The 48,623-nt window shown below is 69.0% G+C and carries 44 protein-coding genes; 25 read left to right on the top strand and 19 right to left on the bottom strand.

Annotation, left to right across the window (positions count from 1 at the left end; genetic code table 11):
* Window positions 1–133: 133 nt before the first annotated feature.
* Window positions 134–1,468: an anaerobic C4-dicarboxylate transporter gene (locus ACFXMV_RS15200; RefSeq protein ID WP_378503624.1), complete on the bottom strand. Its 1,335-nt coding sequence runs from the start codon at window positions 1,466–1,468 to the stop codon at window positions 134–136.
* Window positions 1,469–1,724: 256 nt separating this feature from the next.
* On the opposite strand from ACFXMV_RS15200, the gene ACFXMV_RS15195 reads away from it, so the two are divergent.
* A complete protein-coding gene (locus ACFXMV_RS15195) occupies window positions 1,725–2,162 on the top strand; it encodes a phage holin family protein (protein WP_378502269.1) in 438 nt (145 codons plus the stop codon).
* A 107-nt stretch (window positions 2,163–2,269) separates the two neighbouring features.
* Here ACFXMV_RS15195 and ACFXMV_RS15190 read toward each other — a convergent pair whose 3' ends face one another.
* From ACFXMV_RS15190 to ACFXMV_RS15145, 10 genes are all read right to left on the bottom strand, one after another.
* On the bottom strand, window positions 2,270–3,298 hold the full coding sequence (locus ACFXMV_RS15190; protein WP_378499957.1) for an alpha/beta hydrolase: 1,029 nt from the start codon (window positions 3,296–3,298) through the stop codon (window positions 2,270–2,272).
* Window positions 3,299–3,861: 563 nt separating this feature from the next.
* On the bottom strand, window positions 3,862–5,487 hold the full coding sequence (groL, locus tag ACFXMV_RS15185) for a chaperonin GroEL (protein WP_378499958.1): 1,626 nt from the start codon (window positions 5,485–5,487) through the stop codon (window positions 3,862–3,864).
* Window positions 5,488–5,709: 222 nt separating this feature from the next.
* On the bottom strand, window positions 5,710–6,225 hold the full coding sequence (locus ACFXMV_RS15180; RefSeq protein WP_378499959.1) for a DUF6764 family protein: 516 nt from the start codon (window positions 6,223–6,225) through the stop codon (window positions 5,710–5,712).
* A gap of 138 nt (window positions 6,226–6,363) precedes the next feature.
* On the bottom strand, window positions 6,364–7,167 hold the full coding sequence (locus ACFXMV_RS15175; protein ID WP_378499960.1) for an HAD-IIA family hydrolase: 804 nt from the start codon (window positions 7,165–7,167) through the stop codon (window positions 6,364–6,366).
* 42 nt (window positions 7,168–7,209) lie between these two features.
* Window positions 7,210–8,451 (bottom strand): arginine deiminase, encoded by a 1,242-nt coding sequence (locus ACFXMV_RS15170; RefSeq protein WP_378503623.1) that lies wholly within the window; start codon window positions 8,449–8,451, stop codon window positions 7,210–7,212.
* Window positions 8,452–8,463: 12 nt separating this feature from the next.
* Entirely contained in the window at window positions 8,464–9,903 is a 1,440-nt protein-coding gene (locus tag ACFXMV_RS15165) for a basic amino acid/polyamine antiporter (RefSeq protein ID WP_378499962.1), read from the bottom strand.
* Window positions 9,904–9,910: 7 nt separating this feature from the next.
* Window positions 9,911–11,401 (bottom strand): Na+/H+ antiporter NhaC, encoded by a 1,491-nt coding sequence (gene nhaC / locus ACFXMV_RS15160; protein WP_378499963.1) that lies wholly within the window; start codon window positions 11,399–11,401, stop codon window positions 9,911–9,913.
* A gap of 122 nt (window positions 11,402–11,523) precedes the next feature.
* Window positions 11,524–12,531 (bottom strand): DUF1648 domain-containing protein, encoded by a 1,008-nt coding sequence (locus ACFXMV_RS15155; RefSeq protein ID WP_378503622.1) that lies wholly within the window; start codon window positions 12,529–12,531, stop codon window positions 11,524–11,526.
* Window positions 12,528–12,878 carry a GntR family transcriptional regulator gene (locus ACFXMV_RS15150; RefSeq protein WP_378503621.1) on the bottom strand — a complete coding sequence of 117 codons (351 nt, stop codon included), beginning with the start codon at window positions 12,876–12,878 and terminating at the stop codon, window positions 12,528–12,530. The genes ACFXMV_RS15155 and ACFXMV_RS15150 overlap by 4 nt, the downstream gene beginning before the upstream one ends.
* 84 nt (window positions 12,879–12,962) lie before the next feature.
* On the bottom strand, window positions 12,963–13,121 hold the full coding sequence (locus tag ACFXMV_RS15145; protein ID WP_378502553.1) for a hypothetical protein: 159 nt from the start codon (window positions 13,119–13,121) through the stop codon (window positions 12,963–12,965).
* Between the two features lie 183 nt (window positions 13,122–13,304).
* Here ACFXMV_RS15145 and ACFXMV_RS15140 point away from each other — a divergent pair, with 183 nt between their 5' ends.
* Entirely contained in the window at window positions 13,305–14,486 is a 1,182-nt protein-coding gene (locus ACFXMV_RS15140) for a PQQ-dependent sugar dehydrogenase (RefSeq protein ID WP_378503620.1), read from the top strand.
* A 110-nt stretch (window positions 14,487–14,596) separates the two neighbouring features.
* A complete protein-coding gene (locus ACFXMV_RS15135; RefSeq protein ID WP_378500638.1) occupies window positions 14,597–15,064 on the top strand; it encodes an SRPBCC family protein in 468 nt (155 codons plus the stop codon).
* A gap of 3 nt (window positions 15,065–15,067) precedes the next feature.
* Here the strand turns inward: ACFXMV_RS15135 and ACFXMV_RS15130 are convergent, their stop codons facing one another.
* A complete protein-coding gene (locus tag ACFXMV_RS15130; protein ID WP_378500637.1) occupies window positions 15,068–15,835 on the bottom strand; it encodes an ankyrin repeat domain-containing protein in 768 nt (255 codons plus the stop codon).
* A 2-nt stretch (window positions 15,836–15,837) separates the two neighbouring features.
* Complete coding sequence (locus tag ACFXMV_RS15125; protein ID WP_378500636.1) at window positions 15,838–16,431, bottom strand: heme-binding protein; 594 nt, start codon at window positions 16,429–16,431, stop codon at window positions 15,838–15,840.
* Between the two features lie 218 nt (window positions 16,432–16,649).
* Here ACFXMV_RS15125 and ACFXMV_RS15120 point away from each other — a divergent pair, with 218 nt between their 5' ends.
* From ACFXMV_RS15120 to ACFXMV_RS15085, 8 genes are all read left to right on the top strand, one after another.
* Window positions 16,650–17,846, top strand: coding sequence for a sensor histidine kinase (locus tag ACFXMV_RS15120; RefSeq protein WP_378500635.1), 1,197 nt, complete (start codon window positions 16,650–16,652; stop codon window positions 17,844–17,846).
* Window positions 17,843–18,469 (top strand): response regulator, encoded by a 627-nt coding sequence (locus tag ACFXMV_RS15115; RefSeq protein WP_378500634.1) that lies wholly within the window; start codon window positions 17,843–17,845, stop codon window positions 18,467–18,469. Before ACFXMV_RS15120 ends, ACFXMV_RS15115 begins: the two co-directional genes overlap by 4 nt.
* A gap of 58 nt (window positions 18,470–18,527) precedes the next feature.
* Window positions 18,528–18,989 (top strand): hypothetical protein, encoded by a 462-nt coding sequence (locus tag ACFXMV_RS15110; RefSeq protein WP_378500633.1) that lies wholly within the window; start codon window positions 18,528–18,530, stop codon window positions 18,987–18,989.
* 121 nt (window positions 18,990–19,110) lie between these two features.
* The gene (locus ACFXMV_RS15105) at window positions 19,111–19,824 is read left to right on the top strand and encodes a phosphatidylserine decarboxylase (protein ID WP_378500632.1); all 714 of its coding nucleotides are present in this window, start codon (window positions 19,111–19,113) and stop codon (window positions 19,822–19,824) included.
* A 59-nt stretch (window positions 19,825–19,883) separates the two neighbouring features.
* The gene (locus ACFXMV_RS15100; protein WP_378500640.1) at window positions 19,884–20,696 is read left to right on the top strand and encodes a CDP-alcohol phosphatidyltransferase family protein; all 813 of its coding nucleotides are present in this window, start codon (window positions 19,884–19,886) and stop codon (window positions 20,694–20,696) included.
* 171 nt (window positions 20,697–20,867) lie between these two features.
* Window positions 20,868–23,081: an AAA family ATPase gene (locus tag ACFXMV_RS15095; protein ID WP_378502165.1), complete on the top strand. Its 2,214-nt coding sequence runs from the start codon at window positions 20,868–20,870 to the stop codon at window positions 23,079–23,081.
* Window positions 23,082–23,083: 2 nt separating this feature from the next.
* Window positions 23,084–24,124, top strand: a complete 1,041-nt coding sequence (locus ACFXMV_RS15090) for a DUF3089 domain-containing protein (RefSeq protein ID WP_378503619.1) — start codon at window positions 23,084–23,086, stop codon at window positions 24,122–24,124.
* Between the two features lie 71 nt (window positions 24,125–24,195).
* Window positions 24,196–24,579, top strand: a complete 384-nt coding sequence (locus ACFXMV_RS15085) for a DUF1801 domain-containing protein (RefSeq protein ID WP_378502408.1) — start codon at window positions 24,196–24,198, stop codon at window positions 24,577–24,579.
* A 121-nt stretch (window positions 24,580–24,700) separates the two neighbouring features.
* Here the strand turns inward: ACFXMV_RS15085 and ACFXMV_RS15080 are convergent, their stop codons facing one another.
* Window positions 24,701–25,453, bottom strand: a complete 753-nt coding sequence (locus ACFXMV_RS15080; RefSeq protein ID WP_378501557.1) for an isocitrate lyase/phosphoenolpyruvate mutase family protein — start codon at window positions 25,451–25,453, stop codon at window positions 24,701–24,703.
* Window positions 25,454–25,556: 103 nt separating this feature from the next.
* On the opposite strand from ACFXMV_RS15080, the gene ACFXMV_RS15075 reads away from it, so the two are divergent.
* The 3 genes from ACFXMV_RS15075 (at window position 25,557) to ACFXMV_RS15065 (ending at window position 29,261) form a co-directional block, all read left to right on the top strand.
* Window positions 25,557–26,927 carry a hypothetical protein gene (locus tag ACFXMV_RS15075; RefSeq protein WP_378501556.1) on the top strand — a complete coding sequence of 457 codons (1,371 nt, stop codon included), beginning with the start codon at window positions 25,557–25,559 and terminating at the stop codon, window positions 26,925–26,927.
* 264 nt (window positions 26,928–27,191) lie between these two features.
* Window positions 27,192–28,490 carry a lipase family protein gene (locus ACFXMV_RS15070; RefSeq protein WP_378501555.1) on the top strand — a complete coding sequence of 433 codons (1,299 nt, stop codon included), beginning with the start codon at window positions 27,192–27,194 and terminating at the stop codon, window positions 28,488–28,490.
* Window positions 28,491–28,928: 438 nt separating this feature from the next.
* Window positions 28,929–29,261, top strand: a complete 333-nt coding sequence (locus tag ACFXMV_RS15065) for an SDR family NAD(P)-dependent oxidoreductase (protein WP_378502224.1) — start codon at window positions 28,929–28,931, stop codon at window positions 29,259–29,261.
* A 55-nt stretch (window positions 29,262–29,316) separates the two neighbouring features.
* On the opposite strand, the gene ACFXMV_RS15060 is transcribed toward ACFXMV_RS15065, so the two are convergent.
* The gene (locus ACFXMV_RS15060; protein WP_378503618.1) at window positions 29,317–30,015 is read right to left on the bottom strand and encodes a TetR/AcrR family transcriptional regulator; all 699 of its coding nucleotides are present in this window, start codon (window positions 30,013–30,015) and stop codon (window positions 29,317–29,319) included.
* A gap of 110 nt (window positions 30,016–30,125) precedes the next feature.
* Between ACFXMV_RS15060 and ACFXMV_RS15055 the strand changes: the two genes are divergently transcribed.
* Window positions 30,126–30,938 (top strand): mycofactocin-coupled SDR family oxidoreductase, encoded by an 813-nt coding sequence (locus ACFXMV_RS15055; protein ID WP_378502222.1) that lies wholly within the window; start codon window positions 30,126–30,128, stop codon window positions 30,936–30,938.
* A gap of 71 nt (window positions 30,939–31,009) precedes the next feature.
* Here the strand turns inward: ACFXMV_RS15055 and ACFXMV_RS15050 are convergent, their stop codons facing one another.
* From ACFXMV_RS15050 to ACFXMV_RS15040, 3 genes are read right to left on the bottom strand one after another with little or no spacing between them, the layout of a single operon-like run.
* Window positions 31,010–32,629: a GMC oxidoreductase gene (locus ACFXMV_RS15050; RefSeq protein ID WP_378503617.1), complete on the bottom strand. Its 1,620-nt coding sequence runs from the start codon at window positions 32,627–32,629 to the stop codon at window positions 31,010–31,012.
* 46 nt (window positions 32,630–32,675) lie between these two features.
* On the bottom strand, window positions 32,676–33,260 hold the full coding sequence (locus tag ACFXMV_RS15045; protein WP_378501527.1) for a hypothetical protein: 585 nt from the start codon (window positions 33,258–33,260) through the stop codon (window positions 32,676–32,678).
* 3 nt (window positions 33,261–33,263) lie between these two features.
* Complete coding sequence (locus tag ACFXMV_RS15040; RefSeq protein ID WP_378501526.1) at window positions 33,264–33,671, bottom strand: NUDIX domain-containing protein; 408 nt, start codon at window positions 33,669–33,671, stop codon at window positions 33,264–33,266.
* 188 nt (window positions 33,672–33,859) lie between these two features.
* On the opposite strand from ACFXMV_RS15040, the gene ACFXMV_RS15035 reads away from it, so the two are divergent.
* Genes ACFXMV_RS15035 through mnhG form a run of 6 tightly spaced genes read left to right on the top strand, consistent with a single transcriptional unit; the run spans window position 33,860 to window position 40,079 of the window.
* The gene (locus ACFXMV_RS15035) at window positions 33,860–36,703 is read left to right on the top strand and encodes a Na+/H+ antiporter subunit A (protein WP_378503616.1); all 2,844 of its coding nucleotides are present in this window, start codon (window positions 33,860–33,862) and stop codon (window positions 36,701–36,703) included.
* Entirely contained in the window at window positions 36,700–37,284 is a 585-nt protein-coding gene (locus tag ACFXMV_RS15030; protein ID WP_378499609.1) for a Na(+)/H(+) antiporter subunit C, read from the top strand. The genes ACFXMV_RS15035 and ACFXMV_RS15030 overlap by 4 nt, the downstream gene beginning before the upstream one ends.
* 53 nt (window positions 37,285–37,337) lie before the next feature.
* A complete protein-coding gene (locus ACFXMV_RS15025; protein WP_378499611.1) occupies window positions 37,338–38,909 on the top strand; it encodes a Na+/H+ antiporter subunit D in 1,572 nt (523 codons plus the stop codon).
* On the top strand, window positions 38,906–39,484 hold the full coding sequence (locus ACFXMV_RS15020) for a Na+/H+ antiporter subunit E (protein WP_378499608.1): 579 nt from the start codon (window positions 38,906–38,908) through the stop codon (window positions 39,482–39,484). Before ACFXMV_RS15025 ends, ACFXMV_RS15020 begins: the two co-directional genes overlap by 4 nt.
* Window positions 39,481–39,741, top strand: coding sequence for a monovalent cation/H+ antiporter complex subunit F (locus ACFXMV_RS15015; protein ID WP_378499607.1), 261 nt, complete (start codon window positions 39,481–39,483; stop codon window positions 39,739–39,741). Before ACFXMV_RS15020 ends, ACFXMV_RS15015 begins: the two co-directional genes overlap by 4 nt.
* Entirely contained in the window at window positions 39,738–40,079 is a 342-nt protein-coding gene (gene mnhG / locus ACFXMV_RS15010; RefSeq protein ID WP_378499606.1) for a monovalent cation/H(+) antiporter subunit G, read from the top strand. The genes ACFXMV_RS15015 and mnhG overlap by 4 nt, the downstream gene beginning before the upstream one ends.
* 1 nt (window position 40,080) lies before the next feature.
* Here mnhG and ACFXMV_RS15005 read toward each other — a convergent pair whose 3' ends face one another.
* Window positions 40,081–40,257: a DUF6191 domain-containing protein gene (locus tag ACFXMV_RS15005; protein WP_378499605.1), complete on the bottom strand. Its 177-nt coding sequence runs from the start codon at window positions 40,255–40,257 to the stop codon at window positions 40,081–40,083.
* A 182-nt stretch (window positions 40,258–40,439) separates the two neighbouring features.
* On the opposite strand from ACFXMV_RS15005, the gene ACFXMV_RS15000 reads away from it, so the two are divergent.
* The 4 genes from ACFXMV_RS15000 to ACFXMV_RS14985 all read left to right on the top strand — a co-directional run bounded on the left by ACFXMV_RS15000 (window position 40,440) and on the right by ACFXMV_RS14985 (window position 48,509).
* Complete coding sequence (locus tag ACFXMV_RS15000) at window positions 40,440–41,840, top strand: toll/interleukin-1 receptor domain-containing protein (protein WP_378499604.1); 1,401 nt, start codon at window positions 40,440–40,442, stop codon at window positions 41,838–41,840.
* Window positions 41,841–41,851: 11 nt separating this feature from the next.
* Window positions 41,852–45,520, top strand: coding sequence for a hypothetical protein (locus ACFXMV_RS14995; protein WP_378503615.1), 3,669 nt, complete (start codon window positions 41,852–41,854; stop codon window positions 45,518–45,520).
* Window positions 45,521–46,281: 761 nt separating this feature from the next.
* Complete coding sequence (locus ACFXMV_RS14990; RefSeq protein WP_378503614.1) at window positions 46,282–47,109, top strand: SDR family oxidoreductase; 828 nt, start codon at window positions 46,282–46,284, stop codon at window positions 47,107–47,109.
* 17 nt (window positions 47,110–47,126) lie between these two features.
* On the top strand, window positions 47,127–48,509 hold the full coding sequence (locus ACFXMV_RS14985) for an aldehyde dehydrogenase family protein (protein ID WP_378502340.1): 1,383 nt from the start codon (window positions 47,127–47,129) through the stop codon (window positions 48,507–48,509).
* Window positions 48,510–48,623 lie beyond the last annotated feature (114 nt).

The raw sequence follows: 48,623 nt of genomic DNA, 5'->3' as shown, positions 1-48,623 counted from the left end.
GTGGGGGTGCATTGGGTGGCGGGGGCGGCCACGGCCTGGGGGGGGGGGTCCGGGCCCCGGGGGTCCCCGCGGGGGGCGCGGGCCCCGCGGGCCCCCCCCCCGCCGCTGCACGTTTCGCCACTGCCGGCTCGCGTCAGCCCAGGATGATGCCGAACACCGAACCGGCCGCGATGGTGGTGATGGCCAACACGATCGTCGGGATGAAGAACGAGTGGTCGACCAGCTTGGTGCCGAGTTTGGTGCTGCCCGACTCGTCGAAGTTGGCCGCCGCGATCTGTGATCCGTTGGTGGGCAACAGGTAGATGCCCGCGAAGGCGCCCGCCCACATGCCGGTGAGCAGTCCAGGCGCGAGTCCAGCCGCCAGGCCGATCGGCACGATGGTCCTGGTCGCGGTCGACTGGCTGGTGGTGAGCACACAGACCAGGAAGACACCGAGCGCGAAGATCCACGGCGCGGCGTCGACCCAGTCGCCGACGGTGTTGGTGATCAGCTCCTGATGGGCACTGATGAAGGTGTCGGTGAGCCAGGCGAGACCGAAGAGGGCGATCGCCGAGACCATGCCTGCCTTGAACACCGACGACGTCGGCACGTCCGCCACGTTCGGGCGGCTCACGAGCAGGATCAGGGTGCCGACCAGGAACATGATCATCTCGATGATGGGGGTCATGCCCATCGGCGTCCCGTCCGCCGAATCCGGACGAATCTCCTTGAACAGACCGAAGACCACGATGGCGGCGACGCCGAGCAGGAAGATCACCGCGGCGTTGCGGCCCTGGGTGGACGCCTTCAGCTCGACCTTGCTCATGCCGCCCGCGGGCGCGGCCAGCTCACCGGAGGCGATGCGGGCCTGGATCTCCTGGTCGTCGGCGATGTCCTTGCCGAGGCGGTTCACCACGATCGAGGACAGCACGATTCCGACGATCGCGGCGGGCAGCGTGATCTTGATGATGTCGATCAGTTCGAAGTTGTACGGCGCGACATCGGTGAGGGTGACCATCGCCGCCATCGCCGCCGAGACCGGGCTACACGCCAGCGCGACACCGGTTGCCACCACCGACAGCGAGAGCGGGCGCGAGGGTCGGACCCCGTTGCGGTAGGAGGCGTCGTAGATGACGGGCAGCAGCGGGTACAGGATGTTCGAGGTACCCGCACCGACCGCGAACAGGAACGAGACCAGCGGTGCGATCAGCGTGATCTGCTTGGGGCGCTTGGCAATCAGGTTCGCCGCGATCGACACCATCCAGTCGATGCCGCCCGCCGCCTGCATCATCGACGACGCCAGCACCACCGACAGGATGATCAGCAGCGCATCGACCGGCGGGCTGCCCACATCCTCCCCGAAGACGAAGACCAGCACCGCGACGCCCGCGCCGCCCCACAGACCAAGTGCCACACCGCTCGAGCGGGTGCCCATGACGATGGCACCGAGCACCACGATCAATTCCAGGATGATTTTTACCGCATCCACGCAAGTCCACCTTGTCTACGCACGGCACGTTTGTTGTGTCAAACACTCAATTCGTGATGCTACGGCGCGACGGCGATTTCGGTGGGATCGCGCGCCGCGCCCGGGCCGGTCGGTCCCCCAACGCGTCTCGCGTGCGACAAGCGGGAGCAGCCCAGTTCGGGTAATCCAATAACAGAGCGATAACGTCGACGCATCAATCAATTGTTCCGGCGACAAAAGCCTGATCGCGCCCGGCGCCGGAGTTCATTCTGGCGATATGACCACCTCGAGTTCGACCCCCGCCAAGCTCTGGGTTCCCCGCATCCTGACCGCACTGGTCGCGAACGGCGTCGTGCTGTGGATCGCCGACCTGGTCCTCGGCCGCTTCCACATTTCCTATCCCCTGTGGTTCATCGTCGGCACGATCCTGTTCACGCTGGCGACCCTGTTCGTCAAGCCGATCGTGGCCGGCCTGCTCAGCAACGTGCCGGGGCTGAAGGCGTACACCTGGGTGGTCAACCTGATCGCGACATACGTCGTCCTGCTCATCGTGGTGCTGCTGACGAACGACTTCCAGATCCGGGGCTTCTGGACCTGGGTGTGGGCGACGCTGATCATCTGGATCGGCTCGGTCGTCTACGACGAGTTCGACGACAAGCTCGAGTCGGGCGTGCAGTCGGGCCTGAACAAGGCCACCGGAAACAAGTTCGACTGAATGCCTCGTCGGGGACAGACCCCGTCCCCGACGACAAGACGGCGCCGACCCCGCGCACTCGCGGGATCGGCGCCGTTGGTGTGTCGCCTGAGCGTGTTCGGCCCGAGTTACAGCCCGATCGACGCGGCCAGCATCGGCCACGACTTGTGCAGGTCGTCCTGCCAGTAGCCCCACGAGTGGGTGCCGTTCGGCCGGAAGTCGACGACCGCCGGGATGCCGAGCTCCCCGAGCCGCTTGGAGAGGTTGCTGGTGCAGACCAGGGTCGCGCCCTCGATCAGTCCGCCGAGCAGCGCCTGGTTGGCCAGCCCGGATACGCCGCCGGTCTTCTCCAGGGTGTCATGCTGTCCGGGCAACCCGTTGCCGGTGGAGATGTACAGCTGGGTCCCGCGCAGCTTCTCGGCGTTGATGACCGGGTCGTTCTCGATCCACGCCACGTCGTTCTTCGGTCCCCACATGTTCTCGACCTTGGCGCCGCCACGCGACTCGACGACCAGCTTGATGTAGGCCCGGCCTGGCTCGGTGCTGGTCTCGGCGCAGCCGCTGTAGGTGGCGACGCTCTTGTAGAGGCCGGGGGCCGCGATCGCCATGTTGAGCACGGAGGTGCCGGACATGGAGATGGCTGCGATCGAGTTCACGCCGTTGGCCTTGAACTCGGCGTCGATCAGCGGCGGCAACTCCTTGGTCATGAAGGTCGTCCACTTGTTGCGGCCGAGCTTCGGGTCGTCCTTCTGCCAGTCGGTGTAGTAGCTGAAGGCGCCGCCGACGGGGGTCACCACGTTCACGTTCTTGTCCGCGAAGAACGACGCGACGTCCGAGCGTCGCTGCCAGGTGGCCGAGTCCTCGCCGCCGCCCGCGCCGTTGAGCAGGTACAGCGTCGGCCGCGGCGCGCTGGTGTCCATGGGCCGCTGGACCTTCACCGGAATGGTCTTGTTCATCGCCGCCGAGTACACGTACGCGGTCACCTGACGGCCTGAGCCGTCGATCCGCTCGATCTTCGAGCCCGTCGACGCCGACTTCTCGCCGGCCGGGGCGGCGGAGGCGACCGTGCCCGCGCCGATCAGGGGAAGGATCATCAGGGCCGCTGCGGCCGCTGCCAGCCGCGCCGTGCGGGCGCCTGATCGACGAAGCTTGCTCATATGTGCTGCACCTGACTGTCAAGGGGCCGAGATCGGGATGTTCGATTCTTTTACAGAACGGGGGCCCACACGCAGGTACGCATGGACCCTCGGCTTGCTGCGGGTGATCATACGGAAGACAGCGCTCCCGTGTTGGGTGATCCCGCGCGGACAGTCTCACCCGGAATACGTTCGACTGTCTCCGGAATCGCGAAACTGATCGGCGTGTCGTGGCCGCGTGCCGACAGCACGCAGCGGCCGTGCCCCACCCGGGGCCCGGCCGCTGTGTCGGGGGATCAGCTGAACTTGCTCAGCAGCTGGTAGAGCTCGATGAGCGAGACGATGGTGCTGATGGAACCCATGTGATCCTCCAAGAAAATTGACCTACCGCAGAAACTGCGTGTGACCCCTCGCCACAGACAATGAGGCTAATCGACCAAGCGTCCAAATCGGTGACCTACGTTGGTCGCTTCGGTGAACAACGCGTTTCCGCGGGGAGCCGGGACCACGAGCGAGGCCCGGGCACCCTGTTCGGGTGACCCGGGCCTCGCCGTGTGACGCTGGTGCGCCTGAGGGGCTGTGGACTAGAAGTCCATGCCGCCCATGCCGCCGGTCGGATCGCCGGCGGGCGCTCCGGCCTTCTCCGGCTTGTCGGCGACAACGGCCTCGGTGGTGAGGAACAGCGCCGCGATCGAGGCTGCGTTCTGCAGCGCCGAGCGGGTGACCTTGACCGGGTCGTTGATGCCGGCTTCGAGCAGGTCGCCGTACTCGTTGGTCGCGGCGTTGAGGCCGTGGCCCGCGGGCAGGTTGCGAACCTTCTCCGCGACGACGCCGGGCTCGAGGCCGGCGTTGAACGCGATCTGCTTGAGCGGTGCCTCGAGGGCGACGCGAACGATGTTCGCGCCGGTGGCCTCGTCACCCTCGAGCTTCAGGTCGTCGAGCGCGGGAGCCGACTGCAGCAGTGCCACGCCGCCACCGGCGACGATGCCCTCCTCGACGGCCGCCTTGGCGTTGCGCACGGCATCTTCGATGCGGTGCTTGCGCTCCTTGAGCTCAACCTCGGTCGCGGCGCCTGCCTTGATGACGGCGACGCCACCGGCCAGCTTGGCCAGGCGCTCCTGCAGCTTCTCGCGGTCGTAGTCCGAGTCCGAGGACTCGATCTCGGCGCGGATCTGGCTGACGCGACCGGCGATGGCGTCGGCGTCGCCTGCACCCTCGACGATGGTGGTCTCGTCCTTGCTGACGACGACCTTGCGGGCGCGGCCGAGCAGCTCGAGTCCGGCGGTCTCCAGGGAGAGTCCGACCTCTTCGCTGATGACCTCGCCACCGGTGAGGATGGCGATGTCGGCGAGCTGCGCCTTGCGGCGGTCACCGAAGCCGGGGGCCTTGACGGCGACCGACTTGAAGGTGCCACGGATCTTGTTGACCACCAGGGTGGACAGGGCCTCGCCCTCGACGTCCTCGGCGATGATGACCAGCGGCTTGCCGGACTGGATGACCTTCTCCAGCAGCGGCAGCAGGTCCTTGACCGTGGAGATCTTGGAGCTCACGAGCAGGATGTAGGCGTCCTCGAGGACCGCTTCCTGACGCTCGGCGTCGGTCGCGAAGTACAGCGAGATGAAGCCCTTGTCGAAGCGCATGCCCTCGGTGAGCTCGAGCTGCAGGCCGAAGGTGTTGGACTCCTCGACCGTGATGACGCCTTCCTTGCCGACCTTGTCCATGGCCTCGGCGATGAGCTCACCGATGGACGAGTCGCCAGCCGAGATACCGGCGGTGGCAGCGATCTGCTCCTTGGTCTCGACCTCCTTGGCGGTGTCGAGCAGGCGGGCGGTGACGGCCTCGACGGCCTTCTCGATGCCGCGCTTGAGGCCGAGGGGGTTGGCGCCGGCCGCGACGTTGCGGAGGCCCTCACGAACGAGAGCCTGGGCGAGCACGGTGGCGGTGGTGGTTCCGTCGCCGGCGACGTCGTCGGTCTTCTTGGCGACCTCCTTGACCAGCTCGGCGCCGATCTTCTCGTAGGGGTCCTCGAGCTCGATCTCCTTGGCGATGGACACGCCATCGTTGGTGATCGTGGGGGCGCCCCACTTCTTCTCCAGGACGACGTTGCGACCCTTGGGTCCCAGCGTCACCTTGACTGCGTCGGCGAGGCTGTTCAGGCCACGCTCGAGACCGCGACGGGCCTCTTCGTCGAACGCGATGATCTTGGCCATTGCGAAGTGATCCTCCGGATTGGGGTGACACACCAGGCGACCGCTCGTCGGGTCGCCTCATGACGCATTTACGCCTTCGGCCAGGCTCGGCGCCCGCGACGGACGACCAGGGGTGTCGATGGGATCCCGATCTCACCGTCCCGACCTGGCACTCACATGACGTGAGTGCCAAGTGCCTTTTTAGCACTCAGGGGTGCCGAGTGCAAGGTCGGAGCGGGTCGATCAGCGCAGCGCGCAGACCGCGCCGGTGGTCAGGTTCACGGCAAAGGACAGCGGGCCGACACACTTGACGCCGGACGCCTCCGCCGTCGCCCCGGAACCCCAGCCCGCCACCGCGATGGTGGTGTTGCCGTTCGACGCGTTCGAGTGCGAGATGCCGCCGCCGATGGCGTACGCGTGCGCGGCGCCCGCCCCGCGCGAGGAACTGAGCGCGACGCCGTAGCCGGTGGCGAAGCTGTTCGCGGAGCCGCCGTTCGCGACGCTCACCGCGGTCCCACTGTCACTCGCGGTCGCGCCCGCGTTGCCGACGGTCGCGGTGGCGCCGCAGCTCGCGTCGCCGATGACCCTGATGTCGTTCGCCGAGGGCGGCGAGGCGCACCCGACCTGTGCGGCGGATGCGACGCCGGAGCCCGCGACCGCCAGGCCCCCGGCGATCGCTATGCCGACCGCCAGACTCGCGCCCGCGCGGGTGATCGACGGAATGAGGCTGCGGACGCGGGGGCTGAGCTGAATCGACACGGAACTCCTCGAAAGCAGAACGAACGGATACCGACGCGACGGTACCCAAGACTCGACGTGCAGCGGCCTGATCGGCAGATCTCGATTCGGCACCGGTTTTCGCGTGGACCCGCGACCGGCGCGGGCCCACCCGCTACCTCAGCGCCGCAGCCCGACGAGCAGCTCGGGCAGGTCCGCGACCGAGCCGACCACATGATCGGGGGCCTCGCCCGCGTCCAGGACGGACTGCCGGAACTTGCCGGTGCGCACCAGCACCCCGATGAATCCGGCGCGCTGGGCCGCCAGAACGTCGTTCTGGAGGTCGTCGCCGATCATCACCGTGCGGTCGGGCGGGGTCCCCATCAGCCCGGCTGCCGCGAGGAACCCGGTCGGCGACGGCTTGCCGACCACCGCGACGCGGGCGTTGCCCGCCGCCTCCAGGCCAGGCAGGTAGGCGCCGGTGTCGATGCGGATGCCGTCGGAGGTGGCCCAGGTCAGTCCGCCCTGCATGGCGACCACCGGAACCCCGCCCTGCATCAGCCCGACCACGCGGCTCAGCGTGGCATGGTCGAACTCGGGTCCGGCCCCGCCGAGGACCACCACCTCCGGGTTGCGGGTGTCGAACTCGATGCCCGCCATGTCCCCGGCGATGTCGCCGTGGTTGATCAGCAGGCAACGCCTGCCCGGATGGACCTCGCGGAGATGTTCGGCGGTGAGCGCCGCGGCCGTGACGATCTCGCGTGCGTCGACCGCCATCCCGCAGTCGCGCAGTGCCGCGGCGATCTCGGCCCGCGTCCTGGAGGTGGTGTTGGTGAGGAAGGCGCGCGCGATCCCGCGGTCGCGGACGGCTGCGAGGGCCTCGGCGGCGCCCGCGAGGGGTTGCCACGAGGTGACCAGCACCCCGTCGATGTCGAACAGCACCCCCTCGACCGGACCCGCGGGCCGCGGCGGACTCCCGTTCACGTGACCCTCCCGTGCACTGCGACGTTCGGTCCTGTTATCGAGTCAGAACTCGACGGCGTCGCGCACGATCGGGCACGTCATGCAGTGCCCGCCGCCGCGGCCGCGCCCGAGTTCGGCGCCGACGATGGTGATGACCTCAACGCCCTGCTTGCGCAGCGCGGCGTTGGTGTGGGTGTTGCGGTCGTAGGCGAACACCACGCCCGGCTCGGCGGCGACGAGGTTGTTGCCGCTGTCCCACTGCTGACGCTCGTTGGCGTAGAAGCCGCCGCCGGTCGGGACCACGCGCAGCTTGTCGAAGTTCAGCGCCTCGGCGACCACGTCGACGAACGGCTTGCTCTCCTCGACGACCTCAGGGACGCCCCTGTCGCCGGGACGCAGTGAGAAAGTGTGGATGCCGTCGACGATGTCCGGGAACACGGTGACCAGGTCACGGTCGGCGAAGGTGAAGACGGTGTCCAGGTGCATTGCGGCGCGCAGTTTCGGCATGCCCGCGACGACGACCCGTTCGGCGGCGCCCGCGTCGAACAGCGACTGCGCGACCTGGGTGACGGCCTGCCGGGAGGTGCGTTCGCTCATCCCGACGAGTACCGCGCCGTTCCCGATCGGCATCACGTCGCCGCCCTCGAAGCTGGCCAACCCCCAGTCCTGCTCGGGGTCGCCCCACCAGATCTTCGCCCCGGTGAAGTCCGGGTGGAAGGTGTAGATCGCCTTCATCAGCAGGGTCTCGTCGTGCCGCGCCGGCCAGTACAGCGGGTTGAGGGTGACGCCGCCGTAGAGCCAACAGGTGGTGTCGCGGGTGTAGAGGGTGTTCGGCAGCGGCGGCATCAGGTACTCGCGGACCCCGGACTGCTCACGGGCGAGCGCGAAGTAAGCGGGCCGGAAGTCGGCGGGCAGGTCCGAGGTCGCCAGGCCGCCGATCAGATACTCGGCGAGCCTTCGGTTGTCGAGCTGGTCGAGGTAGGCCCGGACGTCGTCGACCAGGCCAAGGCCCACCTCGTTCGCGACGATCTTGCGGTCCAGCAGCCACTGCTTGGCCCCCGGCACACCGAGGGTGTCGGCGAGCAGGTTGTGCAGCTCGACGACCTCGACGCCACGATCGCGCATCTTCGTCATGAAGTCGAAGTGGTCGCGCTTGGCGTTCTGCACCCAGAGCACGTCATCGAAGAGCAGGTCATCGCAGTTGGTCGGGGTGAGTCGCTCGTGCGCGAGGCCCGGTGCGCAGACCAGGACCTTGCGCAAGGTGCCGACCTCGGAGTGGACACCGAAGGTTGCGGGTGCAGTCATCGTTTCGCTCTCCTAGATGGTGATGGCGCCGGTCGCGAGACCGACGATTCCGGCGATGGCGCCCAGGGCCACAACGGCGAACAGTGCCGCCTCCCAGGGCGAGAACAGTCGCTTGCCTGCCTCCCGGCGGGTCAGCGCGAACAGGATCGTGCCGGGGGCGTAGATGATGCACGAGAGCAGCAGGAACTCGAGACCGGCCGCGACGATCATGAATGTCGTGTAGAAGGTCGCGATGCCTGCGAACACCAGCTCCTTGGTACGCCGCTCCGGCTGCAGTTCGTCGTAGGTCTCCCTGGTCCACCCCAGCTTGAGCGCGTAGGCCGCGGCCAGCAGGTACGGCACCAGCGACAGCGAGCTGCACAACTTGAGTGTGAAGGTGAACGCGTCGTCGGAGAACAACGTCGTCAGCAGCACCAGCTGGATCAGGACGGAGGTGAATACGAGCGCGATCACCGGGACGTTCCTGCCGTTGACCCGGCTCAGGAAGGACGGCATGTCCCGGTCCTTCGCGGCGACGAACAGCACCTCGGCGGCCATCAGCGTCCACGCCAGGTAGGCGCCGAGCACCGAGATGATCAGGCCGATGCTGATGAACCAGGCGCCCCACGCGCCGACCGCGGACTCGAACACCGGCGACATCGACGGCTGCTGCAGGGTGGCGAGCTGGTCGCGGGGCATGATGCCGAACGACACCATGGTCACCGACGCGAAGATCGCGAGCACGCTGAGGAAGCCGAGCACGGTGGCGCGGCCGATGTCCTCGCGGCGGCGGGCGTAGCGGGAGTACACGCTGGCGCCCTCGATGCCGAGGAACACGAAGACCGTCACCAGCATGGTGGCGCGCACCTGCTCGAACAGCGGCTGTGAGTAGGCGTCGCCGCCGAAGAAATTGTCGGCGAAGATCCCGGCGTCGAAGAAGAACAACAGGATCACGATGAAGAACAGGATCGGCACCAGCTTTGCGACGGTGACGATCTTGTTGATGGTGGCGGCCTCCTGCACGCCGCGCAGCACCATGAAGTGGAAGGCCCATATGCAGACGGTCGACAGCAGCACAGCCCAGATCGTGTTGCCCTCACCGAAGATCGGTAGGACCTGCCCGAGAGTCGACTTGATCAGCACCCAATAGCTGACGTTGCCGACGCAGGCACTGGCCCAGTAGCCGAACGCGGAAAAGAAGCCGAGGTACTCGCCGAACCCGGCCTTCGCGTAGGCGTAGACGCCTGCGTCGAGGTCGGGTTTGCGGACGGCGAGGGTCTGGAATACGAACGCCAGCATCAACATTCCGGTTCCGGCGATGGCCCAGGCGATCAGCGCGCCGAAGCCGCCGGTGGCCTGACCGAAGTTGCGGGGCAGCGAGAATACGCCTGCGCCGACCATCGAGCCGACCACCATCGCCGACAAGGTCAGCAGCGGCATCTTCTTCGTCGACGTCTCTTCCGCGGTTGTCATGGCACCACTACTCCCCAATTTCGTTGGCGTCGCCGGCCTGTCGGCTCTCGGGCGGGGCGATCTTCTCGACCTTGAACCCGGTGATCCCGTACGCCACGCTCAGCAGCGGGCTGATGATGTTGAACAGCGCGTACGGCAGGTACAGGATCGTGGACACACCAAGGGCCGCACCCATGAACGCGCCGCACGAATTCCACGGCACCAGCGGCGAGGTGACGGTGCCGCTGTCGGCGGCCAGCCTGGACAGGTTGGTCGGCGCCAGGCCGCGCTCGGCGAATTCGGCCCGGAAGATCCGGGCGGGCAGAACCAGCGCAATGTACTGATCGCCTGCAACCATGTTCAGTCCCAGCCCGCACCCGAACACCGTCACGTACAGCCGCCCGGTCGTCCGCGCACGGAAGAGCAGTGGATCGATCAGCCGCGCGATGAGTCCGAAGCGCTCGAGGATTGTGCCGAAGGTGACCGCAGCGATGATCAGCCACAGGGTGGGCAGCATGCTGTCCATTCCGCCCCGGCTGAGCAGGCTGTCGACGTCGGCGACACCGGAGTCGATGGTGAATCCGTTCGCGACGGCCATCCACGTGCCACGGATCGTCGACTCGACGGTATTGGTTGCGCCCGAGAACTCTTGGGTCACGGCGGGCTGGGTGAATGCGGAGAGTAGTCCAGCGAACAGCGCCGAGAGGATCAGCGCCATCGACGCTGGAACCTTGCGGACAGACAGCACGACGAGCAGCAGCAGCGGAAGCAGGTTCCACGCGCTGATGTTGTAAATGTCCCCGAGAGCGGTGAGTTCACTCGCGGTCGCGACGGTGTCGTTGGCCTCCGGGCCGAACAGTCCCAACACGAAGAACCCGACGCACGCGATCACGAACGCAGGCACCGATGTCCACGCCTGCCGTTTGATGTGCTCGTAGGTGTCCACCTCGACCATCTGCGCGGTCAGGATGGTGGTCTCCGACAGGGGGGACAGCTTGTCGCCGAGGTAGGCGCCTGAGATCACCGCGCCTGCCGTGATGGCGGGCGACACCCCGAGCATCACGGCGATGCCGACCAGGCCGACGCCGATGGTGCCCGCGGTGGTCCACGAACTCCCGATGCTCATGGCGATGACGCCGCAGATCAGCGCCGCCGCAAGGTAATACCAGGACGGCGACAGGACCTGGATGCCGTAATAGACAAGAGTCGGGATGGTGCCCGACATGTTCCACGTACCGATCAGCGCACCGACCGCGAGCAGGATGAACATCGCCGAAGTGATCGACGACAGTGCCGCCTGCCCGGCCTCCTGCACTTCGACCCAGCTGTGCCCGTTCTTCAGCGCGATCAGCGCGGCGATCATCGCGCATACGACCATCGCGGCCTGCAGCGGACCATCCAACGCATCGAGACCGAACAGGGCCAGCGACCCGCCGATGAGCACGGCAAGCGCTGCCAGCGGAACTATCGCATCGAGCAACGACGGCTCCCGAATCCGCCGATCGTCGATTACACCCATCCCGCCCCCGCCAGATAGTGCTTGTTCCTCAGCGGAACACTATTCGATCGGGACCGTAACGATAGGTCGATCGCGCCACGTGTCTTTCCGAGTCCGACGGCTCCGCCGCGGCCCACCGAAGCTCAGCGTCGCGCGCGCTCCCTGGCGGCGAGGGCATTGAGTACCGCCGCGGCCTGCTCGGCGCCGTCCACGGTGACGGTGAACCGGGAGCCGTCGCCGCGGGTGACGCGCAACGCGGGCCCCGGCCGGACGATGAGCCCGACGCCGCCGGGGCCGACGCGATAGCCGAAGCCGCCGAACCTGTTGAGCAGTCCGATCTTCACGACATCCGCCTCCGCGACCTCGACGAGCGGGATGCGCCTGCGGGTTCCGGTCAGCGGAGATCTCGTCTGCACTCCGCGGTCGTCGACCACGACCCGAACCGGGGACAGCGCGAGGGCCATCAGCGCGCCGCCGACCACGGTGCTGACGATCACGCCCAACACCATCACCGCGGAACTACTGGACGCGGAGATGATCACCACGGTGATCACGATCGGCGCCAATGCGACCGCGACCGCGATCCACCACGGCATGGCCGCCGAACCCGACCAGACCACCCGCTCGCTGTCTCCCAGCGGAATCCGGGGCGCGTCGGCGGGCGGCGCGGCCTGCGCGACGGAGGGACCGGGAGCAGGCAGCAACGCGAATGCGATGGCCGCGCCGACCAGGCCGATTCCCGCCACGAGCAGCAGCCACCAGCCGTCGAGCGACGCCGTCGACGCATCCGCGAGCCCGCGCTGCGGGGCGAGCATCGCGATCGGCACCGTGGCGATCGCGGCGCCGGTGCCCGCGCTGACCGCCGCACCGACCCGGGCCCCGCGCCGGTCCCGGGTGAGCGCCAACTGGAGCAGGCACAGCACCAGGGCGACCGCGACACCGGACAGCGACGCCCACCGCACGGCATCGAGCGAGGCGAACCCGTCGGCATCCATACCGGGGCCGAAATGCACGGCGACGGGATTCGGCAGCCGGTCGGCCCAGGCACCGATCACCGCGGCAGCGGCGGCGGCCGCCACCAGAGGGGGCGTCAGCGCACCCGCCAGGGCGCGCGGCCAGGACACCAGTGGCGTCGACGTCGAGCTGGTCATGTCATCTCCTTCTTCACCAGGTCCGCGAGTTCCCCCGCGCCGATCCCGTGCCGCCTCGCCTCCGCGACGAGGTCCCGGATCGCCTCCTGCAGCCGCCCGCGCGTGGTCGCGTCGGCCGTCACCACCGCGCCGCGGCCGCGCCGCAGCTCGATCAGGCCCTCGTCGCGCAGCATTTGGTAGCCCCGCAGCACGGTGTGGACGTTGAGGTCGAGCGAGGCCGCCAGGTCGCGGGCCACCGGGAGCCGCTCACCGGGAGCCGCGGTTCCATCGGCGATGGCCCTACGCACGCTCGCGGCGACCTGTTCATAGAGCGGCCCCGCCGCGGTCTGGTCGATCCGGATCAGCACGAGTTCATTCTATTGTTCTAGCTCCAATAGAACAACTTGCCGGTAGAAGATCCCCGCACGCTTCAGCGGCGGGGCGGCGGGCGGTCAGAACCGCCCGCGGTGGATGGCCTCGATCTCGCCCTGGGTCAGCAAACGCTCGAGCTTCTCGCTCGGCCAGGACTTCGGGCGACCCTTCATCCGGGCCGACTCGAGGATCGGGACGGACTCATGTCGCGCGTGATGGAGAACGACTGGGATCTTCACGACGGATCACTCCGGTGGCTGGCTTGATTCTTTCGTTGCGTGGATACCCTTCTCATCGTCCATCATCCACCCGGCATTACAGCGATATCCACCCCCTGTCGAGGGCTTCTCCCCCGCCCCGCCGGGTTCGTCGCGGCGATACCCTGGAACCAGCCCCTGAACCCGCCGAGTCGGAGGTGGTCTGTGCGCGAACGATCCGCCGCACTGGCCCTCGCCCTGCTCATCGCCGGCTGCGCGACCACCACCGACACCCCCGCCCCCACCGGCGCCGAGCGGACCACCACCGTCGCGACCGGCCCCGTCGCGACCGGCCCCGTCGCGGCCGCCCCACCGGCGGTCGAGGTGACCGAACTCCTGACCGGGCTGAACAAGCCGTGGGATGTCGCGGTCGCGCCGGACGGCACCATCCTCACCGGACAGCGCGGCGGCGGTTTCGTCGCGCGACGACCCGACGCCTCGGTCACCGAGCCGACCGCCGATCTGTCCGACCTCTACGTCTCCGGGGAGACCGGACTGATGGGAATCGCGCTCGATCCGGCGTTCGCGAGCACCCGCAGGCTGTTCACCTGCCAGGGACACCGAGACGACGACACGACCGACGTCCGATTGCTGTCCTGGACGGTTGACGAGTCCTGGACCTCACTGACCAGGACTTCCGTGGTGCTGTCCGGCCTGCCCAGCGCGGGCGGGCGGCACGCCGGCTGCCGGATCCTCCCGGCGCCGGACGGCACCCTGTTCGTCGGTACCGGCGACGCCAAGCTGCCCACGGTCCCGCAGGACCTCGGCTCGCTGGGCGGCAAGGTGCTGCACATCAACGCCGACGGATCCCCCGCGGCAGGGAACCCCGACCCGACCAGTCCCGTCTACACCCTCGGGCACCGCAACGTGCAGGGGCTCAGCTTCCGGCCGGGCAGCGGACAGCTGTACTCGGTGGAACAGGGGACCCACCGCGACGACGAGGTGAACCGGCTCGTGCCCGCGGGCAACTACGGTTGGCGCCCCGACCTCGAGCCCGACCGGTACATCGAGGCGGTGCCGATGACCGACCACGACCGCGTTCCCGGCGCTCTCGACGCGGTGTGGAGCTCGGGCATGACCACCCTCGCCACCGCCAGCGGATCGTTTCTCCTCGGCCCCGGCTGGGGCGACTGGTCGGGCGCGCTCGCGGTCGGGACGCAGCAGGGCGAGAAGGTTCTGCTGCTGGGACTCACGCCGGACGGGCTCGGGGTGGAGCGGCAGGCCTCGCTGCTCGACGGGCAGTACGGTCGGATCCGCACGGTCAGCGGACAGCCGGACGGTTCGCTGCTCGTCACCACCGACAACGGGCGCGACGACGTCGTGCTCCGGCTGACGCCCCGCCCGTGACTCCGAGGCCTTGACGCCGAGGCCTTGACGAACGCCCACGATCCGGCAAAATACCCGTAACGGTGCGTATCACTAACACGCTCCACCCTCTAAGAACCGGAGAAGACCCAGTGACGAACACCCTCGAAGCGAGCATCGAGATCGACGCACCCCCCGCCGCGGTGTGGGCCGTGGTCTCTGACCTCAAGCGAATGGGCGAGTGGAGCCCGCAGTGCCGCCGGATGCACGTCTTCGGTGAGGTCACGCACGGCACCAAGACGTTCAACCTGAACAAGAAGGGCCTGCTGGTCTGGCCGACCACCTCGAAGGTGGTCCGCTTCGAGCCGAACAAGGCGATCGCGTGGCGGGTCGCCGAGAACCACACCATCTGGACCTACTCGCTCGAGGCCACCGCCACCGGCACTCGCCTCACCGAGCGTCGCGAGGCGCCGACCGGCACCACCAAGCTCTCGTCGTTCCTGGTCGACAAGTTCATGGGCGGCACCGCGGACTTCGAGGTCGACATGGTCAAGGGCATGAACACCGGCCTCGCCCGGATCAAGTCGGCCGCGGAGTCGAAGGCGGCCGCCAGGGCCTGACCCTCAGCGTTCTCCCCTCAGCAGCGCCGCGACCTCGTGTTGGTCGCGGCGTTTCGCGTTGTCCAGGGCGGTCCGACCGTTCGAGTCCTCGATCGCGGGGTCGGCGCCCGCCTCGAGGAGTTGCGCGATCACGTCGAGGTAGCGAGCCGACCCGTCGCCGTAGACGATCGCCTCCTGCAGCGCGGTCCAGCCCGGTTCGTTGACATGATTGACCGGCACGCCCGCCCGGATCAGTGTCCGCACCGTCGAGGTGTGCCCGTGCTCGGACGCCGGGATCAGCGCGGTGCCGCCGTACCGGTTGGTGGCGATCACCTCCGCGCCGTGCGCCAGCGTCAACGCCAGGATCTCGTCGTATCCCTCCGCGCCCGCGTACAGGAACGCCGAGTCCTCGATGGCGTCCTTGGCGTTCACGTCGGCCCCCGCCTCGACGAGCAACCGCGCCGCGTGCACCGAGTTCGACTTCGCCGCGGCCACCAGCGGCGTCTGCCCGCCGTCGCCGCGGGCCTCGATGGCCGCGCCGCGGGCCAGCGCGGCGCGCACGGCGGCGGCATCGTCGGCCCGGACGGCCGCGAACAGCGCCCGCTCGAGTTCCGGGGTCGAGACGAGCGGGACGTCGGACGACGGCGCAGCTGCGGACGCCGACGGCGCGGACGCGGGCACCGTCGGCGGCGGGGCACCGACCGCCGGGTCCTGCCCGCCGCATGCGGCGCAGGCGGCCACCGCGGCGACGAGGACGACGGCGGCCGACGCGCGCCTCATCACAGAGCTCATGCCTACTGCAGCGACTGCGCGATGGCGTCGAGACCGGCTGCGGCGCAGGCCTGATCGGCCATGCCGTCCGGTGCCCCGCCGACACCGATGCCCGCGATGGATGCGTTGCCGACCTTCACCGAGACGCCGCCGGGCAGGAACAGGGTGCCGTCGAGATCCGCGACGGTGGCGCCGTCACCCTTCGCACGGCCGGCCAGGTCGCTGGTATTGGCTCCGAAAGCCGCTGCCGTGTAACCCTTCTGGCGCGCCGCCTCGACCGTGTGCTGGGCCGCGTTGTCACCGCGCAGCATCGCCTGCACGTTGCCGTTGCGGTCGACCACCGACACGGTGACGAAGCCGAGGCCATCGGCCTGGCACTTCGCGAGCGCGGCCTCCGCGGCCCTGCCCGCGGCCGCGACCGTCAACCGGTTCGCGGTGGCCGTGCCCTTGGCGGCCTGATCGCCGGCAGTCGGGGCCACGGCGGCGGCGGTGGTGGCGACCGGGGTGGCCGACGCCGCCGTCTCGTCGATGCCGCTGCCGCACGCCGCGGTGGCGAGGATCGCCGCAAGCGGGACGGCGACGGCAAGGGCCTTGGGCAGTCGGCGGGAGAGGTTCATCTGGGGGCCTTTCTGTTGTGGCGTGACCGCATGTGCGCGCTCTGCACCCCGATCGGGGTACCGATCACGCACGGTCCGGGCTGACGGATTCCAGCCTCGCCGCTCGCCCCACCCACCCGCATCGGGCGCACGTCTGCCTCCCCGTCACCCGTCCGGGGGCGCCGAGATCATCCGAATGGCCGATCCGGCGACGTCGCCCGCTCCGTAAGATCGGGCCGATGCCCAGTCCCGACACCGCTCGCCGCCGCGACGACCAGGTCCCCCGCGACCGGGACTTCCGCGGACCGATCGACGTCGCGATCCACGTCTCGTTCTATGTACTGCTGGCGACCTCGACCGCCCGCTACCTGACCTATCACGGCGTCAGCGGCCGGTTCGTCATCGTCGCGGCCCTGATCGTCGCGCTGGCCGCGCTCTACGCCGTGACCGTGGCCCTGTCCCGCCGGGCCGCCGCATGGCAGCCCTGGGTGTGGCCGGTGCTGACCACCTGGGCGGTGCTCGTGTGGCTGGCACCGAGCTTCGCGTGGTGCGCGTTCCCGATGTTCTTCCTCTGCACCCGCGCGTTCTCGAACCGGACGGCGTACCTGATCGTCGCGGCGCTCGCCGTGATCACCAGCATCGCCTTCTTCAACTTCAGCGGCCGCACCGAGTGGGCCGTGCTGATCGGCCCGATCTGCACCGGCGCCCTCGTCGTGATCGCGTACAGCCAGATCGAACGGGACAGCCGGGAACGCGTTCGGCTGCTCGAGCAGGTCGCCGAGGCGAAGTCGCGGCTGGCCGAGACCGAACGCGCGGCGGGCGTGCTGTCCGAACGCGAACGTCTTGCTCGCGAGATCCACGACACCGTCACCCAGGGCCTGACCAGCGCCCTGCTGCACCTGGAGGCCGCGGACCTGGCCTGGGACCAGCCGCGCTCGCCCGCGCGGCGGGAGGTGCGGACCGCGACCGCGTCGCTGCGCGAGAACCTCGCCGAGACCAGGAACCTGGTGCACTACCTCGCCTCCCCGAACCTCGAGACGCAGGCCCTGGACGCGGCCCTGCTCAGCGCCGCGCGCGGCCATTTCCCGTCAGCGCAACTGCGGGTGATCGGGACCCAGGTCCCGCTGCCGGCGGAGGTCGGACACGCACTGCTGCGGATCACCCAGAGCGCGGTCTCGAATGTGTCGCGGCACGCGGACGCGCAGACTCTGGGGGTGACCCTGACCTATCTGCCCGGCGCCGTCGCGCTCGACGTGTTCGACGACGGGCGCGGCTTCGCGGCCGATGCCGTCGGCGACCATTCCCCCGCGGGCGGGTTCGGCCTGCGCGCGATGCGGCAACGGGCTGAGGCGCTCGGCGGCACGCTCACCGTGGAGAGCTCCCCCGGCGAGGGCACCGTCGTCGCCGCCCAGATCCCCTCCGGGGGCGCGGCATGAGCGCGATCACCGTGATGCTGGTGGACGACCATCTGGTGGTCCGGGCCGGTCTGCGCGCCCTGCTGGACTCGCAGCCCGACCTGGAGGTGATCGGCGAGGCCGATTCCGGCGAGCAGGCCGTGGACATGGCCGAGACGGTGGGGCCGCGGCTTGTCATGATGGACCTCGCGCTTGGCGCGGGCATCGATGGCGTCGAGGCAATCCGCCGGATCCGCGCGGCCCGCCCCACGCTGCCGGTGCTGGTGTTCACCACCTACGACACCGACGCCGACGTGGTCAGGGCCATCGACGCGGGCGCCATCGGCTACCTGCTCAAGGACTCGGCGCCGCAGGAGATCTTCGCCGCCATCCGCGGCGCGGTCGCGGGCCAGAGCGTGCTGTCGCCGCCGGTGGCGTCGCGGCTGCTGCATCAGATGCGGCGGCCCGACGAGGCGCTCACCGCGCGCGAGGCCGAACTGCTCACCCTCCTCGCCGAGGGCCTGACCAACAAGGAACTCGGCAAGCGGCTGTTCATCAGCGAGGCCACCGTCAAGACGCACCTCGCGCACATCTACGCCAAGCTCGGGGTGGACACCAGGGCGGCGGCGGTCTCGGTGGCGCTGCGCCGCGACGGGATCCGCTGACCGCTCGCTGTCGGTGGCCCCGCCTACGGTCGGGTTCCGATCCGACGAAGGGCAGACGATGAGCGAAGCGGACCCGACCATGACCGGCATCATGGCCGCGCAGGACTTGGCGAACGGGGGCGACAAGGCGGGAGCCAGGGCGGCGTTCGCGACGTTGTGGGAGCAGGTCGGGCCCGACGGGGATCCGCTGCACGCCGTGACGCTCGCCCACTACATGGCCGACGTCCAGGACGATCCGGCGGACGAGCTCGAGTGGGACCTGCGCGCGCTGGCGGCGGCCGACACGCTCACCGACGAGCGCGCCAAGCAGCACCACTCGTCGCTGCAGGTGGCCGGCTTCTATCCGTCGCTGCACCTGAACCTCGCCGCCGACTACGCCAAGCTGGGCGACGCCGACGCGGCACGAGTCCACCTGGAGCGCGCGGAGGCGCGCATCGGGTCGCTGGCGGACGACGGCTACGGCGCGACCATCCGCGGCGGCATCGCCAGGCTGCGGGAACGGCTCACGCAGGCCGGGTGAACCGACCAGGCCCGACGTTCGCCCAGCTCAGCGGCGGCCGGGTCCCCTCACCGGGCCGTCTCGGCTAGCCTGTGGGCGCACGTTTTCGCCGGATAGCAAGACGAAACAGTAAGAGGAGCCCGTGGCCCGCCGCCCCATCCCGATTGGCACCCCGCAAACCACCGGAATCGCGCACGTCGCAGAACTGGTCCGCAACACCGTTCCGCCGCTGCATCCGGCCGGGCTGCCGTTCGTCCTTGCCCCGCTGGCGGTCGCGGTGCTCGGGCGCAAGCGCCCGTGGGTGCGCCGCGCCGGCCTGGCGGCCGCAGGCGCCAGCGCCGCCTTCTTCCGGCACCCGCACCGGGTCCCGCCGAACCGCGCGAATGTCGTGGTCGCCCCCGCCGACGGCGAGGTCGCCCTCGTCGACACCGCAGTCCCGCCCGCCGAGCTGAACATGGGCGACGCCCCGGTCCCCCGGGTGAGCATCTTCCTGTCCGTGTTGGACGTGCACGTGCAGCGCAGCCCCGTCGCGGGCGAGGTGCTCGCCGTGGTCCACAAGCCGGGCAAGTTCCTCTCCGCCGACCTCGCCGAGGCCAGCGACGCCAACGAACGCAATTCGATGCTGCTGCGCACCGAGGCAGGTCACGAGGTCGCGGTGGTGCAGATCGCCGGGCTGCTGGCCCGCCGGATCGTGTGCGACGCCAAGGTCGGCGACCGGCTGCCGATCGGCGACACCTACGGCCTGATCCGGTTCGGATCCCGGGTGGACACCTACTTCCCCCAGGGCACCACCCTGATGGTGGAGCGGGGCCAGCGCGCCGTCGGCGCCGAAACCGTCCTCGCGCAGCTGCCGTGAACACGCCCAAGCGCACCGTCGCCGCGGCTGTGACGGCCAGACGGACGGCCGCGTCCGGACTGTTCCTGCTGCCGAGCACCATCACGATACTCGCGCTGTGCGGCGGCCTGTCGGCGGTGAAGTTCGCCCTCGACGGCAAGCTCGGCATCGCGCTCGCGATGATCGGCGCGGCCGCGGTGCTGGACTCGCTGGACGGCCGCATCGCCCGACTTCTCGACGCCACCAGCAAGATCGGCGCCGAGCTCGACTCGCTGTCCGACGCCATCTCGTTCGGCGTCGCCCCGGCGCTGGTGCTGTACGTGACGCTGCTCGACGGCGGTAGTGCGGGCTGGATCATCGCCCTCGTCTACGCGGTGAGCATCGTGCTGCGGCTGGCCCGCTTCAACACCCTGCTCGACGACGACACGGCACCTGCCTACGCGAGCGAGTTCTTCGTCGGCGTGCCCGCCCCCGCGGGTGCGCTGATCGCGTTGACCCCCCTCGCCGCCTACGTGCAGTGGGGCGACGGCTGGTGGTCGTCGTTCTACGGGGTCGCCGCCTGGACCATCCTGTCCGCCGCGCTGATCGTCAGCCGGGTGCCGACCCTGGCGATGAAGACGTTCGCCGTGCCGAAGCGGATGGCCGCCGCGCTGCTGGTGGTCGTCGCGCTGGTCGCGGCCGCGCTGGTCACCTACCCGTTCGTCCTGATGATCGTGCTGGTCTTCGCGTACCTGGTGCACATCCCGTTCGCGGTCCGCTCCAAGCGGTGGGTCGCCGCGCGCCCCGAGGTCTGGGACGTCAAACCCGCCGAGCGGCGGGCAATCCGCCGGGCCCCCGCGGGCGACCGGAGCCGCGTCTCCGCCGCCCGGCTCGGACTGCGCCGGCCGCGGTAGTCCAGCCCCGCGGCCGCTCACCCGATCGGCCGCACACCCCTTTTGGCGAGGGCACACACCGGTTCACCCGTGAACCGGTGTGTGACCCCGTCAATGCGTGTGTGATCTCGACGGATCCCCGCGAAGCCGGGCGATCCCGGGTGACCCGATCCGCGCACTAGGCTGGCGACCGTGAACTCTCCGGAACTCGCGCTCACCGCCCGGCTGAACACCTCCGCCGCCGACGCGCGTCGCGGGGTGGTGCGGTTGCACCCCGAGGCACTGGCCGCGCTGGGGCTGCGCGAGTGGGACGGAGTCGCCGTGATCGGCGCCAGGCGCACCGCCGCCGTGGTCGCGGTGGCCCCCAAGTCCACCCCGACCGGTACCGCGCTGCTCGACGACGTCACCCTCTCCAACGCCGGGCTCAAAGAGAATGCGCGCGTGGTGCTCTCACCCGTGACGGTGTACGGCGCCAGGTCCGTCGCCGTCACCGGGTCGGCCCACGCCGCGGCGTCCATCCCCGACACCACGCTCCGGCAGGCGCTGCTCGGCAAGGTGCTCACCGTCGGCGACACCGTCTCGCTGCTCCCCCGCGACCTGGGCCCCGGCACCAGCACCGCGGGCGCGACGCAGTCGCTGGCGCGCACGTTCGGTGTCGCCTGGACCTCGGAGCTGCTCACCGTGACGGCCGTCGAACCCGCGGGACCGGTGAGCGTGCAACCCAATTCGGCGGTCAGCTGGGGCACCGGTGCCGCTACGACGCCGACAGCTCGACCCGGGGACGGGGCCGGCACCGCTCCGGTCCCCACGCCCTCGCCCTCCCCCTCGCCTGCGCCCGTACCGGTGGCCGACCTGGTCGGCGTGGGCGCCCAGGCCGCCAAACTCGGCGAGTGGCTGAAGCTGGCATTGGACGAGCCGGAACTGCTGCACACGCTTGGGGCGTCGCCGCATCTCGGCGTGCTCATCACCGGGCCCGCGGGGGTGGGCAAGGCGACGCTGGCGCGGGCGGTCCTGGCCGAGCGCGCCGTGGTCGCGCTGGACGGCCCCGGCGTCGGCGCGCTCGACGCAGCCACCCGGTTGCAGCGGGTGACCGACGCGGTGGCCCGCCTCACCGGCGCCGCGGCCGGGGAACCGCACGAGCGCGGGGTGCTGCTCATCACGGACATCGACGCCCTGCTGCCCGGCGAGCCGGAACCGGTCTCCACGCTGATCCTCGACGAGCTGCGTCGCGCGGTGGACACCCCGGGGGTCGCGTTCGTCGCGACCACCGCGCACCCCGATTCGCTCGACGACCGGGTCCGCGGCCAGGACCTGTGTGACCGCGAACTAACGGTGGCGCTGCCCGACGGCGCGCTGCGCAGGTCGCTGCTGGAACTGATGCTGCGCAGGGTCCCGACCACCGACCTCAAGCTGGACGAGATCGCAGGGCGGGCACCGGGTTTCGTCGCCTCCGACCTCGCCGCCCTGGTCAGGGAGGCCGCGCTGCGGGCCGCCGCGAGGGCCAGCAGCAGCGGGGAGGACCCGAACCTGCGGCAGGAGGACCTGATCGGCGCCCTCGAGGTGATCCGCCCGCTGTCGCGTTCGGGGACGGAGGAGCTGGCGATCGGCAGCCTCACCCTCGACGACGTCGGCGACATGGTCGAGACCAAGCAGGCCCTCACCGAGGCGGTGCTGTGGCCGCTGCAGCACCCGGATTCCTTTGCCCGCCTTGGTGTGGACCCGCCGCGGGGGGTGCTGCTGTACGGCCCGCCCGGCTGCGGCAAGACGTTCGTGGTCCGCGCCCTCGCCAGCTCCGGCCAGCTCAGCGTGCACGCCGTCAAGGGCGCCGAGCTGATGGACAAGTGGGTGGGTGCCTCGGAGAAGGCGGTGCGCGAGCTGTTCCAGCGGGCCCGCGACTCGGCTCCCTCACTGATCTTCCTCGACGAGGTGGACGCCCTGGCCCCGCGCCGCGGGCAGAGCTCCGACTCGGGCGTCACCGACCGGGTGGTGGCGTCGCTGCTCACCGAACTCGACGGCGTCGAACCGCTGCGCGACGTGGTGGTGCTCGCGGCCACCAATCGCCCGGACCTGATCGACCCGGCGCTGCTGCGGCCCGGCCGGATCGAGCGACTGGTGTTCGTGCCGCCGCCGGATGCGGAGGCGCGCAAGCAGATTCTGCAAACCTCCGGGAAGTCGATCCCGCTCGAGGCGGATGTCGACCTCGACGCGCTCGCCGAGGATCTCGAGGGCTACTCGGCGGCGGACTGCGCGGCGCTGCTGCGGGAGGCGGCGCTGGCCGCGATGCGCCGCAGCGTCGACGCGGCGGACGTCACCGCGGCCGACGTCGCCGCCGCCAGGCAGGCGGTCCGCCCCTCCCTCGATCCCGAGCAGGTGGCGCACCTCAAGGCGTACGCCGAGAATCGCTGAGGATGTCGAGCCACCGCCCGCGCCGCCCACTCACCCGTGCGGCCCGCGCGTGCACTGCCCTGCTCGCCGTCGTCGGCGCCGTCGTGCTCGCGGCTCCGGCCGTGTCGGCCGCCCCGCCGTCGGCGACCACCTGGCTGTGCAGGCCGGATCAGGCCGACGACCCGTGCGGCGGCCGAGCCGGCGCGCCGATCGACTGCTTCTATGTCTATCCCACCGCGTCGCTGCATCAGGCCACGAACGCGAACCTCGACGCCTCGCCCGAGCTGCGCGAGGTCGCCCGGGCGCAGGCCGAACCGTTCGGCGCGAACTGCAACGTGTGGGCTCCGGTGTACCGGCAGAGCACCCTGCGCGGACTGTTCACCGTGACGGGGCCGGAACGCAGCGCCGCCCTCGACCTCGCCTACGACGACGTGGAACGCGCCTGGGATGACTACCTCGCGAACCACAACGACGGCCGCGGGGTGGTGCTCATCGGGCACTCGCAGGGCACCCGGATGCTGCGGATGCTGATCCACAATCGCATCGACGGGAAACAGGCACAGTCGCAACTGGTCTCGGCGCTGCTGATCGGCGGTGACGTGCTCGTCCGCAAGGGCTCGACCGTCGGCGGCGACTTCGACTCGGTGCCCGCCTGCACCGGCCCCGCTCAGACGGGATGCGTCGTCGCCTATTCGGCCTTCTCCCGGACGCCCCCACCCGACACCCGGTACGGGCTGCCGCCCACGAGCGCCGGGACGTCGGGCACCCGTGCGGATCTCCCGTTCGGCCCCGAGTACGAGGTGCTGTGCACCAACCCGGCGTCGCTGCGCGCGAACGCGGACGCCCCGATCCGCGGCATCATCGCGGGCCGCGAGGTCGACCGGTTCCGCGCCAGGTGCACCGGCGGGGACGGTCCGCGCGTGCTCATGGTCGACGGCCCGGGTGCGGCGCTGCTGCCCGCACTTCCGACAGCGAACTGGGGCCTGCACATGCTCGACGTGAACCTCACGCAGCGGGACCTGGTCGACCTCGTCGCCGCCCAGAGTGCGGCCCACACGCGCTGACGCGGCGCGCGTCGCGATGCACTCGAGGTGGCCGGCGTGGATACTCGAGTGACCGGCGAGCGACACCAACCATGCAGAGAGCGACTGACAACATGGAGAATCCGTCTCAGCTGATAGATGCGAGGATCGAGGAGCTCGGTGATTGGCGGGGCGAGATGCTCGCGCAGATCCGAACTCTCATCAAGAAGGCCGACCCCGACGTGGTCGAGGAATGGAAATGGCGAGGGGTTCCGGTGTGGTACCACGCCGGAATGATCTGCACCGGTGAGACATACAAGAAGATCGTCAAGGTGACCTTCGCCAAGGGAGCCTCGTTGGACGACCCGTCGGGCCTCTTCAACACCGGCCTCGACGGCAACACCAGGCGCGGCATCGATCTCCACCAGGGCGACGAGATCGATGAAAAGGCGTTCACGGCGCTCATTCACGCCGCCGTGGCATTGAACTCGGCGTAGCCCGCGCAGTGGGACCTGATCGACCTCGTCGCCGCCCGGAGCGCGGCCTACACCACTGACGCACTGTGCGCGTGTCTTACCCCAGTGGGGGTGAGACACGCGCACCGGCGCCGGAGGCGCGTTACACCCAGCGTGCGAGGAGTTCGTTGGCGCGCACCGCGAGTGCGCCCTGCAGCAGCGGGCCGAAGCTGACCCGGCCGACGCCGAGGGATGCGTAGCTGACCTTCTCACCGCGCACCGGATCGGCGATCGCGTTGACGGGCAACGGCAACTCCGACGTGAGTCGCTGGTGCACCTCGTCGCTGTGGAAGCCGACCGGGTACAGCGAGTCCGCGCCCGCCTCCGCGGCCAGCTTCAGCCGGGCGATCGCCCGCTCGACGCGATCGGACTCGTCGCCGACCTTCTTGATGAACAGGTCGGTGCGCGCGTTGATGACGAGGTGCACCCCGGCGGCGTCCGCGGCCCGGCGCAACCCGCCGACGAAATCGGCGTGCTCCTGCGCCTCGCGCAGCCTGCCGCCCTCGCCGTGCACGGTGTCCTCGATGTTCAGGCCGACGGCTCCCACCTCGATCAGGCCCTGGATCAGCCGTTCGGGGGTCTGCCCGTAGCCGGACTCGATGTCGACCGAGACCGGCAGGTCGACGGCGGCGGTGATCTGCGCGACGCGGGTGAGCAGTTCCTCGAAGCTCATGCCCTCGTTGTCGGCCTTGCCGACCGAGTCGGCCACCGGGTGACTGCCCACGGTCAGCGCCGCAAATCCGGCCCCCGCGGCCAGATTCGCCGACCAGGCGTCCCACACCGTCGGCAGGATCACCGGGTTGCCGGGCTGATGCAGCCCCAGCAGGGTGGTGGCCTTGTCGTTGATCGAAGTCATGCGCGCTCCTCGCGTCGTTGGCGGTCGTCACGAATCCTGGCACGCGGGCGCCCCGTCCGCCCGGTTGGCGCCTCGGCGGGCCGCAGTCGGTTAGCGTCGGCAAATGCCCGTCGATGCCCGCGAAATCCTCCCGGCGCTGACCGCCCTGTTCGGCGGGGCGCTCGCCGCGTTCGTGTTGACCAATCCGCCGGGCGGCGGTTGGGCGATCTACACCTCCGATCGCGAGATGTCGCGCTGGTTGTCCAGCCAGCCGACCGGCGTCGCGGTGGGCGTCGTCGCCGCGGTGCTCGCCTACGCCCTGCTGCAGCGCAAGGGATCCCGTCGGATCGCCTGGATCGCGTTGGCCGCCGCGACGCTCGCCCTGATCGGCGCGCGGCTCGCGGCTCCCGGGATCGGCGGCATCGACGGGCTCATCGCGCTGCACTACCTGAAGACCGTTGCCGCGGGGGTGATCCTGGGCGCGGCGGTCGCCACGGCGTGGGGACGACGCGGAGGGCAGCTCGCGCTCGCCCTCGGCGTGCTCGCCACCTTCCTCACCGCGCGCGCGTTCGAGCTGGTGTTCCCCGCACAGACGACGTCCGCGATCGGCGAACCGTCCTGGTGGCTGCTCGGCCCGACGCTGGTGCTGGCCGGCGCGGCCGCGGCACTCGCCGAGGGCTCCACCCGGATTCAGCAGGCCACCGGACGGGAGCTCCGCCTGGCGGTCGCGTCCGCGGCGTCGATCGCACTGGCCAACCGGGTGCTGCAGTTCTGGATCGATCGGCAGGACTACACCTCGCGGGTGGCCACCTGGATCGTGATCGGGATCGCCATCGCGGCGGTGTTGGCGCTGACCTGGTTCGCCGCGCGGGCGATGGAGCCCGCCGCCGGACGCTTCGTGCTGGCCGCGACGGGTGTCGCGGCGGCGGCGATGCCGGTGCTGGTGGACCTCGGCGCCCCGTTCCCCGACGTCGAGCACTGGCAGGCGGTGCTCGTCGGCGCGGTCGCGGTCGCGGCAGGCCTGCGCGTGTCGATGACGTGGCGGTCGACGATCACCGGGCTGTGCGTGGTCGCGCTGATCCCGCTGGTCGGCGCGATCTGGCCGACCTTCGGCGGGGACGGGCCGTTGCTGCTGGTGCGGCTGGCCGTGCTCGGTGTCGGCGCCGGGTTGGCGTTCGGGTCGTCGCTGCCAGGTACCGCGGCCATCGCCGCGGTGGGGCTGGGGATCCCGTTCGTGTCCATGGTCTTTCACTCGGCCGCGACGGTTCGCGCCGACGGTGGGTTCGAAGCCGTTGTCGCTCGTCATCGCGAGCTCGTGGGTGAACACATCCCGGAGCAGATGGCCGGCGGGCTCTACGGTTCCGGGGTCATGGACATCCCGGCCTACGACGACCGGATCGCGGGCATCGCCCTGCTGATCGCGGTGCTGGTCTGCGCGGTCGGCGCCCGAGGCCTGGCCCGCCCGGTCGTCACCCCCGAGCGGTCGGCGGAGTGATCGCAGACCGGCGGATGGCACCGCCGTGATTCCGGGGAAGCGAGGTCGGGACCGAGTCCGTCGAATCCCCGAGTTCGCCTCGGCGGCATAGGCTTTCACAGGGACCGGAGCTCGACGAAATGGAAATCTGACACTACGGCAGGTTTCTGTCAAGTTCGCTCTTGCCAAGCCGGTTACCGATCGGTAATCTTCCGGCTCGGCGTGACGCCTGTCACGTCCACATCAGGGGAGGTCGTACAGGTGCAGGCGAACAGGACACGGTCGGTGGGTCGCACGGGGCGCGCGGTGGCTGCGCTGTCGATCGCGGTGGCCGTGTCGGCAGGATTCGCTCCGTCCGCGCAGGCGGACACCGATCCCTTCTACACCTACAGCGGTGGCGCTCCGCTCGCATCGGTCGAGCCGGGCACCATCCTCAAGACCCGGACCATGCCGTATCACGTTGCCGGCCTGCCCACTCCCGTCACCGCGGTGCAGCTGGTGTACCGCACCACCGATGCCCAAGGGCGGCCGACCACCAACGTCACGTCGGTACTCAAACCGCCCACCGGGGTCGATCCGGGCAAGGCCGTTGCCTACCAGTCGTTCTACGACTCGATGAACCCGGCGGACAGTCCGTCGCGCGCGATCGCGGGCGACGTCACCTTCGGCGGCGCGGTCAACGCCTCGGAGGCCCAGTTCCTCGCCGTGTCTCTGGCCCAGGGCTATTCGGTCATCGTCGCCGACACCGAAGGCCAGAACGCCAACTTCGCCGCCGGACCCGAGTACGGCATGAACACCCTGGACTCCATTCGGGCGGCCACCCGCTCCGACCAGACGGGCCTGAACAGCGGCACCCGCGTCGGACTGTTCGGGTATTCCGGAGGCGCCATCGCCACGAACTGGGCGGCCGCGCTCGCACCCGACTACGCCCCCGACGTGAACCGGAACCTCGTCGGCGCCGCCGAAGCAGGCGTCCTGGTCAACCCTGCACGCAACCTGACCTACATCAGCGGCAGCACCACGTGGTCCGGGGTGGCGGTGATGGCGATCGCCGGCGTCGCACGCGCCTACGACATCGATTTCACCGAATACCTCAACGACTACGGCCAACAACTCTTCGACGGGATTCAGGACGACGGTATCGCCAGCGTGCTGGGCGAGTACCCCGGGCTGACGTGGCAGCAGATGGTCAAGCCCGAGTACGCCGATCCCGCCAGCGTCGCCCCGTTCATGGCCGCCGCGGCCAAGGTCAACCTCGGCGAGGCGCCCACCCCGACGATCCCGATGTTCATCGGGCAGGGCGCCAACGGCGTGGTGGAGGGCACCCCGGGTGACAAGCCGAATGTCGGTCCGGGTGACGGCGTCATGATCGCAGGCGATGTTCGCGAACTCGCCCGCCAGTACTGCGCCACCGGCAACTCCCAGATCCAGTACACGCAGTACGACGGGCTCAGCCATGTGGGCGCGATGGCCCCGTGGGCGCCCGAGGCGTTCGGGTGGCTGAACGACCGCTTCGCGAACAAGCCCGCACCCACCAACTGCGGCTCGATCCCGCAGGGGAACAGCCTCGCCACGCAGCCCTGACCTGGCCTGGCCGAAGCCGTTTGTCGGCGTCGGCGAACTCCTTGAACCACCGATGTCGGGAGTTGAGGGCATGGTGGTCTCCGCGACCACCTCCACCGCGGTGCTGCTGCCGCGGGTCGGCCCGCGACCGCTGATGACGGTCGGGCTGCTCGTCGCGTCTCTGGGCATGGCGTCACCACGACCTTCTGTTGGGCCGCAGCGATTTTCGCGGTCGGCGCGGTGATCTCGGCATTCCTGCTCCCCCGCGTACTGCTACCGGCCCCCTCCGAGGACCGGCTCGTCGCGGCGCACTGACCGGCGGCGCGGCGACCACGCCACGTGGTCGCCGCGCTGCGGTTCGGGGCCCCAGCCCACTCCACATCCGCCGGCCACTGGCGAAGAATGCCCTTTGTCGGCCGGAGTGACGCCTCCCCCGGACGAGAGAACCCAGGAGGCTTCATGTCTAAGACAGTGGTGATCACCGGAGCCAACGGCGGGATCGGCCTGGCCATGGCCCACGCGGTCGCGGCCAGCGGCGCGCGAGTCGTACTGGCCTGCCGCAACACCGACCGAGCCGAGTCCGCGCGGACGCAGATCCTGCGTCGCCGCCCCGCCGCCGACGTCGAGATCGTCCCCCTCGACCTGGCCTCCTTCGAACACATCCACCGGTTCGCGACCAAGCTTGGCGAGCGGCCGGTGGACGCGCTGATCAACAACGCGGGCGCCGCCCCGAGCCGGCAGCAGTACACCGCCCGGAGGGAAACCCGGCCGCCGCGGCGTCCGCATCGGTGACGTTCCCCGCCGCAATCCCGTGTCAGCGGCGCGCACCCGGCTTGGAGTGTCCCGCTTACGGATTCAGGGTCGTTTCGATGCCGGACAGGATCGCGTCGAGTCCGACATCGAAACCCCGCCCGCCCGTCATGTCCAGGTGCACCGACTCGGTTCTCACCAGTTCGGTCAGATTCGGCAGGTCGACGTCGGTGAACTCACGGATGTGTTCATGTCCGGGCGGAGGCATGCCGTATCGGGTCCGCGTGCGTTCAGCGATGACGGTTCCCTGGGTGAACAGTTCCGCTGCAGCGTGGGCGTACCACGCGTCCGCCACGGTGAATCCAGCCGAGACCAGATAAGCGATCAGGCGATCGACGGATGCGAACGCTGTCGCCATGGCCTCGTGACTCTGCGGCGCCAGACGGGTCAGCGTGATGTCGGTGAGCAGCGGCTGATCCGTGTACACGTCCCGGAGCCGTCGGAAGTACCGACCCATGAAGTCGCGCCACTGCGCCGGATCCTCGCCCTCGACCGACAACATCAGCGCGTCGAGTCGCTGCAGCGCCGGGCCGCTCATGGCGCGCAACAGGTCGTCCTTCGTCTTGAAATGCCAGTAGAGCCCCGTTACTCCGACGCCCATCCGGCCCGCCAACTCGGGCATCGTGAACGCGTCGAGACCGCTCTCCTCGGCGAGGCCGAAGGCCGCGGCGAGAATGCGTTCCTGGTCCAGCGAACCGCGTCGACGGCGCCGGTTCGCGGTAGAGGGTGAGTCCACCGAGACATGATACGAAGACTTCCCGATTTCCATACTGAAACACTTCAGTATGGGAAAGCTTCTCCTTTATCAGAGGTGGCCGGCAATCGAAAGACGGAGGCAGATCAGTCATGACGGGTCGTGTGGAAGGCAAGGTCGCGTTCATCACCGGGGCGGCGCGCGGACAGGGGCGTAGTCACGCCGTGCGGTTGGCGGAGGAGGGCGCGGACATCATCGCGATGGATCTCCTCGAACCGATTCCGTTCGTGCCCTACCCCGGCGCGACACAGGAAGACCTCGACGAGACCGTCCGCCTCGTCGAGAAGCACGGGCGACGGATCATCGCCAGCAAGGGCGACGTCCGCGACCTGGCGAGCATGAAGCGGATCGTGAACGAAGGCGTCGCCGAACTCGGCCGCCTCGACATCGTCTGCGCCAACGCAGGAATCATGATCACGCACGAGTGGCAGGACGGGACGTCCGAGATCTGGGACGCAACCATCGCGACGAATCTGACCGGCGTGTGGAACACGGTGATGGCGACCGCACAGCACCTCGTCGACAACGGCGGCGGATCGATGATCCTCACCAGTTCGGCTGCGGGACTGAAGGGGCAGCCCTTCCTCAACCCCTACGTGGCGGCAAAGCACGGCGTCGTCGGGGTCATGCGCGCCTTCGCCACCGAACTCGCCGAGCACAACATCCGCGTGAATTCCCTGCACCCGACCGGGGTGGCCACACCAATGGTGATGGGACTGGAGGAGATTCATCCGGCCCTCATCGCGAAGCACCCGCAGCTGGGCCCGATGGTGATGAATCTGCTGCCCGTCCAGATCAGCGAACCGATCGACCAGTCGAACGCGGTTCTCTACCTCGCCAGTGACGAGTCGCGTTACGTGACCTCGACGACCTTCGCCGTCGATGCGGGAACCACACAGTTCTGAACCAGTGGCGATGAACCGTCAGTGGACGGGCGACGCCCCGGTGCCGGCCGACCGCTCTCGGCGCCGGGGCGTCACCCGTTGGCGGCCAGGAAGTGGTCCATGCACCGCTCCGCGACCGCGGTGATCGTCAGCGACGGGTTCACCAGCCCCACCGAACCGGGGATCAGCGAGCCGTCGACGACGTACATGTCGTCGTAGCCGGCGACCCTCCCCTCGTAGCTGCACGCCTTACCCATCACCATGCCGCCCAGGCCGTGGAAGGTGGCCGCGCTGCCGAAGCCCGCCAGCCGCGGGTAGATCGGAATCCCGTTGGCGGGGAAGCCGTGTGCGGCGTCGGCACGCTCGTGGAAGCGGCCGGCGAAGCGCCGCGCGCGTGCGTCGACATCGCTGTTCGCCTCCCCCCACGGGTAGTTCAGTTCGGCCCGCCCGGACGCGGGGTTGTAGTCGATCGACCCGCGTTCGGCGGTGATCAGCTGGATCAGGTTGGTGCTGGTGTTGCCGCCCGCCAGTTCCGGGAACGGCGCCGCCTGCCAGGACATCGCGACGGTGCCGTCCGGGGTGCCGTCGTCGTAGAGGGCCGCGACACCCGGCCCCGCCTGCTTGGCGCCGTACTCGCGGCGGGTCAGGGTGCGCGAGATGAGGAAATCGCCGTTGTTGCCGAAACCCTTGCCCACGTGCTCATTCAGCCTCGGCAGCGCGCCCCTCGCCTTGGCCGTCACCAGCAACGCGCTGGTATAGAACGAGCCGGCCGCCATGAACAGGTAGTCCGCCACCAGACGCTTGCGCTCGAGAACGCTCCCGTACTCGTCGATGCGCTTGACGGTGACCTCGAACCCGCTGCGCCCCTGCGTTTCCCGGATCTCGACGACCTCGTGCAGCGGCAGCACCGTGACGTTCCCGGTCGCCTCCGCCCTCGGCAGGTAGTTGTGGTCGACGCTGTTCTTCGCCCCGGAGTTGATGCCGTACGGGCCCTCCCCGACCGTGACCGACGGGCGGCGTGTCCCGGCCAGCTCGGCGCGCACCAGGTCCCAGTCGACACAGAAATCGTGGAACGACGGCTCGCCCCCGTAGTCCGCGACATCGGCGAGCCACGCCCGTGCGCCCTTGTAGGCGGGGTGCGCGAGCAGGTCGGCGGGCAGCGGCGAGGTCCCCAGCCCCGCCCGCGCCCTCGGGTAGTACACCCGGTCCAACTCGCCGTAGTCGATCTGCCGCGGGAACACCTGCTCGAAATCGCGTCGCCGCGGCTGCGGCGTGTAGGCGCCGAACACCAGCGACCCGCCGCCGACGCCCGCGCCGTAGACCGAGTTGATGCCGTTGCCCCGGACCTCGTCGACGACCCCGACGTAACGCTGAATCGGCTGCAGCTGGGTCAGCGGGTTGATGTACGGCCGGTCGTGCAGCCACGCCGAGCGGCCGTCCGGCGCATCGAGGGTGGCGAAGGTGTTGCCCGCCGGGTCGATCGGCCAGCGCCTGCCTCGTTCGAGGACCGTGGTCTCGATGCCGGCCATGCCCAGCCGCAACGCGGCAACCGCGCCGCCGAAGCCGCTCCCGACGACGATCGCGGACTTCCCTCCCGGCGGGGCGGCGGAGGCCGCTGCGGTGTGGGTGGCGAGCGGGCCGAACGCCGCGGCGCCCAGGCCGAGCGCGGCACCGCGCAGGACGGTACGGCGGGACAAGCGAGGCGAGTCCATCTTCGGAATCTAGTCCGCGCAGGAACGGGCTAGGGGCGAATCGTCATCAGGCGCCATCGACAAAGACGGTGTCGAGCACCCGCCGACCCCTCGGGCTCAGCCGGTACCCCACCTCCAGGCTCTCGGTCAGCCCGAGTTCCTTGAGCCGGCGCACCCGGATCTTGAACGGCTGCCGCTCCATCGACAGCTCCCGCGCCAGCTCCGTCGAGACCACCGCGGGCCGCGCGGCGATCAGGCGCAGTGTGGCCTCGGTCCACGGCCCGTTCGCGTCCATCCTGGCCAACCGCCGTCGCAGTTTCTCGAGTTCCGCCTCGGACAGCTCCGCGCTCTCCCGCAGCGCGACCCGCGGATCGGCGCCGTCGTGGTGCAGCGCGATCCGGTACAGGATCGGCCCGTGCGCCTTCTTGTCGACGAAGGCGAGCAGCTTCTCGGCCGATGGGAAGCCGGCCGCCTCGGCGTCCGCGTCGGTGACCTCCGACGCCGCGATCTCCTCGACCGTGTCGAAGGCGATCACCCCCGCCGCGGTGACCTGGGCCCCGCCCGCGCGCACCCGGGGCCGGTCCCATCGCCGGAACGCGAGCGTCACCGCGCCCGACCTGATGCCCTCGAGGTTCGCCGCGGTGAAGATCACCGGTCAGTCCACCAGGCCGAGCGCCCGCAGCCGCTCGAACACCAGCCGCGAGCCGGGCGCGCTCTCCGGCATCGCCGCGTACTCGTCGACGGTGAAGTAGCGGAGTTCGGCGATCTCGCTCGTCGCGGTCGGCTCGTCGGTGAGGTCCGCGAGGAAGCAGGTCATGTGCAGCCGTGTCCCCGCCGGGTGACCGAACGCCTCCGCCTCGAACACGCCCAACCGATCGAGGGTCCCGTCGACGATGCCCGCGTCGAGTTCCTCGCGAATCTCCCTGTGCAGGGCCTGTTCCGGTGTCTCGCCCGGGTCGATCTTGCCGCCCGCCATGTAGAACGCGGACTTTCCCGTCGAGCGCGCCTGCAGCATGCGGCGGTCCCGGATGTGGGCGAGGGCGACGGTCCTGATCTCGGCCATCTTGACACCATAGGCGCTGCCGCGCCCGTGCGCGTTTTGCGCGTCCAGGGACCCGCAAAACGCGCACGGGTGGCGCAGCCGCCTGTGGTCGGACCGTGGGCATCCACTAAACTCGGACACAGACCCCCGGATACCTCCGGGGCGTATCGACACCCCGCCGCCGCCCACCACAAACGACGGAGTGCCAGTTGCTCGCTGTTCTGCTCGCCCACGCGATCGCCGCCGTCCTGGCGCCGCTTGTCGTGCGAGCAATGGGCCGCAATGCGTTTCTCCCGTTGTCGCTGGTGCCGTTGGCGAGCCTCGGCTGGGTGGTCAAGAACTGGGGCACCGAGCAGAGCCTGCACATCCAGTGGGCGCCCGGACTGTCGATGGACATCGACATGCGCTTCGATGCCCTCGCCGCGATCATGTCGGCGCTGGTCCTCGGGATCGGCAGCCTCGTGCTGGTCTACTGCTCGCGGTACTTCACCGACGACGAGCCCCGCCTCGGCATCTTCGCCGCCGAGATGGTCGCCTTCGCGGGCGCCATGTTCGGCCTGGTCACCAGCGACAACATGCTCATCCTCTACACCTTCTGGGAACTGACGACGGTGCTGTCGTTCCTGCTGGTCGGGCACTACGCCGAGCGGGCATCGAGCCGCCGCGCCGCAACCCAGGCGCTGCTGGTGACCACCGCGGGCGGCCTCGCGATGCTGGTCGGCTTCATCATCCTCGGCCAGGTCGGCGGCAGCTACCTGATCTCCGACCTGCTGGCCGACCCGCCCGGCGGCTGGCTTGCCGGGGTCGCTGTGGTGCTGATTCTCGTCGGCGCGCTGTCCAAGTCCGCGATCGTCCCGATGCACTTCTGGCTGCCGGGCGCGATGGCCGCGCCCACCCCGGTCAGCGCGTACCTGCACGCCGCGGCCATGGTGAAGGCAGGCATCTACCTCGTCGCCCGGCTCGCCCCCGGGTTCGCCGACTCCGGTCCGTGGCGGGCCACCGTGATCACGCTCGGGCTGGCCTCGATGGTCCTCGCCGGCTGGCGGTCGCTGCGCGCGTTCGACCTGAAGCTAGTCCTCGCGTTCGGCACCGTCAGCCAGCTCGGCTTCCTGATCACACTGGTCGGCATCGGCGACCGCAATGCCGCGCTGGCAGGCATCACCATGGTGGTCGCGCACGCGATGTTCAAGGCGGCGCTGTTCATGGTGGTCGGCATCATCGACCACACCACCGGCACCCGCGACATCCGCAAGCTGGCCCACCTCGGCAAGAGCGCACCGGTGCTGTGCGCGGTCGCGGTCCTCGCCGCGGCGAGCATGGCCGGGCTGCCGCCGTTCCTCGGGTTCGTCGGCAAGGAAGGCGCGCTCGAGGCGATCGCCACCACGGACACGCTGAGCCCGCCGGTCCGGACCCTGGTGCTCGCGACGGTGGTCGCCGGCTCGATCCTGACCGTGACGTACAGCATCAGGTTCATCTGGGGTGCCTTCGGCCGCAAGCAGCTGAAGGCGCCGAGCCCGGCGGTGCGGGGCATGCACGCGGCGGGCCCGCTGTTCCTGTTCGTGCCGGCCCTCCTCGCGGTCGGCGGACTCGCCGCCGGACTGGCCGCCCCGGTGATGGACCGTCTGCTCAGCCCCTACGCACGGACGCTGCCCGCGGGCGAGCACGCCGACTACCACCTGGCGCTGTGGCACGGGTTCGGCCTGCCGCTGTGGCTGACCGTGCTGGTGATCACCTGCGGTGGCGCGCTGTTCGTCACCCATCGCTGGGTCAGCCGGCTGCGCTTCGAGCATCCCCCGCTCGGCAACGCCGACCGCGTGTACGACGCCACGCTGCGCGCCATGGACACCATCTCGATCAAGCTCACCGGCACCACCCAGCGCGGTTCGCTGCCGCTGACGCAGGCGTCCATCCTCGCCACCCTGGTGCTGCTGCCGACGATCCTGCTCGCGTGGAAGACCGACACCGGGGTCCACCTGCGGCTGTGGGAATCGCCGATCCAGTTCGCGGTCGGGCTGATCATGATCGCCGCCGCGCTCGCCGCGACGGTGATGCGCAACCGCCTGGCCAGCGTGATCCTGGTCGGCGTCGGAGGCTACGGCTGCGGCGTCATCTTCGCCCTGGACGGCGCGCCGGACCTGGCCCTGACCCAGTTCCTCGTGGAGACCCTGACCCTGGTGATCTTCGTGCTCGTGCTGCGCAAGCTGCCCGCCGAGACCGACGAGCGGCAGTCCGTCGGATTCAAGGCGCCGCGCGCCCTGCTCGGCGCCGCGGTCGGCGCCACCGTCACGGTGCTCGGCGCGTACGCGATGAACGCCAGGAACACCGCACCGATCTCACTACAGCTCCCCGAGGCCGCCTACACCATCGGCAACGGCAAGAACGTGGTGAACGTGCTGCTGGTCGACATCCGTGCCTGGGACACCCTCGGCGAGATCTCGGTGCTGCTCGTCGCGGCGACGGGCGTCGCGTCGCTGGTGTTCCGCAACCGCCGGTTCGGCATCGCGCCCCGCGTCGCCGACGCGCCCGTCGCGGGGTCCGCCTCCGGCAGCGAGACCACCTGGCTGCGCGGCGGCGACCTGATCGACCCGCGGCACCGGTCGCTGGTCCTGGAGATCACCACCCGGATGATCTTCCCGACCATGATGGTGCTGTCGGTCTACTTCTTCTTCTCCGGCCACAACGCACCCGGCGGCGGCTTCGCGGGCGGGCTCACCGCGGGACTGGCGCTGGTGCTGCGCTACCTGGCCGGCGGCCGCTACGAGCTCGGCGAGGCGGTCCCCATCGACGCCGGCAAGATCCTCGGGCTCGGGCTGATCTTCTCCGCGGGCACCGCGCTGGCCTCGCTGTTCCTCGGCGCGCCCGCGCTCTCGTCCGCGACGCTGGAGCTCACCCTGCCGCTGCTGGGCCACATCAAGATGGTGACCGCGATCTTCTTCGACCTCGGCGTGTACCTGATCGTCGTCGGCCTGGTCCTCGACGTGCTGCGCAGCCTCGGCGCGCGTCTGGACTCCGAGGTGGAGACCGGGCCCCGGACGGGGGTGACCGTCCGATGAGCGCGAACTTCGGGATCCTGATCGTCGTCGGCGTGCTCATCGCCTGCGGGGTCTACCTGCTGCTCGAGCGGAGCATCACCAAGATGCTGCTGGGCCTGCTGCTGTTCGGCAACGGCGTCAACCTGCTGATCCTCACCGTCGGCGGTCCGCCCGGCAGCGCGCCCATCGTGGGTCGCACCAACGCGGTCTACGACACCATGGCCGACCCACTGGCGCAGGCGATGATCCTGACCGCGATCGTCATCACGATGGGCATCGCCGCGTTCGTGATGGCCTTGGCCTACCGGTCGTACAAGATCAACACCAAGGACGCCGTCGAGAACGACCCCGAGGACACCAAGGTGATCCGGCGCCGCGGCCCCGCCGAGGCACCCGACCACGACCGCTCCGACGACCCGGTCACCGGCGACTCCACCTTCGGCGGCGACGCCTTCGACGACAAGGGCAATCCGATCCCGCTCGAACAGCTCAAGAACCTCGAGGATCTCGAGTGCTACGAGGACCTGCGCGAGGGCGACTTCGACGAGTTCGATCCCGAGGGCGACGGGCCGGTCCGCGTTCCGGGCGGTGATCGCACGTGACCCTGCCCCCCGACCTGATCCACACCCTGACCCCGCTGCCGGTGCTGGTGCCGATGCTCGCCGCGGCGGTCACCCTCATCGGCGGCCGCAAGCCACGGTTCCAGCGCGCGGTCACGCTGGTGGCGCTGACCGCGCTGCTGGTGATCTCCGGGCTGCTGCTCTACCTCGCCGACCGGGACGGCATCTCGGCGCTGCAGGTCGGCGGCTGGGATTCGCCGATCGGCATCACCCTGGTGGTGGACCGACTGTCCGCGGTGATGCTGGTGGTCTCGAGCATCGTGCTGCTCGCGGTGATGGGGTTCGCGGTCGGGCAGGGCATCCACGACGGCACCGAACGACAGCCGGTGTCGATCTTCCTGCCGACCTATCTGGCGCTGGCCGCGGGCATCTCGAACGCCTTCCTGGCCGGCGACCTGTTCAACCTGTACGTCGGGTTCGAGGTGCTGCTCGCCGCGTCGTTCGTGCTGCTGACCCTCGGCGCCAGCGCCGACCGGGTGCGCGCCGGGGTCTCGTACGTGATGGTGTCGATGGTGTCGTCGCTGATCTTCCTGGTCGGCATCGCCCTCGCGTACGCCGCGACCGGCACCCTGAACCTGGCGCAGATGGCGACCCGGCTCGACGGCATCCCGGTCGGCACCAGGACCGCGATCTTCGGTGTGCTGCTGGTCGCGTTCGGCATCAAGGCCGCGGTGTTCCCGCTCTCGACCTGGCTGCCCGACTCGTACCCGACCGCGCCCGCCCCGGTGACCGCGGTGTTCGCCGGCCTGCTGACCAAGGTCGGCGTGTACGCGATCATCCGGGCGCACACCCTGCTGTTCCCGCAGGGCGAGCTCGACAACGTGCTGATGATCTGCGGCCTGCTCACCATGCTGGTCGGCATCTTCGGTGCGATCGCGCAGAGCGACATCAAGCGTCTGCTCTCGTTCACCCTGGTCAGCCACATCGGCTACATGGTGTTCGGCATCGCGCTGTCCACCCAGCAGGGCCTGTCCGGCGCCGTCTACTACGTGGCGCACCACATCATCGTGCAGACCGCGCTGTTCCTGGTGGTGGGACTGATCGAGCGGCAGGCCGGGTCGTCCTCGCTGCGCAGGCTCGGTGGCCTCGCCGCGGCCAGCCCGGTCCTCGCGATCGTCTTCCTGGTGCCGGCGCTGAATCTGGCAGGCATCCCACCGTTCTCCGGCTTCATCGGGAAGGTGGCCCTGCTGCAGGCGGGCGTCGCGCATCCGAGCGCGCTGTCCTGGGTGCTGGTCGCGGGCGGCACCGTCACCAGCCTGCTGACGCTGTACGTGGTGGCGCGGGTGTGGACGAAGGCGTTCTGGCGCTCGCGGGCCGACGCCCCCGAGGGTGAGCTGGCCGACGTCAGCCCGTCCGCCCTGATCGACGAGTCCGAGGAGGACATCGCCTTCGACGACCGCGCCGACGTCGGCAAGATGCCCACCCTGATGCTGATCCCCACCATCGGCGTGGTCGCGGTCGGCGTGGCCCTGACGGTGTTCGCCGGCCAGTTCATCGCGATCACCGACCGCGCCGCCGTGGACCTGCGGGACCGCTCGATCTACATCGACGCGGTCCTCGGCCCCGGGTACACCGAGCAGTCGGCGGCGACGGGTGGCGAGCGGTGAACCGGGAACGGGTACTTCGCGTCGGCATCCTGGTGTGGCTGACCGTGGTGTGGATCCTGCTGTGGGGCAATCTCAGCGTCGCGAACGTCGTGGGCGGCCTGGCGGTCGGCATCCTGATCATGGTGCTGCTGCCGTTGCCGCGGGTGCCGGTGGAGGGCCGGATTCACCTGTGGTCCATCGTTAAACTGGTCGGGCTCTGCATCGGGTATGCCGCGCAGTCGAGCGCGCAGGTGGCGTGGCTGGCCGTGCGGCCCGGGCCTCCTCCGCTGACCGGCGTGCTGCGCTGCCGGCTGGCGATCAAGTCCGATCTGGTGTTGACGTTGTGCATCGACGTGCTCAACCTGATCCCCGGCACCATGGTGCTCGAGGTCGACCAGGTCAAGCGGATGGTGTACGTGCACGTGCTGGACGTGAGCACCGACAAGGCCGTGGACCAGTTCTACCGGACCGTGCGTCAACTGGAGCGGCTGTTCATCGCCTCGTTCGAGCGGGTCGACGAGTGGAAGCCCTCGCCGTGGCACGTCGACAACCCCGTCTTCGACCCGACCGCGACCGACCGAAAGGATCTGCCGTGACGACAGTGCTCGTGATCGCCGGGGTGATGCTCTCGGTGGCCGCCGTGATGACCTCATACCGGCTGCTCGACGGCCCGGGCACCCTGGACCGGCTGGTCGCGATGGACACCCTGGTCGCGGTGGCCATCTGCGGACTCGCGGTGTGGGCGGCCTACAGCCTCGACACCACGCTGGTGCCCGCCATCGTCGCGCTGTCCCTGGTCGGTTTCGTCGGCTCGGTCAGCGTCGCGCGGTTCCGGGTGCGTGACGACCAGTGAACACCGTGCTCGAGGTCGTCGCCGCCGTCCTCATCCTGCTGGGCGCGCTGCTCGCCATGACAGCAGCCATCGGGATCGTGCGCTTCCCGGACACCCTCTCCCGCATGCACGCGGCGACCAAGCCGCAGGTGATCGGCCTGGTGCTGGTGCTGATCGGCGCGGTGATCCGGCTGCGCGGCAACGTCGACATCTGGATGCTGGTGCTGGTCGGACTGTTCACCCTGCTGACCGCGCCGGTCATCGCGCACACCGTGGGCCGGGTGGCCTACCGCGAGCAGCGCGGCCGCGACGGGCTCGGCATCGTCGGGGACCTCGAGAACCGGGACCGGCCGGAGTAGCTCAGCGTCCGGCGTCGTCCGCGTTCAGACGGACCGTGCCGGTACCGAGGTCGATCCGCATCCGGGCGCCGTCGCCGTTCGCGACGTCGTGCCGCAGCGATTTCTGCGTGCGCTGCTCGTCGACCACATGCCGGTGCGATGGTGACAGAAGCGAGTGGAGCTGATGGCAACCATCCACGCTACCGGCACTCGCGAGCTAATCGTTTTGTGGCGATTTACCGCACAAGTCGAGTAGTCGACTACTGTCGCCGCGGCTGCGTCGGGGGCTCACCATGGGTCTATGTCTCGTTAGGTTGAGGCGCTCGTACTCAGCTACCCAGCCGACTATGGGCGCTGACTGCCGCGCACAGGAGCGAGCGCATGGACGCGACCGACGATTTCTGGGAGGACCTCCTCTCTCACATCCGGCAGCAGATACTGGTACCGGTTGTCGGACCCGATATGACGCTGGTCAAGATCGGCGACGCCGAGCAACGACTCAGTTCGCTCATCGGTCAGCGCTTGGCCGAGCGCTATCACCTGACCCAGTCTCCCGGGATGACCACCATGGGTGAAGCGGTGGCCGCCTTTCTGCGAGAGCGCGGACAGGATGAGGTCGAGCGCTTGTATCGCGTCATCAACGACATCATCACGGAGGTCGATCCGGTTCCCGGCGACGCACTCCGTAATCTCGCCGCTATCGACGATATTCCCCTGTTTGTGAGCACCACTCCCGACCGACTGCTCGCGAACGCGGTGAACGACGTCCGTTTCCACGGTCGCCCGGGGACGCGGGAGCTCTCGTTTTCCCCGAATCAGAGCACGAGCGAACAGGCACGCAATTCGGACCCGGCCAAGAGAACCGACACCGTCGTTCTGAATCTGTTCGGTCAGACCGCGTCGACGCCCCAGTACGCGATTCACGAGGAAGACCGACTCGAGTGGCTCCACGCGTTGCTCAGCGACGCGGCGAGCCTTCCCGACTGGCTTGCCTATCCGCTGAAGCATCAACCGATGTTGTTCATCGGTTGCGAGATACCGGATTGGCTCGGGCGGTTTCTGCTGCGCATGTCCAGCAACTCGCGGCTATCGCTGGAACGCAACCAGCAGTTCTTCTTCGTCGGTAATTCGACCTCGAGCGCGCTGTCGAACTTCTTCGCAACTTACTGCCGCAGGACGCTGGTCCAGCAGCTGGACATGGAGCCAGCCGCGTTTGTGGCGGAGTTGCGCGCGCGCTGGGAGCAACAGACCGTGGCCAGGTCACGCACACCGCTCGACGCCGCGGGTCCCTCCGCGGGAATTGGCGCCACCAGTTCCGCTGCGGACCCTCCGACCATCTTCATCAGCTACATGCGTGAGGACGCCGACGCCGCCCGGCGGCTCTGTGACGCGATCACCAGCCTTGGCGGAGACGTGTGGTTGGACGAGCGGCGGATAAGCCCAGGCGATGCATGGGAGCAGGAAGTCCTGACCCGTATTCGGAAATCCGTTCGCCTCTTCGTTCCGGTCATCTCCGGGAACACGGAGGCCGAGGAAGAAGGCTACGTCTTCAGAGAATGGATGGAGGCGGTGAATCGATCGCGCTCGATTCCGCGCAGGCGGTTCATCGTGCCGGTGGTCATCGACAGGGACTACGACGGTGACCCGAGTCGGTACCGGCAGATTCCCCCGGAGTTCGGTCGCTTGCATTTTGGGCGCGCTCCAGCAGGTGACCCGGATGCGGGGTTGCTCGAGATGCTGACTTCCGAAATCCGTGCCATGCGGCGCACCGATGCGGCCTGACCGACGGAGCGATGACCATGCAGCTCGACAGAGACAACCCGTGGCCGGGATTGGAATCATTCGAAGAGGACGCGCAGACCTTCTTCTTCGGGCGCGACCATGAAATAGCCGCGCTGGGAAACCATGTGCTCGACTCCCCGGTCACTGTCTTGTACGGCCGCTCCGGCCTCGGCAAAACCTCGCTCCTACAAGCGGGACTGTTTCCCGTACTGCGTGAGCGCCATCTCCTGCCGATCTATGTTCGCTTCGACCTGAAGCCGGATGCGGCGCCACTGACCGACCAGCTCCACCACGCTGTCCGCGATTCGATCAAGGCGGACGTGCCCGACGCGGTTCCACCCTCGGACCAGGAATCACTCTGGGAGTACCTGCATCGCAAGGACTTCGAGCTGTGGAGCACGCAGAACTATCCGCTCACGCCGGTGATCGTCCTCGACCAGTTCGAGGAGCTGTTCACCCTGGGCGAGCGGGTCCCCGATCTCGTCCGGGCGTTCAGAGACAATCTTGGCGACTTGGCCGAGAACCGCATACCCGCAGAGCTGGCCGCGCGGATCGAAGAAGACGAAGCCGTGGCCGCACGATTCGATCTGCGGTCGCGCAAGTACAAGCTGTTGATCAGCCTGCGTGAAGACTTTCTTCCCGAGCTCGAAGGATGGCGTCAGCTCATTCCGGCGTTGGGACGCTCGCGGGTGCGGCTGCTGAATCTGCGGACAAGCGACGCGCTTTCTGCGGTGCGCAAACCGGCGGCGCACCTCATGCCGGAGCCACTGGCGCGCCGGGTGGTCGCCATCGTCGCAGGCGAGGACCTGCACACCGGCCGCGACACCGTAGACGCCGAGGCCAGTCGTCCTCGCGATCACCGTGGTGGTTCGGACGTGGAACCGGCACTGCTCAGCTTGTTCTGCCGCGAGCTGAACGAGGAGCGGAAGCGGCGTGGGCAGCCGCAGTTCGACGAGCAGCTGGTCGAGGTCGCCAAACGCGACATCCTGTCGAACTACTACTCGTCATGTGTGAGTGACCTGCCGCCACGCGTCGCGGGCTTCATCGAGTCCGAGCTGATCACCGAGAAGGGCTTTCGCAACAGCTACCCCCGCGAGGACGCGGTGCCGTCGCATCTGACCGACGACGAACTCACCCAGCTGATTAACTCGCGGCTGCTCCGGCTCGAGGAGCGCTACGGCGCGCAACGGATCGAACTGACCCACGATGTGCTCACGCGCGTCGTCCGCGAACATCGTGACCACCGTCGAGCAAACGAGGAGCATGCGGCGCGCGAGTCGCGGCTCGCCGCCGAGCACCAACGCCAGCAAGCCGAGCTCCGCGACGCCCAGGAGCGTCAAGAGGCCGCTGAAGACAACGCCCTCGCGCTGCGCAAACGCTCCCGGATCCTGCACGCGGTGTTGGCCGGCACGGCGATCATCGCTGTGATGGCCCTCGTCGCTGCGATCCTCGCCGTGAGGGCATACGACCGGGCCGAAGACCGCAGCCGTGAGGCGCTGGGCGAGAGGCTCGGCTCGGAAGGGCTGGCAATCCTAGCCGGCGGTCAACCAGGCAGCGAACAGTCTGGGTTAGCCAAAGTGATTGCTGCGCAGCATATTTCGTCACGACCCAACCTCGGAGGGCTACTGACCGCTCTCGACGGCCGGTCGCGTCTTCACGAGCTCTACCCGGCCACGGGCATACTCAGCGGCGATGGCCAGCGCGTCGCGGAGACCAGCCAGGCAGGAATTCGGATGGTCGACACGCGGACGTGGAAGCCGGTCGGCCGTCCCTTCGACGATCCACATGGGGTTGGCGACGAACCACAAGAGATCAGGACTGGCCTGGGCTTCAGCGGACGCTACCTCGCGAGCTTCAACCAAGGCACCGACAAGGCGATTCGGGTGTGGGACTTCGACACCGGAAACTACGTCGGTCAGCCGATACACATCGGGGACACTTCGCCCCGGATCGCCGTCAGTGTGGACGGACGCCGGGTTGCAGCGACGGACCTCGACGGCACCCGGCTATGGGACACCCCGACGGGACAGTTGATTGCCTCCCTGCAGACCAAACCTGACGATTGGGTCTCCGCCCTCGCGTTCAGCCCGGACGGACGTCGGCTCGCTACGGGCCACGACGACAGCATGGTTCGACTCTGGGATGCCGAAACCGGAGCCGCACTTCGCGAAACGTCGCGCTTCCGCGACGAAGCCATCGGCGACTACGATTTCATCTCGAGCCTGGCATTCAGCCCGGACGGCAGCACAATCGCCGCCGGCGGAAATACCATGGGCGTGTCGTCGCTGAATGGCGGCACACCACTACGGCTGTGGAATGCCGACACCGGCGCATTGATCGGAACACCCGTCGTAGGTGACTACGGAATCACCTGGTCACTGGCATTCAGCCCCGACGGGCGGCGCGTCGCTACCGGCAGCGACGACAAGACCGTGCGACTGTGGGATGCAGGTACGAGTCAGCCGATCGGCAATCCGATGACCTTTCAATCGCAAGTGGGGCATGTCGCATTCACGCGCGATGGAGACAACATCGTGGCCGTCGCCAATGAGGCCGTCCACAAGTTGGATGGAAATCTTGATGACCAGCTGGCCGTAGAGGCGGCAGGCAGCAAGGCCGCCGCAGTGGACCCCGGCGTCCACTTCTTCGGCTTCGACGCCAGCATCGACGTAGCACAGGTCTTTGTTGTGCGAGACAACACTCTGCACCGACTGAACGCCGACACCGGGGAGCGCGACAGTGTCGTCGTCAACGACGCACTTCGGTCAATCAGCAATTTGGAGTGGAGCCGCGACCAGCGCTGGCTCGCCATCGCCGGAGAGGACAACGTCATTCGCATCGTCGATGCGACGAACGGCCAGCCCGTCGGCAAGCCCCTTGTCGGCCACAAGGATGCCGTCAACGACGTCGAGTTCAGCCCCGACGGGAAGATGCTCGCATCCGCGAGCGACGACAACACCGTGCGAATGTGGGACTGGCGTACAGGCGAACAGATCGGCGAGCCGCTGACCGGTGAGGAATTCGGCGCCGTGGAGGTCCTTTTCGGCGAAGACAATACCCACCTGTACTCGCGCGGATCAGGCTCGGTGTGGATCTGGGACACGGCGGCGCGGCCACCGACAGGAAAGCAGGTCGGCGATCCGACCAGTCGGTCCGTTGTGTCCATGGCGGTAAGCCCTGATGGTCACCATCTCGCGACGGCTTCTGGCCAAGGAGAGATTCAGCAGTGGGACGTCGGCAGCGGTCAAGCGTTCGGCCCGAGGTTGGAGGGCCACAGCGGCATCAACGACATCGGCTACAGCCCCGATGGGCACTATCTGGTCTCGGTCGGCGTGTTCAGTACCGATGACACACTGCGGTTCTGGGACGCCACATCGGGCGACCAAGTCGGCGAGCCGGTGAGCACAGAATCCATGGGCAATGCCGCCCATGTCCAGTTCAGCAAGAACGGTCGCGCGGTCTACGTTCTTACGCAGATGATGACGCTGACCGATAATGGGCCCGCCCCCGGGCCCGCCGCCGGGCGCGCCGGGATCTGGCGACTGCCCGCGCCAGCGGGGTGGGAGCATTCGCTGTGCGCGAAGCTGACCGCCAACCCGAGCGACCAGCAGTGGAAGGACTGGATCTCGCCCGACGTCCCCTACGAAGAGCTGTGCCCCGGCAAACCCCGCGCGCCGTAGTCCGTGTTTCAAAAACCCGGGGTGCGGAGCCACCGGTTGATGGCGGTGATGCGGACGGTGGCGGTGTAGCGAACGGCGAACTTGCCGTAACTGGTTGCCACGGCACGGTTCTGCTTGGCAGGTTGATCCCGCATTCGACTGTGTGACGCTGTTTGTAGTGCTCGGTGTCGAAGGCCGGTGGCCGGCCACCGACCGAGCCTTTCTTCTTCCGGCTCGCAGCCTGGTCAGACTTGACCGGGATCGTCGCCCGGATACCCCGCTTGCGGAGGTAGTCGCGGTTGGCGGCGCTGCCGTACGCGCTTGTCCGCCAGCCGCGTTATCGGCGGGTTCGGTGTCGACCGCACCGGGAGGCTCGTTCTGCCCATCGCCGTCACGGCGCGCGCCGGCCGCGTGCTGGTGAGCCTGGGCGATGGTCGAGTCGACGCTTACGTCCGACACAATCGCACCAACGGCTCGGCGAGAGCCTGCAGCCAATTGAGGACCCCCCGCGTTGCCAACGCCGGGACATCCCGCCAAGTGCAGCTTTTGAAACACGGCCTAGGACATCTCCTCCGCGCGGCCGAACCTGACCGGCGCCACCGCCGAGGTAGATCCAGCCATGACGCTGGGCCACCTCATGACCTTGCGGTCTCCCTCCCGAAACAGATCCCAAAGTTCACACTCCAATGTAACTTTGTACTCAGATCTACTTTTCTGTCGGGTTGCGCTTCCACCCGATTCGGACCTCGACAGACCATCCAGACACCAGGAGGCCGCCCGCCATGCCCGACTTCTCCGACAAAACCGTCGTCGTCACCGGATGCTCGTCCGGCATCGGCGCCGCCACCGTCACCAAACTCGCCGCCCTCGGCGCCACCGTGATCGGCGTCGACCGGGTCGCCGGCACCGACCCCGCCGTCACCCAGATGATCACCGGCGACCTGTCCACACACGAGGGAGTCCTCGCCATCGCCGACCAGGTCGCGGGCCCGGTCGACATCCTGATCAACAACGCAGGCGTGGCCGCGACCCTCCCGTGGCGGCAAGTCCTGGCGATCAACGCCCTCGCCCCGCGCGACCTCACCCGCGCCCTGATGCCCAAGTTCGGCCGCGAACCCGTCGTGGTCACCACCGCCTCCCAGGCCGGGTTCATGTGGCAGCAGAACTTCGCCCGACTGAACGCCTTTCTCGCCGTTGACGACTGGACCACCGCCCTCGACACGCTCGCAGACTTCCCCGACGTCGAATCGGTCTGCTACAACCTGTCCAAGGAGGCCGCGATCATCAACTCCGGCAACCTCGCCGTCGACGGCAAGCACATCGGCCTGCGCTCGAACGCCGTCTCACCCGGCACCGTCGGGACGCCGCTACTGAAGGACTTCACCGCGACGATGGGTGAGGAGATGATCGGCGGCGCCGCCACGTGGGCCGGCCGTCACGCCCGCCCCGACGAGGTCGCCGACGCACTGCTGTTCCTCGCGTCCTCCGACTCGTCCTGGATCAGCGGCGCGGACATCCCGGTCGACGGCGGTTTCGGGTCCATGGTCTTCCGGTCGTACGTCGCCCCCGCCATGGCCGCGATGGCCGAAGCCGCTGCGGCCGCGCAGTAATCGAGGAGAACGTGAACATGTCCGAGAACACCGAACTGATCTCCGTCAACCCCGCCACCCTCGAAGAGGTCGGCCGCACCGCCGTCACCTCGCCGACGGAGCTGGACGCCATGGTCGACGGCGGCCACCGCGCCTTCGCCACCTGGCGCACCGACCGCGCCTACCGCCAGGGTCTGCTCGCCGCGTGCTCGTACGAGTTGATGCGCAAGACCCCCGAGATCGTGCCGCTGCTCAGCATGGAGCAGGGCAAGACCGCCGAAGACGCCGGCGGCGAGGTCTGGATCTCCGCAAAGTGCTTCGCGCACAACGCTCGAGTCGAGTGGGACGATGTCACCGACGCTCCCGCCGCCGTCGGCCGCGTCGCGCGCATCGAGCACCGGCCGCTCGGCGTGGTGGCGGCGATCGTGCCGTGGAACTTTCCGATCTTCCTCATGGTCGCGAAGATCGCGCCTGCACTCGCCGCGGGGAACACCGTGATCGTCAAGCCGGCCGAATCGGTCTCGCTCGTGGTCGGCAAGGTGGTCGAGATCCTGCAGTCGGTCCTCCCGGACGGTGTCATCGGCATCGTCCACGGCGGACCCGAGGTCGGCAAGGCACTCGTCGAGCACCGCAAGGTGCGCAAGGTGTCCTTCACCGGCTCCACCGGCGTCGGCAAGCAGATCATGCGCCAGGCCGCCGACACGGTCACCCCCGTGACCCTGGAACTGGGTGGCAACGACCCCGCAATCCTGCTCGACGACGCCGACATCGACTACGCGGCAACGTCTCTCGCCCGGAGCGCGTTCTTCAACTCCGGCCAGATGTGTATCGCACCCAAGCGGGCGTACGTGCCCGCCGACCAGGTCGACCGGTTCTGCGAGGTCTTCGCCGCCGCCATGGACGCCCTCCCCGTCGGATACGGACTCGCGCCCGGAACCAAGGTCGGTCCGCTGCACAACAAGGCGCAGCTGGACTTCGTACGGGGATTGCTGGACAAGGCGATCGCCGCCGGCGGCACCGTCGTCAGGGGCGGTGGCCGCGGGACGGACCTGCCCGGGTACTTCCTCGAACCGACGTTGGTGCGGGATGTCGACGACAGCACCGACCTGGTCTCGCTCGAGCAGTTCGGGCCCGTGTTCCCCGTGGTCGGCTACACCGACATCGACGCCGTCCTGGCCACCCTCGACGCCCAGGACTTCGGCCTGGGCGCCTCCGTGTGGGGCACCGTCGAGAAGGCGTCGGCGGTCGCCGACCGCATCGACGCCGGGTCCGTCTGGATCAATCAGCACAACGCTCTCGAGGTGGAGCTTCCGTTCGGCGGCACCAAGTCCAGCGGCTTCGGCCGCGAGGGTGGAACCGCCGGTGTCGAGGACTTCCTCGAGACCCGTGTGGTGAGCATCAAGGACCAGCCGAACGGCTGACCGACCAAGTGGGGCGGGGGGGGGGGTGGTATATCCGCCCGCCCCCCCCGCCCCGCCGGCGGCCCCCCCGCCGGGCCGCGGGCGCCCCCCCCCCCGCGCGGAGAGCCCCGCCCC

This window comes from Rhodococcus sp. NPDC059179, assembly GCF_042754885.1.
GTDB lineage: Bacteria > Actinomycetota > Actinomycetes > Mycobacteriales > Mycobacteriaceae > Rhodococcus_G.
This window is presented reverse-complemented; position numbering and strand designations above follow the sequence as displayed.

Bases quoted from the DNA above. Each gene is read 5' to 3' on its own strand.
- ACFXMV_RS15195 (WP_378502269.1), top strand. From the start codon at position 1,725: ATGACCACCTCGAGTTCGACCCCCGCCAAGCTCTGGGTTCCCCGCATC.
- ACFXMV_RS15190 (WP_378499957.1), bottom strand. From the start codon at position 3,298: ATGAGCAAGCTTCGTCGATCAGGCGCCCGCACGGCGCGGCTGGCAGCG.
- groL (WP_378499958.1), bottom strand. From the start codon at position 5,487: ATGGCCAAGATCATCGCGTTCGACGAAGAGGCCCGTCGCGGTCTCGAG.
- ACFXMV_RS15170 (WP_378503623.1), bottom strand. From the start codon at position 8,451: ATGACTGCACCCGCAACCTTCGGTGTCCACTCCGAGGTCGGCACCTTG.
- ACFXMV_RS15165 (WP_378499962.1), bottom strand. From the start codon at position 9,903: ATGACAACCGCGGAAGAGACGTCGACGAAGAAGATGCCGCTGCTGACC.
- nhaC (WP_378499963.1), bottom strand. From the start codon at position 11,401: ATGGGTGTAATCGACGATCGGCGGATTCGGGAGCCGTCGTTGCTCGAT.
- ACFXMV_RS15155 (WP_378503622.1), bottom strand. From the start codon at position 12,531: ATGACCAGCTCGACGTCGACGCCACTGGTGTCCTGGCCGCGCGCCCTG.
- ACFXMV_RS15130 (WP_378500637.1), bottom strand. From the start codon at position 15,835: ATGAGCTCTGTGATGAGGCGCGCGTCGGCCGCCGTCGTCCTCGTCGCC.
- ACFXMV_RS15125 (WP_378500636.1), bottom strand. From the start codon at position 16,431: ATGAACCTCTCCCGCCGACTGCCCAAGGCCCTTGCCGTCGCCGTCCCG.
- ACFXMV_RS15120 (WP_378500635.1), top strand. From the start codon at position 16,650: ATGCCCAGTCCCGACACCGCTCGCCGCCGCGACGACCAGGTCCCCCGC.
- ACFXMV_RS15115 (WP_378500634.1), top strand. From the start codon at position 17,843: ATGAGCGCGATCACCGTGATGCTGGTGGACGACCATCTGGTGGTCCGG.
- ACFXMV_RS15110 (WP_378500633.1), top strand. From the start codon at position 18,528: ATGAGCGAAGCGGACCCGACCATGACCGGCATCATGGCCGCGCAGGAC.
- ACFXMV_RS15090 (WP_378503619.1), top strand. From the start codon at position 23,084: ATGTCGAGCCACCGCCCGCGCCGCCCACTCACCCGTGCGGCCCGCGCG.
- ACFXMV_RS15085 (WP_378502408.1), top strand. From the start codon at position 24,196: ATGCAGAGAGCGACTGACAACATGGAGAATCCGTCTCAGCTGATAGAT.
- ACFXMV_RS15080 (WP_378501557.1), bottom strand. From the start codon at position 25,453: ATGACTTCGATCAACGACAAGGCCACCACCCTGCTGGGGCTGCATCAG.
- ACFXMV_RS15075 (WP_378501556.1), top strand. From the start codon at position 25,557: ATGCCCGTCGATGCCCGCGAAATCCTCCCGGCGCTGACCGCCCTGTTC.
- ACFXMV_RS15065 (WP_378502224.1), top strand. From the start codon at position 28,929: ATGTCTAAGACAGTGGTGATCACCGGAGCCAACGGCGGGATCGGCCTG.
- ACFXMV_RS15055 (WP_378502222.1), top strand. From the start codon at position 30,126: ATGACGGGTCGTGTGGAAGGCAAGGTCGCGTTCATCACCGGGGCGGCG.
- ACFXMV_RS15050 (WP_378503617.1), bottom strand. From the start codon at position 32,629: ATGGACTCGCCTCGCTTGTCCCGCCGTACCGTCCTGCGCGGTGCCGCG.
- ACFXMV_RS15040 (WP_378501526.1), bottom strand. From the start codon at position 33,671: ATGGCCGAGATCAGGACCGTCGCCCTCGCCCACATCCGGGACCGCCGC.
- ACFXMV_RS15030 (WP_378499609.1), top strand. From the start codon at position 36,700: ATGAGCGCGAACTTCGGGATCCTGATCGTCGTCGGCGTGCTCATCGCC.
- ACFXMV_RS15025 (WP_378499611.1), top strand. From the start codon at position 37,338: ATGCTCGCCGCGGCGGTCACCCTCATCGGCGGCCGCAAGCCACGGTTC.
- ACFXMV_RS15000 (WP_378499604.1), top strand. From the start codon at position 40,440: ATGGACGCGACCGACGATTTCTGGGAGGACCTCCTCTCTCACATCCGG.
- ACFXMV_RS14995 (WP_378503615.1), top strand. From the start codon at position 41,852: ATGACCATGCAGCTCGACAGAGACAACCCGTGGCCGGGATTGGAATCA.
- ACFXMV_RS14990 (WP_378503614.1), top strand. From the start codon at position 46,282: ATGCCCGACTTCTCCGACAAAACCGTCGTCGTCACCGGATGCTCGTCC.
- ACFXMV_RS14985 (WP_378502340.1), top strand. From the start codon at position 47,127: ATGTCCGAGAACACCGAACTGATCTCCGTCAACCCCGCCACCCTCGAA.